This is a genomic window from Paenibacillus piri (assembly GCF_004354045.1).
GTDB lineage: Bacteria > Bacillota > Bacilli > Paenibacillales > NBRC-103111 > Paenibacillus_S > Paenibacillus_S piri.
In genome coordinates this window covers 1-57,671 of sequence record NZ_SMRT01000002.1, presented here as the reverse complement: position 1 = coordinate 57,671, position 57,671 = coordinate 1, and the positions used below count along the sequence as shown (strand labels likewise).

Below are 57,671 nucleotides of genomic sequence, written 5' to 3'. Positions count from 1 at the left end.
ACAAAGCTGTTCACTCCCTACCCGAAAACTTTATAATACGTGCCCTGCATAACAATGAATCATTATAACATAACTGCTTCTAAGGTTGAAGAGAAAAAAACCGTTCATACGGAAAGCCGGGCCCCGCCGGACGGGTCCGGACAGATCGGCCTGCCGCCTCTACCTTCGCCTTTCTGCAAATAATGCAAGTACGATGCGATCGTGCCTTCATGACTGACGAGAAATACCCTATGTTTATCCAGCTTCCTGCACCAGGCGATAAATTGATCGGCCCATGTCTCGAACAGGAGCGCAGGCGCGGTATTGATGCCTTGAATCCATAAAAAGGCCGGAACATCGGCCGGCAGCAAAAAATCGTCGAACTGCTCCGTCAAGCTCGGTAGCTCCAGGTTCGCATCGCAGGGCATCGTCTTAAAATCATAACGGCTCGGAAACTGCCGGGGACCGATGGCCGGATGAATGAATCTCGCGGCATGGCTTCCCTCGCACCACAGCCGGGCCGTCTGCAGCGCCCTTCTTGTCGGACTGGCAATGACCGCGTCCCGATCCGTCAACGGCCATACGTGCCTAAGCCGCACCGCTTCCTTTTTACCCCGCTCCGTCAGCTCCGGATCCGCTATTTGATAGCTGTCCGGCATGCCGACCATATGCTCCCCATGACCATGATGAACAAATACAACCTCCATATGACGCCACCTCGCTCGTGTAGTTAACACATTTTATGCCGAAATGTCTCGTCTTACGTCTCCTTCGATGGAGGGACCGGCTTAATTTCGACCTGTTTTAACAATGGCGAGCGAAGCGGAAACTCTTACGGAAGCCAAGAGAACGGCAACCGGCGGAAAGAGATGATACCGCGAGCATATTACCGGTTCCAGGCGCCGATCCTCCAGTCCTGGGCAAGCACCCCGTAAACGGCGTGATCGATATAGCGATCGTAGAGCCATTCCGACTGCCGGATCACGCCTTCCAAAGCAAAGCCGAGCCGCTCGGGAATCGCCCTGCTTTTTCGATTCAGCACGCCGGCGCGTATTTCCACCCGGTTCAGCTGCATATCGCCAAATACGTATTCAACCACGGCGCGGCAGCTCTTGGTCATCAGCCCTTTTCCTTCAAAGCCCTCCGCGAGCCAATAACCGATCGACGTTTTGCGGTTCGCCCAATCCACGCTGTGCAGCCCGATGCACCCGGCAAGGCTGCCGCGGTAAAAAATGCAGCAGTTAAAGCCGCTGTTGGCCGCCAGCTGACGCATGCTTGATTCCAGAAACAACTGCGTGTAGCCGGCATTGATCGTATTGTCCACCCATGGCAGCCATTCGCGCAGATGTGCGCGGTTGCGATCGATCACTTCATACATTTGCACAGCGTATTTTACTTCGGCCAAGCGCAGCTGGATGTCATCGTCCACTTCATAGTAGAACATCGCTTCTATCCCTCCCGCAGCGGTATCAAAATCGCAGACTTTTTGCATCTTTGTAGAATATATTATCATACCCGCTTCGGCATCCCACAAAATATCCCCACAAAGTGGGGCCTTGCTTCGAAGCTGATTCAGATACTTTGCGGGGAGCCCCGAAACTATTAAAAAAAGATTTACACCGCAGCCCGCCGCCGCTCGGCGGTTGGCATGGACGGTATAAATCTTTTTATAAGTTGAATAGAAGTATTAGACTTTATACTTAGCTTCGCACAACCTTGACAAACGCGCTCGTCCCGAAGGACGGTGAAGCCGTTTATCCTGGTAACGATCATGGATTATAAATGAGCCGCTTCTTAAGCGCGGGAAATGTATTTGCCTTCGCGGGTATCGATCAACAGCATGTCACCTTCGTTGATGAACAGCGGCACTTGAACGTTCAGGCCGGTTTCGAGCTTCGCGTTTTTGGTCGCGCCGGTAGCAGTGTTGCCCTTGATGCCGGGCTCTGTTTCAACCACCTTCAGCTCGATGCTGTTCGGCAGGTTAATGCCGAGAATTTCGCCCTGGTAGCTCATGATATGGATCATCATGTTCTCTTTCAGAAAGTTCAGCTCCCATTCCAGCTGCTTTGAGGACAAGCTGAATTGGTCGTACGTTTCGGTATCCATAAACGTATGGTCGCTGCCGCTCGCATACAAGTACTGCATCTCGCGGTTTTCGATATGCGCGCGTCCCACGTTCTCGCCGGCGCGGAACGTGCGTTCAACCGTGTTGCCGTTACGCAGGTTTTTCAGCTTCGAGCGAACGAACGCTGCGCCTTTACCCGGCTTTACGTGCTGGAAATCGATTACGGTGAACAAATCGCCTTCTACTTCAATGGTCAAGCCTGTTTTAAATTCGTTAACTGAAATCACTGGAAAATTCCTCCCTAAAAATGTAGCAGACGGCTTGAAATTGCTTTAAACCCTAGTTCAGACGCTGCTGTGTTGTATGGATTAATCAAGCACAATCAAGTCTTTGCTTGCGTGCGTTAATCTTTCGTTGCCTGTCTCGGTAATGACGATATCGTCCTCGATCCGGACGCCGCCGAAGCCCGGCAAATAAATGCCCGGTTCAACCGTCACCGTCATGCCCGGCATTAAAACGACATCCCCCTGGGTCGACAGCCGCGGCGCTTCATGTATTTCCATGCCCAAGCCGTGACCCGTGCCATGACCGAAAAAGCCGCCGTACCCATATCGCTTAATGACGTCGCGCGCAACCGCATCGGCCTGCTGACCGGTCATTCCGGGTTTAATCCGCTCAAGCGCCGTCATCTGGGCTTCCAGTACAATGCTGTAAATTTCGCGATGCTTGTCGGTCGGCTTGCCCAATACGACAGTCCGGGTAATATCGGAGCAGTAGCTCTTATAATAAGCCCCGTAATCCATTTTGACAAACTCGTTCGTTTGCAAAATCCGCTCGCTGGCTTTTCCGTGCGGCAGCGCGGACCGTTCGCCCGAGGCGACGATCGTTTCGAACGAGGTGGACGCGGCTCCGTTTTTGCGCATGAAAAATTCAATTTCAAGCGCAATCTCCGATTCCTTGGCGCCCGGCTTCAAAAACGGCAAAATATGCGTAAACGTGCGGTCCGCCAGCTCGGCCGCTTCCCTCATTACGGCGAGCTCGGAGACGTCTTTCACCAGTCTCAGCTGCTCGACGAGCCCGCCGGTAGCAGCCAGCTCGATGCCCTTCAAAGTCTCTGCGGTGGATAAATAAGCGCCGTAAGTCAAATCAGTCTGCTCGAAGCCGATTTTGGCAATGCCGAGCTTGACAAGCAAATCGCGCACGGTTTCCATCGCCTTGGGCGCATGCTCCACGACCTCATAGGCCGCCGCCTGCTGCGGCGCCTGCGTCATGTAGCGAAAATCCGTCAGCAAATAAGCTTTTGCCGCGGTTACAAGGACATAGCCTGAAGATCCCGTAAAACCCGTCATGTATTGACGGTTCACACCGTTCGTAATGAGCAGAGCCTGCAGCCCCTGCTGCTCCATGACAACCCGCAACCGATCCAATCGTGCTTGGTGCATTGTTATCCCTCCAATGACTTGAGGTGACTTACGATAGCGCGCAGGCCGAGTTCATAGCCTTCGGCGCCCAATCCTGCAATTTGTCCCAATGCGACGGGAGCGATCACCGAAACATGGCGGAACGGCTCTCTTTTGTGGATATTGGAAATATGTACTTCGATTAACGGAAGCTGCACCGTACTGACCGCGTCACGCAGAGCGTAGCTGTAATGCGTGAATGCTCCGGGGTTCATAATGATGCCGTCCTTCGTGCCGAACGCTTCGTGAATTTTATCGATCAAAGCGCCCTCGTAATTGGATTGGAAGCACTCCAGCTCGACTCCAAGCTCGCCGGCCAGTCTTTGAAGATTGTCTTCGATCGCCTTCAACGACAGAGAGCCGTAAATACCGGGCTCGCGAACGCCCAGCATGTTCAAATTAGGACCGTTCAATACCAAAATCCGCACCAAACTCAGACCCTCCACTATTCCATTAAAATACACGTACAAAATATTTTACCATAAACTTCTTCTGTTTGAGAACTTTTTTTTGCAAGCGATACACTCTTATTCCGGCTGCGGTTTGTTTGTTTCCTGCGGGAACGGCTCCCTGACGCTTTCATCGTTCAGCTCAAAGGCGATGCTGTAGCCGATAAACAGTCCCCACAGCATGAACAGGCAAGCTTCCGTCAAAATCGTGTTCCAATCCAAATAGGCAATCCAGTTCATCATTCCGGTTACGGGTCCGATCAGCAGGAAGATGAGCGCCCAAACGCCCATGCCGAAGCCGACGCCTACCCAGGGTCCGACCGCTTTGGCAAACAAGGCCGTATACAGGAGCGTCGCCGCCATTGAAAATAATATAAAAAACGCCCAACCGACCAAATATCCTTCCCATGTCAGCAAAAAGCTTCTTTTAAAAAAGGGCTCGACGAGAAAACCGGGGACAAGACTGGTGAAATGGAAATAATGCTCGATGATTTTCACAGCGCCCCAAAACAGCCCTGCGAAAAATCCGATGTTCATCGCAAAGGTCCAGCGATTTGTTTGTTTAACGGTTTTGTCCGCCTTCGATTTAGCCATACCCGCCTCCGCCATCTTCGTATGTTTCCTTGATTGCCGCATAAAGCTAGTATATGCAAAATTTTTTCCGCTAAACTTGCCGTATTCGGGGAAAGCTCCTTATACATGGATATATTGCGGTTCTGTATGGGCAAGGGAGGCTGCGTTAATTTGACGGCAACGGTAGCTTTCTCTCTTTGAATCTTATACAATAATGAAGAAACCTACACATATATAGTAAAAGAAGGTGCATTTCGTTGTCGCAAAATGAGCAGCCATGTGCGATATACGGCGGTCAGGCCGTAATCGAAGGAGTTATGTTTGCAGGCCAGAGCACCCACGTCACGGCCGTTCGCAGGAAGGATCATTCCATCGCTTTCTATGAAGTGCCGAAGAAAGAAATCGGCTGGGTGCAGGCATTGAAAAAAATACCGTTTATCCGGGGTATCGTAGGCATTGTCGAATCGAGCGCGAAGGGCGCGCAGCATTTGAACTTTTCCGCCGAATCGTTTGCCGAAGACCAGGGCGAGGAGCAAGAGCCCAAAGCGGAGCAAAAGGAATCGGTCACCGGAAAACTATCGATGATTCTTGGCGTTGCCGTCGTCGGCGTCTTGTCCTTTTTATTCGGAAAGTTTATATTCACGCTTGTGCCGCCGACGATCGAGCAGGTTTTGTTCGGCCGCATGTTCGTTAATCAAATCGGACACAACCTGCTGGAGGGACTTATCAAAATTATTTTGCTGATCGCCTATATTTATTTTATTTCGTTGACCCCGATGATCCGCAGGCTGTTCCAATATCACGGGGCCGAGCACAAGGTGATCAGCGCCTATGAAGCCGGCGTTGAGCTGACGGTCGCCAATGTGCAAAAATTCAGCACGCTGCACTATCGCTGCGGAAGCAGCTTTATCGTGTTCACGGTACTGGTCGGCGTCATCATCTATTCGTTCTTCACTTACGATTCGTTCGTGGAACGGATTGTGCAGCGGATCGTGCTGCTGCCGGTGGTCATTGGCGTGTCCTACGAGGTGCTTCGCTTCACGAACAGCCTCCGCGAAGTTCCGGTGCTCCGGTATCTCGGCTATCCAGGACTATGGCTTCAGCTGTTGACCACGAAGCAGCCGGACGACGAGCAGGTGGAAGTGTCTATCGCTTCGTTCAACCGGATGAGGGAGCTGGACCGGCAGGCCGGCACCACCCAGTAAAAAGCTTTCGCCTCACGGCGAAACTCTGCTTATGCTTTCGATGCCAGTTTCGCCTACGGCGAAACTCTGAGGAGGAATCATGATGAAAAAACGTTTTCCGATAGCCGCTTACATCATTATCGGATTGGCTTTGATCGGAGTTGCGTCCAAAGCGCTGACGCTCATTATTCCGATCGCCGTGTTTGGCATCATTTTTGTGCTCTACAAATATCCGCCGAACACTTGGGGGAAATCCAAGACGACACGCGGCGGCAAGACCAAAGAAAAGCGAACCCGCAACGCCACGTTCCGGGTTATCGACGGCAAAGGAGGCTCCGACGAGCCTCCCAAATATCACTAAACAGCGGCCAAACCGCTGTTTTTTTTAGTTAAATAGGAAAGTATAAGTTTCTCATACTTGGCTTCGCACAACCTTGACAAACGCGCTCGTCCCTTAAGGACGGCGAAGCCGTTTATCCTTGTTCATTTAAACGATCGGTTTCTTTTGGCGGACGACATGCTTCATGTACCCGCTCTTGTAATCGGTCAGCTTCCACTTGTTGAAAAAGTGGTCGGCCGCCTGAACGCCAGACTCGAACAGCTTTTCGCTTTTTTCCTTGGAAATATTGAAATCGGTAATGCTGACGCCAAGCGTAGGTATTTTGACCGTCCGGAAACGGTTTACATCTTCGATGTACCGTTCGTCGTGGGCATCCATCATCGTGGAAAACAATGCTCTCAGCATTGTAATCGGACCGAAAATCGTATTGGGCTCCCCTGTTCCCCGCCCGACCAGCTGGAAACCGATCGTCGGAATGAGCTTATCCAACGCGGGAACCTCGTCGCGGTCAAACAGCCACAACGGGAAATTGCTTAACAAACCGCCGTCGACGATATAGACGAACTGGTCTGCGAACTTATCCGTCGGCAACCGTTTGTCGGCCGATTTGCGGATGACGACCGGGTCGAAGAAATAGGGGATGCTGGTGCTCATCCGAACGGCTTTGGCAATGGTGAACTGCAGCGGGTCGATCCCGTATTCCGCGATATCGTCCGGCAGCACGAGCAGCCTGCGCCGGGAAATATCTGAAGCCACGATGCGCAGCTGGCTTGGCCGCAGGTCACCGAAGGTACGGATTCCTTTGGCTCTGAGCAGATTATAGATCCAAAATTCCAACGCTTCGCCGGAATACAGCCCTTTTTTTACAAACAGCCGCACCAACGGGCCGATGATCTTCGCGTCAAATATTTTGGAGCGCTGCAGGAATGCGCTGAACGGTGTCGCTTCGATTACCGCCTTCAGTTCCTCCGCCGAATAACCGGCGGCAACCAGAGAAGCGATAATCGCGCCCGACGAGGTCCCGGCCACCTGATGAAACGTCAGCCCTCTGTTTTCCGCAGCCTGCACGGCGCCGGCCAATGCAATTCCTTTGACCCCGCCGCCTTCGAACACGGCATTAATTTTCACCTGCATCCCATCCCCGCTCTATGAATTCGGCAGCATACAGAGCCAAACAATGGAATATATGCGCTGCGGGTTTGTACGTATTCTTCATTTCGATTCGCAATTCAAACGTAGAACAAAGTCCCCCAAAAGTGACGTGAAGCTCCGAAGCCAATTCCGATTACTTTTGGGGGAGCCCCCGGTTATCCAAAGAAATTTGCTGCGCATAATTTCCTAAACAACAAAAAAACATCCGGCTGCGGTTGCCGGATGCTTGCATGTCAAGCTTCGTCCATTTCCTTTTTCAATTGCATTAATTCTTCGGTTCTTTCGGGGTTTAGCTTAAAATATTCAAGCAGCGCCTCGATGCAGGTAATCGAGTCCCAGCTCAAATGATGCTCGATGCCTTCCACATCTTTGTAAATATTTTCTTCCGCTACGCCGATCACCGTTAAAAAATCCTCAAGCAGCTGATGCCGCACAACAAGCCGTTTGCCCATTTTCTGCCCTTTGGAAGTCAATATAAGTCCGCGGTATTTTTCATACACCAAATAATTATCTTTATCCAGCTTTTGAATCATCTTGGTGACGGAAGACGGATGCACTTCCAAGCCTTCGGCGATATCCGATACACGCGCGTACCCTTTTTCGTCGATTAATTTATAGATCCTCTCCAGATAATCCTCCATGCTCGGTGTAGCCATTCGTTTTCCTCCCGTACTTCAAAAAAGACTGTCGTCTTACATTTCCCATGAGTGAACCAGGGTCATTCCGATCAAACTACGGCATTATAAGCGCTTTTTACTATATCACAGCGCTATGCTTGACGCAAGTCAAGCCGCCCATACATTGAAACTTTATCGGGAGGTTTTCCCTCAAATGGCTTCAGACATTCTCATTCCTCCGCTCAGGCAGACCCAGCTGTTTACGCCCGAGCTGGTGTACTTCGAACCGGATGCGTTGAATTATCCGAAAGGACAGCGAATATGGCAATGGGCCGAGCAGCAGGGCCTGCCGATCCGGCAGACGACCTCCCATAACCGGATTACGAATTTGCCCGGAGACAGTGAGCTGGAAAAATACAGAATAGCCAAAAAGACGCTTGTAGTCGGCCTACGGAAAACTTTAAAATTCGATACCTCCAAACCTTCGGCCGAATATGCGATCCCAATCGCCACCGGCTGCATGGCCCACTGCCACTACTGCTATTTACAGACAACACTGGGCGCCAAGCCGTATATCAGGGTTTACGTCAATACGGATGATATTATGAACGCGGCCAAACGGTATATCGAAGAAAGAGCGCCGGAAATAACCCGCTTCGAGGCGGCATGCACATCCGACCCGGTCGGACTGGAGCATATTAGCGGATCGTTAACGGAGCTAATCGAATTTATGGCGAAAGAGCCGCTCGGCAGATTAAGATTCGTAACCAAGTTTCATCATGTGGAACCGATGCTCCATTTGAACCACAACAAGCATACGAGATTCCGGTTCAGCGTCAATGCCGACTATGTTATAAAAAACTTCGAGCCCGCAACCTCGAGCTTTGCCGAACGGATTGGGGCTGCCGGGAAAGTGGCCCGCGCCGGCTACCCGCTTGGCTTTATCATCGCGCCGATCATTTGGCATGAAGGCTGGGAGGACGGGTACGGCGAGCTGCTGGACAAATTAAAAGAGGCGCTTCCGGAAGAAGCGACCTCTGATCTCACGTTCGAGCTTATACAGCACCGTTTTACGAAAACGTCGAAAACGGTTATTCAACAGCGATACCCCAAAACGAAGCTGGAGCTGGACGAAACGAAACGAAAATATAAATGGGGACGCTGGGGCCAAGGCAAATATGTATACCCCGACGAGCAGGCCAACGCGCTTCGCGAGTTTATAACCGAACGTATTTTCGATAAATTCCCCGAAGCGGCGATCGATTACTTTACGTAAACAACAGCGGTTCTGTCAGGGTGATCCGTCAATTTGTAAATGCTTTGCGGGCACTTAAGGTTCACTTAAAACTTCAAGTAATCGGGCGTAATCTGGTTAAGCCAGATCGTAATGCGCGTCATTTGGTCCGTGTACAGCAATACCGCCATGACGATCATAAGCCCGCCGCCCAACTTCATGATCATGGACGAGTAACGGAGTATCCACTTGGTGGTGCCGATGAAAAACGCAAGCACGAAGAACGGAATCGCAAAGCCGAGCGAATAGGCGGAGATGAGCGGCATCCAGGAATCCGGATTCGTTGCGGCCAATGCAAGAATCGCCGATAAGATAGGTCCGATACAAGGCGACCATCCGGCGGCGAAGCCCATCCCGACCAGAATCGATCCGATATAGCCTGCCGGCTTGAGCTTCCATTGAAACTTGCGCTCGCGAAGCAGCCATTGCGGCTGGAATATACCCAACAGGAACAGTCCCATCGCGAAAATGAGCAGCGCGGCGATCTGCCGCAGCAAATCCTTGTAGTCGATAAAAAAGTTGGAAACGAAGCTGGCGCCCCAGCCCAAGCTATAAAATATAATCGAAAAACCCGCTATGAAGCACAGCGTATGCAAAACGGTTCTGGCCCGCACACCCGCTCCGGGCTCCGTATCCTTCAGCTGACTAACGGAAATCCCCGTAATATACGATAAATACGAGGGGTACAGCGGCAAGCAGCAGGGTGAGATGAAGGAAGCGAATCCGGCCCACAGCGCGATCCACAAATTAATTTCCATAATGTATTAACCCCCTATTTCAACGGATCAGCTTGCAATCGTGCGAATTGCCCCCGCTTGCTGATCCTACCCCCATTATATCGGAAGTTGCCGCTTGTACGAATTTCCTTTTTCGAACATTATGTGTCTCCGTTATAAACGAAAGCCCCTTTTCACGAACAGGCTCACGATCAGCATAGCGATCAGCATGAGGACGATCGTCGCGCCCGGCGCCAAATCCCATACGCCTGCCGCAAACAATCCGCCGATGACCGAAATCTCGGAGAACAGCACCGCCCAGAAGATCGAATGGCGGAAGCTTTTGGCGACGAGCAGGCTGCAGGCGACCGGTATCGTCAATAGCGAAGATACGAGCAGGGCGCCGACGATTTTAATCGCAACGCTGATGACCAGCGCGGTGAGCATCGTAATCATGATGTTGTAAAAACGGAGCGGCAGCCCGCTCACACCCGCCGCATCCTCGTCGAAAAACATCAGGAACAGCTCTTTATAATTCGACGCGATAACGGCGACGACGATGACGGTGACCCCGAACACAACCCATAAATCCATATTGTCCAGCGTATAAATGCTGCCGAAAAAATAGCTCATGACGTTGATGTTAAAGCCTTTGCCTAACGTAAAAAGCAGTGTAGCCAATGCCACTCCGCCCGACATAATGATCGCTATGGACAGCTCCGCATACGTTTTGTAGGCTTTGCGCAGCCGTTCGATGGCAAACGATGCCAGTAAAGCAAACACCAGCCCGACCCCGAGCGGATAGACGTTGACCAGGAAGCCCAGCGCGATGCCGGCGATCGAAACGTGCGCCAGCGTGTCCCCGATCATGGACAGCCTGCGCAATACGAGAAATATCCCCATTAAAGGCGCGGTAAGTCCAATTAATATGCCTCCCAATAAGGCGCGTTGAAAAAAATATTCGCTTAAAATATCCAACTGACTCGCTCCCGGCTTTTGTCTCGTTACACTAGCACTTCCATCTGCTCTCTCAGCTGCTGGATGGAATGCGTCAAATTCGTTTCCTCGCAATTTTCAGGCGCATGCGTATGCTTGACATAAAATGATAGCGTCCCGCTTTTTTGCACAGGCTCACTCCCAATATAGGATTGTACCATATCCATATCGTGCGATACCATCAGAAATGTAATATGGTGATGCTGGTGCATGTGCCGGATCATCCGGAAAAAGCCCGCCTGCGTCTCCGCATCGATGCCGACCGTAGGCTCGTCCAATATAAGCAGCTCCGGGTTGTTGACCAGCGCCCGCGCCAAAAACACGCGCTGCTGCTGACCGCCGGACAGCTGGCCGATCCGCCGGTCGGCCAAATCCTCAATGCGCATCGCATAGAGCGCATCCTCGCATTTTTGCTGCTCGGTCTTGCCGATGCGGCGGAACATGTTCTTCTTGCCGTACAGGCCGGACAAGACAACCTCCCGCACCGTCGCTGGGAACAGCGGGTTAAAGGCATTTTTTTGCGGCACATAGCCGATCCGTTCCCAATCCCGAAAGGTGCCGACCTTCTGGCCGAACAAGCGGATTTCGCCTTGGGACGGCTTCAGCAAGCCTACGATCATTTTGAGCAGCGTCGTTTTGCCGGCGCCGTTCGCGCCGATCAGGCCGACGAAATCCCGCTCCAGCACTGAAAAATTGAGATGCTCAATCACCTTTTTTTGTTCGTAATGAAAAGAAACGTCCTCGATCGTGACAATGCTTTGGTGGCATTCCCCTGCAGCTTTCGGTTGGCCGTCAGCGGCGGGAATGCCGGAATGTACTATAGCTTCCATTTAATGCGGCTCCTTTATATACAGGCTCTTCCTTCTTATTGTAATGCTTTTATTAAATTATTCAAATTGCTTTCCATTAATGTTATATAATCGGCCCCCGCTTTTACCTGCTCCTCCGTCAAGCCCTCAATCGGGTTCAGCACCAAAGTATCGACTTTGGCGTCCTTGGCCAATGTTTTGGCCAGCTTATCGGAAACGAGCTCCTCAAAGAAAATATATTTAACGTTGTTGTCGCGAATAAAGGCGTTGATGTCCTTCAAGTCCTGGGCAGTCGGCTCCGCATCGGGCGACAAGCCCATGATCGGCATTTGCTTCAATCCGTATTCCTTGGCCAAATATCCGAAAGACTGATGGGTTACGACGATTTCTTTCTTGGGCAAAGACGAAAGCTTCTGCTTGAATTTGCCGTTAAGGTCATCGAGCTGCCCCGCGAATTTAGCATAGTTCGCTTCGTAATCCGATTTATGAGCCGCGTCGATTTGAATCAGTTGATCCTTGATAGCCGCAGCCATTTTTTTCGCATTGACCGGACTCAGCCAAACATGCGGGTCCAAATGGTGCTCGTCCTGAGCCTTGGCCTTGTTTTTGTCATCCTTTTGATCCGCCTTATGTTCGTGATCATGCCCGTCATCTTCGGTCGATTCGAGCAATTCCAGCCCTTTGCTTGCTTCCAAAACCGTTAGCTTCGAGTCTTTGGGCAAGCTGCTCAGCGTATGGTCAACCCAGCCCTCTAACCCGGCTCCAAGGTAAACGAACATTTCCGCTTTTGTTATGTTTTGAATGTCGCGTCCTTTCGGCGACCAGTCGTGCGGCTCGACGCCGGTAGGCACCAGATTGATTGCATTGACATGATCGCCGCCGATTTTTTTCGTGAAGTCGTATAGCGGATAAAAGCTGGCGACCACATTGATTTTACCGGACACGAGCGAGCCTTGCGATTGGCCGCAGCCTGACAATACTAACGAAACGATAATTAAAAATAGTGCGGGAAGCAAAATGGCTTTTTTAACTCTGGACACGAATAACACCCCTTATGTAAATCGTAATTATTTTTAATAACAGATTCGATTATACGTTCCTCCCTTCAAAATTGTCAACTATTAATAATATTTACGATTTATAAAGTTTTAAACTCGGAAGAAGCGGAACTGCGGCTTAGCCATTGCAATTAGCAGTTAAAACGGACAACTGAAGTTGCAAGAACATTTCGTCTAGCGCTTTACCGCAACAAAAAAAAGCATCCTCTCCGGACGAATCAGCCCGTTGGGATGCTTTCCTCGATACTGTTAAATAAACTACGGCACGGTGTATGCCGCTGTCCCCTATTCCACGCGCTCTGCCTGCATTTGCGCCTTGACGCACAGCTCGACCGCCTTGAACGCATGCTCCTGCGTCATTGCATTTTCCGTACGGTTGATGCAGTCAAGAATGAGCTGACCGAAGAACGGATAGCCTACTTGACCGCGAAGCGAATAATGCTGCTCAACTTCTTTATTTACCAGATACAGATGGTCGCCCTGAGGGTCGCGCGCAACGTCGATATATTTACGGATCTCGATGTAGCCTTCGGTTCCGAGAATCGTCATCCGGCCGTCTCCCCAAGTTCCAAGACCGTCCGGCGTCAGCCAGTCGACGCGGAAATAGTTGGTTGCGCCATTGTCGGCAATCAGCGTTGCATCGCCGAAGTCTTCGAGCTCCGGATAGTCCTTATTGTTGTAGTTGGCCACCTTGCTGCTGACGACTCTTGCATCCTTAGCGCCGGTGAAGTATAAGAACTGCTCGATTTGATGACTGCCGATATCGCATAATATGCCGCCGTACTTCTCGAACTCGAAGAACCAGCCCGGTCTCGAAGGTGCGTTCAGACGGTGCGGACCGAAGCCGATCACTTGCACGACGCGGCCGATCGCCCCCTGCTCGATCAACTGACCCGCAAATACGGCGCTCTCCACGTGCAGACGCTCGCTGTAATATACCATGTATTTGCGGCCGGTTTCTTTCACTTTCGCTTTCGCCTGCTCCAATTGCTCCAATGTCGTCAGCGGCGTTTTGTCCGTGAAGTAATCTTTGCCGTGATCCATCACGCGGAGTCCTAATGCGCAGCGCTCGGAAGGCACGGCCGCTCCGGCTACCAGCTTGATGGACGGGTCGTTCAAAATTTCCGCTTCGGAAGCGGCGGCTTTTGCCTGCGGGAACTTTTTCACAAACGCTTCGACCTTCGCCGGATCCGGGTCGTAGACGGCAACCAGATCCGCGCCTGCTTCAATCAGTCCGTTGCACATGCCATAAATATGACCGTGGTCCAACGCGATTGCAGCAAACGCAAACTCGCCCTTGCCTACAACCGGATTCGGCTTGCCTTGCGGCGCGTAATTCATTCCATCCTTGTTTTGCATAAGAGATATAACCTCCTGGACATTAGATCTTTCTTTCATTCGTTCGATCTATGATTGTTAACGTGAACAATCCTCATTTTACCACAGATCCGTTAGGAAGTGCATCAGAAATTGTAGCTAGCGTCAGTTGATCCCCGTGAGACGCGGCGAGAATCATCCCCTGCGACAATTCCCCGCGCAGCTTGACCGGCTTCAGGTTGGTCACGCAAATCACTTTGCGGCCGACCAACTGCTCCGGCGCATAAAATTTGGCGATGCCGGATACGACCTGGCGCCGCTCCGTTCCAAGATCTAGCTGCAGCTTCAGCAGCTTGTCGGCCCCCTTCACCGGCTCCGCCTCGAGCACTTCGGCTACGCGCAGCTCGACCTTGAAGAAATCGTCGATCGAGATTTCTTGCGTACCCTCGGCAGCCGAAACTTCCTGCTGCGCCGGGGCCGACTTCTTTGCTGCGGCGGCTGGTGGAGCCTCCTGCGGCGCTGCGGCCGCTACGGTGCCGCCCATCGCCTCGACAATGGAGGCGACCTCCTTCTCCAGCTCCAGGCGCGGGAACAGCACCTCGCCTTTGGCGACCTTGGTTCCGCCCGGCAGCGCTCCGAACCGGTGGACCGAATCCCACGCGGTCAATTCGCCTGCGCCAATGCCGAGCTGCGCCCAGATTTTATGCGGCGTCTTGGTCAGAAACGGCTGCAGCAAAATCGAGGCGATCCGCAGCGATTCGGCCAGGCAGTAAAGCACCGAGCCCAACACCGGGCGCTTGCTTTCGTCCTTGACGAGCGACCATGGCTGCGTTTCGTCAATATATTTGTTCGTCCGACTCACCATTTGCCACAGTGCAGCCAAAGCGACGGAAAATTCCATTTTCTCCATCGCTTCCTCCACTTTAAGCACCGATGTACGGATGGTATCCAGCAGCGCGGCGTCGAATTCGGTCGCTCCTTCGATATAGGGCTGAATTTCGCCGTTAAAATATTTGTCGATCATAACGACGGTGCGGCTGAGCAAATTGCCCAGATCGTTGGCCAGGTCGAAGTTAATCCTCTCGATAAAGCTTTCCGGCGTAAACGCGCCGTCCGAGCCGAACGGCACCTCGCGAAGCAGGTAATATCGCAGCGCATCCAGCCCGTAGCGGTCGATGAGCATAACCGGATCGACGACATTGCCTTTTGATTTGGACATTTTGCCGTCCTTCGTCAACAGCCAGCCATGCCCGAACACTTTTTTCGGAAGCGGAAGTCCCAGCGCCATCAGCATAATCGGCCAATAAATCGTATGGAACCGGACGATTTCCTTACCTACCAGGTGGACGTCGGCCGGCCAGAACGTCTTGTATTTGCTGTCGTCGCCGCTGCCGTAACCGAGTGCGGTAATATAGTTCGACAAAGCGTCGATCCACACATAGATGACATGCTTCGGATCTTTCGGCACCTTGATGCCCCAATCGAACGTCGTCCGCGAGACGGCAAGATCCTCGAGTCCCGGCTTGATAAAGTTGTTGATCATTTCATTTTTGCGTGATTCCGGTTGAATAAAATCGGGATTTTCCTCGTAATATTGCAGAAGGCGATCCGCATACTTGCTCATCCTGAAGAAATAGCTTTCCTCTTTGATCAGCTCGACGGGACGCCCGCAGTCCGGACATTTGCCGTCGACCAATTTATTTTCCAGAAAAAACGACTCGCAGGGCGTACAGTACCAGCCTTCATACGTGCCTAAATAAATATCGTCCTGTTCCATCAGGCGCGAAAAAATTTGTTCGACCGACTGCTTGTGGCGCGGCTCCGTCGTACGGATAAAGTCGTCATACGTAATGTCCAGCTTGCTCCACAGCTCCTTGATCCCGGCAACGACCTGATCGACGAACTGCTGGGGCGTAACGCCCTTTTCCTGGGCTTTGCGCTCAATCTTCTGGCCGTGCTCGTCTGTGCCTGTCAAATACATGACGTCATAACCCCTCAACCGCTTGTAACGGGCCATCGCGTCCCCTGCAACCGTCGTATAAGCATGCCCGATATGCAGTTTGTCACTCGGATAATAAATCGGCGTTGTAATGTAAAACGATTTTTGTTGTCCCGGCATTCGTTTCTACCTCCTTGGTATCGTTAAATAGAACAATGCAGTTGCCCCAAAAAGCGACGCAGAGCAGCGAAGCAAAATCCGCCTCTTCATTGGGAAAACCCCTGTTATTCACGTGAATCTGCAGCGCTTCAGTTCACGGGCGGCAGCATAATTTACAAGAACAAAGTCCCCCAAAAGTGACGTGAAGCTCCGAAGCCAATTCCGCTAACCCGTATCCACCGGGTTTCGTCAAGAGTACAAGCAACTCTTGACCCTACTTTTGGGGGAGCCCCCGGTTATCCACAGAAATTTGCTGCTCATAATTTCCTAACAACAAAAAAAGCCCCGTCCATCTTGGGACGAGAGCTTGTGCTCACGCGGTACCACCCAACTTCCCCCGCTTCCGTCCGGAAGACAAGGCTCAGCAGTCAATATTGCGACTTTCCGTTAACGCCGGAACTACGATGACGGCTCGCTGACGCCGCCCTATGCCGCAGTCTTTCAGCATAGGCCCAGCCGTAAGCTTGCTGTCATTGCCTCCGGGACCATATTCCTCCGTTTCGGTCAACCGGCTCTCAGCGGGCACCGGCTCTCTGTATGACCTCCTGCGAAGTACTCATCCGTTCATAGGCAAAGCAAATATAGGGTTACACCAAATATATCGGAAGGAGCTTGTCAATGTCAAGTTTTTGCAGCTTATATCCGCGCAATGTGAAAATCAAGCCGATCACCGCCGCGTTATACCCGATTGTGCCCTTCCTTCCGGCTGTCAACAGGCGGAGGTACATGATCGATGCCGCCCGGATGAAACGGATGGCATTTGCAAATCCGCTTCGCAGCCAGCCATGAACCCTTTGCGGGCCCGTGCAGCTCGAGCGCCTCCAGCGCATATTGCGAGCAGGTCGGATAAAACCGGCAGGTCGGCGGCTTGAGCGGTGAAATAAATTTGCGGTAAAACAGCACGAGTGCTTGCAGCACGCCTTTCATCTCTGCATGACCTCCACAACCGGCGCATACTCCAGGCAGGCCGGGATAGTTGTATCATGCCCGAACCGGTACATGAATGTCAAGGCCGCCTAACGCAATAGCGATAATAATATATAAAAAGCTTCCTACCGCAGTACCGCCGTAGGAAGCCTCTTGCTCCGTTCTATTTCTTCGCGCCGCTTTTTTTCTGGTCGGCCAATTCTTTGTGCTTCGTCCGAATCGCCTGGGATAGCTCGCTAGCGCTTTTGCCGGCGGTATCGATACCGAGCTTGGCCGCTTGCGCCTGCAGCCTTTTCAGGGACGCTTCCTGCTTCGATTGATAGGTCGCGCTTTTTTTGGCGCGGATTTCAGCCGTAAGCTCTTTATCCGTTTTGCTTCCCGTCTGAATGCCGAGCTTGGCCGCTTCAGACTTCAATCGCTTGCTCGTCTCGGCGGCTCTCTCCTTGGCTTTGGCCGCGAGCTTCTCCTTGATGAGCGCCTTCAGCTCATCGTCCGTTTTACCTTCCGCAGCGATGCCCAGCTTGGCTGCCTGCTGGTCGAGCCTTTGCCTTTTTTGCTCCGGCGTTAACGCTTGGTCCGCTTGCTTCTTGGCGGTATCCGAGACCGCTCCCGCCTTGCTGCCGGCATGACCCGTTGTATGAGCCGTGGCGCTGCCCGCGCTGGCGGCTCCGGCTACTCCCGCACTGAGCAATAATGCGCCTGCAATGCCGATGACGACCGCTTTCTTCAATACCATGTAGATTCCTCCACCCGACTATGTAAAATGAACTGCACCCAATCTGGACATGTTGACTGCTTATACATGCATTATACTACACAATTGTTACAATTGTATGAAGAAATTGATCGTTTACAAGCGGGACAATCTTTCCGGCGCAGCCTCGTCGCCATGCTTGCGCAGCGAAATATCGACGCCGAGCGAACGGAACATGCCAATGGCATCGTCATAGCCCCGCTCGATATGCTCGACGCCGGTTATGCGCGTTGCGCCTTCGGCCGCCAAACCGGCCAGCAGGAGGCTTGTACCCGCGCGGACGTCGGTAGCGTGGACCCAATTGCCCTGCAGCGGAACCCCGCCGCGGATAAAGGCGCTTTCTTTGCGTACCTCGATATCGGCGCCAAGCCGTTTCAGCTGCTGAATATGGTTAAACCGCTTCGGGTAGACGCGCTCCGTGACGATGCTTTTGCCCTGCGCCTTTAAGAGCAGAGCGGTAAACGGCTGCTGCAGATCGGTGGCAAAGCCCGGATACATCCCGGTTCGGATGCGGGTGGCCCGCAGCCTGCCGGTCGAGTGGGCAGTCAGACTCTGGTCCGATCTTTCCAGCTCGATGCCGATCTCACGCAGCTTGGCCATACAGGAGCCCATATGCTCCGGTATGACGTTATGTACGGTAATGCTGCCCCCGTTTATCCCGGCAGCCATCAGGAAAGCTCCTGCGATCAGCCGGTCAGGAATAACGGAGTAGCTGCCTCCGCTGAGAAAAGGAACGCCTTCGATCCGGATCTGATCGGTGCCGGCGCCGACAATTTTGGCCCCCAGCTGGTTCAGGAAATTGGCCGTATCGACAACCTCGGGGTCCATCGCCGCATTGTACAGACGCGTTCTGCCTTCGGCTCTGGCCGCAGCGAGCATCGCGTTGATCGTAGCGCCCGATGTAATCATATCGAAATAAATGTCCGCGCCGAGCAGCTGCTTCGCTTCCACTACGTAGTAATCGTTAAAAACCGTCACTTCCGCGCCCAACGCCCGGAATACTTTAAAGTGCTGGTCAATCGGCCTCGACACAAAATCGTCGCCGCCGGGAAATCCGACCGTCACCTTGCCGAACTTGGCCAGCAGCGCTCCGATAAAATAATAGGACGCCCGGTAAGCGGACGCTTTACCCGGGTCGATGACCGCGCTATGTATATACCTCGGGTCAAGCAAAATATGGCCCGATGGCAAACGTTCCATATTCAAGCCGATATCTTTGCCAATTTGGCGGATCACGCGAAAATCGTAGATGTTGGGAATGCCTTCCAGCAATACGGTTGCGTCAGCCAGACAAGTAGCGGCCAGCAGCGCAAGCGAGCTGTTCTTGGAACCTTGTATCGTAACGGCGCCATTAAGAGGTCCGGAGCTTTGAATTTGTATGTAGTCCACTATCGTACCTGCTTTCTTCTGGGTTCGTTCAATCTTTTTCCAGTACATAGCCGCTGCCTCGGACAGCGCTGATCGTAAACGTATCTTTTCCGTATTTTTTACGAATTCGGTAAATCAATGCATTGAGCTCGTCCATGCTGACATCCGGAATGCCGTCAATTCCGACAGACCGTTCCGGCCATACTTTCCGCTTGATTTCGTCAAACGAAACGAGCTGATTCGCATAGTCGTTCAGCACTTTAATAAGCCCGTACTCTTTGTCCGACATAACGATCCGCTGACCGTCCACATAACATTCGTGCTTTTCCCAATTGACCGGAAAGCCCGAATCCGGGAGCTTCCACTGCCACTGCTGTGTATGACTGATTGGCTCGAATTCCAGGGTCTGGTCCGCAAACAAATATGAAAAATGGATGACGACCATTCCTTTAGCCAACTTTATTATATCAAAAGATTGCAGCTTATGCGACGTATATGGCTCGATCCGCACTCCGTTAATTTCGGTTCCGTGTCTGCTGCCCAAATCGTATAGGATCGCCTTGCCCTTTTCCCGCCTGATCATAAAATGCTTGCGGGAGATGAAGGCGTTCGAAAATGCCAGGTCCGGTATATCATCGTTCGTCATCCGTCCGACCGAGAATTGGTCGGTTGTCAAGCTTACACAAGTGCCGGAACGGTGAGGCTCACCGCGAATCATATAAAGGCATGCGTATGAATCCTGACGGGCGCTTTCCAATTCCATGCTTGTCCCACCTTTGCGAATACATTCATATTACTACAGCGTTCATCGGATTGCTGTGCAATATGACACATTCTATTGTATCCTAAAAAGGCCCGTCAATAAATGCCCCGATCCTGACAAGAGGCTCACGTTTGACTGATGTCCGGTTATTAGACCGCCGGGGTTTAAGAATTGCCCTGATTCACGGTTCGTTTGGCGAATGATACCGGCAGCGTAATGCTGACTTCAGTGCCTTTGCCGGGCTCGCTGAAAAACTGCATTTTCCCCTTGTGCGCTTCAATTATGCGGAAGCTGATCATCAGGCCGAGACCGGTGCCGCTGCTTTTTGTCGTGAAAAAAGGGTGGCCTATTTGTTCGAGCTGCTCGGCGGGAATGCCGGCTCCATGATCGACAATCCGGACCAGAACGGCTGCAGGTCCGCTTCGGGACAGCTCCACACGGACTTCGCCGCCTTGCGGCATCGCTTCCAGCGCATTTTTCATAATATTGATGAACACCTGCTTCAATTGATTGGCATCACAGTATATTTGCGGAACATCAGGATCGAAATCGGCATGAATCTGCACATTGTTGAGGATGGCCTGGGTTTCGAGCAGCGTGACGATACCGCTCAGTATATGTGTCAGATCGCCATACGCGAACTGGTGTTCCTTCGGTTTAGCGAATGTCATAAATTCCTCGACGATTTCGTTAATCCGATCCAGCTCTCCGAGCATAATATCCAAATATTCATGACTGCCGCTAATTTTCGTTTTCAGCAGTTGGGTGAAGCCTTTCAGCGATGTAAGCGGGTTTCTGATTTCATGGGCTATGCCTGCGGCCATCTGACCGGCAACGGAAAGCTTTTCCGACTTAATGATCGCCTCCTCCGCCCGTTTTCGCTCCGTAATATCCCGGAACACGCTTTGAATGACCATCTGCCGTCCCAAAAAGTGATGAATCCGCACGCTGGAAACTTCCACATCGATAATTCGCTCATCGAGACCCATCAGCCTGCAGCCTATAAAATCAAGCGGTTCGTCCGAGTTCAACACTTTACGGATGCGCTCCGAAATGACAGGCCGGTAATCGGGATGGATCAATTCCAAATACGTTTTCGGCTGGAGCTGTTCCACTTGAGCTGCACCAAACAGCTTCAAAGCAGCGTTGTTCAAGTAAATCAGATTCGTGCCGTCATGAACGCAAATCGGCTCCGGCAAATATTTGATCAGCCGTTGATAACGCAAATCATTCTCATGCAAAAGCTCCTCGGACTGGGCTTGGCTGCTTGCGTCGATGACCGTCCCCATGATTGCCGGCTTGCCTTTATACTCCACTTTGAAGCCGGAAATTTCATAGCGATACACGCTGCCGTCTTTTCGTATACACCGGATCCGGCTGCGCTTCGTTTGCTTTTCGCCCTTCAGCCGTTCTCTCGCCAGCTTCATAACAGTCCCGTAATCGTCCGGGTGAATCAAATGCTTCAAATCCGTTTGCAGCAGTTCTTCCCGCGTATATCCCAACAGCTCCGCCAGACGCGGATTCGAGTAAATCAATCGACCGTTCCGAAAAAAATAAACGCCCAACTGCGACTCTTCGATAATGCTTTCCGGAAAAATAATCGCAGGATCAATTGCGCTTCTATATTTAAGGACATGTTTCCTGGCAAGCCCCTTGTTGACAAAAATGGTTTTACGCATCGCAATATTCCTCCGGTGTTGGTATTGACCCATACAATGAGTTCGCTGCCCTTCCTTGAAATACCTCTAGACCGTCAGCACCATTTTTTTAATCGGATAACTTGTCATCTGCCCGCCATATACTTGCAGTCTTCGTAAATTCGACTACGTTAGCTAAGAAGTCGTATGTCTCTATACCCGAAACGGTTCCTAAACGGCAGGAAACGCTCATATGCTCTTCATACCAAAATGAGAACGTTCCCCATGCTCTGCTTCAATCGCCGGACGCATTCATTGTTCAAGGGGGTATCCCATAAGGGTATCAACCGTAAAGCAGTTCCAAAAAATCGGCAAAACCGCCTCCAACACCACTATATAAGTGAGGATGGAAGCGGCATTTTACATGTAAATTCAAGTCAGAGTGGAGGGGGCTGAAAATCCAAAAATGACTTTGGGACAGCCCCTTGCCGGCCAGCCGGCTCGGATGCGGCTGCCCCGCCTCCAACCAAGCGGCGGATCAAACCGCGGGGCGCTTAAGAGATTGAAGTGGGCGCTCCAAACGGCGATTTGTACTCGCTGATCCCGCTTAAAATCCGCTTGGCTTCGTCGTCGGTCATCGAGCCGAAACGCTCTGCGGCATCGACAATTTTCGGAAACAAGTGGATGTCCCCCGCGGTAGCGAAGCCAGCCACGCCCGGAAACGACAATACGAAATGAACGCAGGCGTCAATAATCTGCTGGTTGTCGAACGGCTCATACCAGGTTGCATAGCTGCGCTGCTGGTCCTGACCCCAAGGTCCTTTGGCGATCGCCTTGATGACGCGGACGGCGACATCCTGCTTGCCTGCCTCCTCGATCAGCCGGTCGAACGCTTCGCGGTAATCGGGGAGCGAATATAAGTGATAATTCAACGGCAGCAGCACCGTATCGAATGGATAGCGGCGCAGCGCCTCGAGATGCGCAGCCGGTGCAAGATGGCCATGGCCTGTAATGCCGATCGCTTTAACGATGCCTTCATCCTTCGCCTCCAGCGCGGCCTCCAGCGAACCGCCTTTCTCCGTACATTTATCCAGCTCCTCCAGCGTGCCTACGGCATGAAGCTGGAGCAGATCGAGCTGATCCGTCTTCAGCAGCTCAAGGGAACGGTAAATTTGCTCCTTCGCTTTGGCCTTGGTCCGCTCGCCCGTTTTGGTCGCCAAAAATATATCTTTGCGTACCTTCGAGATCAACGGCCCCATGCGGAGCTCGGCATCGCCATAACTGGCCGCCGTATCAAAATGGTTAACCCCATGCTGCAGGGCGTAAGTGATGGAATCATCCGCTTCTTCCTGCGTTACCTTGCCGAGGCTGGCCGCACCGAACATGACGACCGAGCTTTCATAGCCTAACCGGCCTATTCTGCGTTTTTCCATTGGTAAAGCCTCCTTGTGCTTGTATTGGAATCCGCTATAGTATTGCCGAACGGGATTCGGCCTAGCGGGTCGAACCTAGTGCGCTGCGCATGCTTAAAATATATTTGGACGTATCGAGCGGATTGACGCCACTGCGCTTTCTTGTGACTTCCACTCCGGGCGGACATTCGCGATAACCGTCAAATCGGGTTGCAAAGGTTCCCCGCCCCCCGGTCAATGTGCTCAGCTTTACCGGAAAGTCGAGGGAGCTGGCGACGGGCACGGTTCCTTCGACGGTAAACCGTTCCCCTGCGACAACCGGATAATCGAACAAGGCGCGCATCACGTTCAGCTCGTTCAATACTTTGCCGCTCGCTTCGCCCGGCGCCGTAATCCGGAAATGCAAGTATGGCTCGAGCAGCGTCGTTTGCGTCCGGGAGAGCCCATCCATGATACCCATCGGCGTCGCCAGCACAAAATCAAGCGGATGCGTATGCCAAACATGATGCTGCCCTTCGACGAGCGTTACCTTCAAGTCGGTCACTTCCCATCCGAACAGTCCCTGCATCAGCGCTTCGGGGACGCGCCTTGCCACCTCGTTCTGGTAGCTCTGCAGCAAATCTTCCGGTTTTACCTGGGACGAGTAGCGAAGGCCGCTGCCGCGTTCGCCAGGCTCAATCATAAACCTCAGGATGGCCCAGCACGGCTTCGGCATCGTATAGGCTACATAACCGTAGCCGGGGCCCGACGGCGTTTCTTTATAGATGACGCTCGGCGCGCCGAAGTCGGCTTTGAGGCCGAACCGGCTGAGCAGCTGATGGGCCAGCACCTCCAGCTGGATCGGCCCCGTAATCTTGATGTGCAGCTCCCGCTCCTGTTGATGCCACTGCAGATCGAGCAGCGGATCTTCATCCGCCAGCTCCTGCAGCGCCGCAACCAGCTGCGCATACTGCGCGTCGTCCGCCGGATGAACCTGAACCGTCAATAACGGTACAGTCAGCCTGTGCTCCGGCGGAACCGCGGCGGCGCTGCCGATTACATCGCCGATTTTGACGCGGCTGAGGCCGCAGACGGCGGCAATATCTCCGGCGCGCAGCACGCCTATATCCTCGTGGTGTCCGGCGTGAACCTTGCGGATTTGCGTCACCTTCTCATCCAGCTCCTGCGTCGCGATCCGGATCGTATCGCGATTTTGGAGCCGCCCGCCGTACAGCCGGACATGCGCCAGCTTGCCCATCGTCTTGTCGCGTTCCAGCTTGAAGACGACGCCGGATAATGGGTCGTCCTCCGAGCCGGCCGGCGGCGGCAAATAGGCGATGACCGCATCCATCAGCTCGGCGATACCGATCCCTTTGCTGGCCGCTGCGAACAGGACAGGGGCCGTTACGGCCCGCAACGTAAGCTCGCGCAGACGGTCGAACAAAATAGTTGCAGGCACATGCTCCCCCTCGATATACTGCTGCAGCAGCCGATCGTCATGATCGGCCAATTGCTCCAAGATCGAAAAGTAGGCTGCCGGTTCGGCATTCGGAACAACCCCGGCCTCTACGCTGCCGCTATGCTCTGCCCGGAGCGTCCACAAGCTCTCCACACCGTCGAAATTGTCCTCGCAGCCGGAATAGCGCTGTACCGGTATGGCGCCGGCGGTCAGCACTGAACGAACCTCGTGCAGCACACGTTCAGCCGAAGCGCCGAGACGATCCATTTTATTGATGACGATCAAGGCAGGAATCTTGAGCGCCTTCAGCGCGTTCCACAGCGTTTCCGTATGGGCCTGCACCCCTTCGACCGCCGATACGATAAGAATCGCCCCGTCGAGCACCCGCAGCGACCGCTCAACCTCGGATGAAAAATCGACGTGTCCGGGCGTATCGATCAAGTTGACCTTGCAGCCCTTCCATTCGAAAACGGTGGTCGCCGCCCGTACCGATATGCCGCGCTCCCGCTCCACATCAAGCCAGTCCGTCTGCGCGGTGCCCGTATCGACACGTCCCAGGCTGCGAATACGCCCGCTTTCATACAGCATGTGCTCCGTAGTCGTCGTCTTCCCCGCATCCACGTGAGCGACGATGCCAATATTACGCAAGGTCATCTTTCTTCGCTGCGATCCGTGGCAGGCGGCGGCGCGATCGACAAGTCATCGATCTCCTTGCGCCATTCCGGCGTCATGTTGATCTCCAGCGCGGCAAGCGACGGCTCCAGCTGCTCTACGCTGCGGGCGCCGATAATCGGCGCCGTAATGCCGGGATGCGACATCGTCCAGGCTACGGCGAGCGTTGCGGGATGCAATCCGCGCTCAGCCGCATAGCCGGTGAACCGGTCCGCCACCTCGTAATACATGGCTTCGCCATAGCGCTTGCTGTACAATTCCGTTTCAACCAGACGGCCCTGTTCCGGTTTCTTGCCGGTGCCGTATTTGCCGCTGAGCAGCCCGCCGCCCAACGGACTGTAGGAGATGACGCCAACCTGCTCGGACTCGGCCAGCGGCAAAATTTCCACCTCGGCCTGCCGTTTGACGAGATTATACATCGGTTGAATGCATTCGAACCGCGCCCAGCCTTGTTTATCCGAGATGCCCAGCGCTTTGGCGATTTGCCAGGCGGCCCAGTTGCTCACGGCCGGATACAAAATTTTCCCCTGCCGCTGCAAATCGTCCAATGCCCGTAGCGTCTCCTCGATTGCGGTCTTCGAGTCGAATTGATGAATGAAGTACAAGTCGAGCCGGTCGGTGCCGAGCCGTTTCAAGCTTTGCTCGACTGCCAGCATAACATGGCGGCGCGACATGCCGCGGGCGTTCACATCTCCGCCTACCGGCGAGGTAAATTTCGAGGTGATCACCAGCTCGTCGCGGATGCCCGCCATGCAGCGGCCGAGTATTTCCTCCGAGCGCCCTTGCACGTACGAATTGGCGCAGTCGAAAAAGTTAATGCCGACTTCCCTGCAGCGGCGGAACATCGCCCGTGAAGTTTCCTCATCGGCATTGCCGCCGAAAGACATCGTTCCGAAGCATAAGCTGGAAACCTGGATCCCGGTTTTGCCAAGCGTGCGATACTGCATATTGTTTTTTCCTCCTGAGCGATATTGTCACAATCCGCTTCGTAAGCGCCTCCATTTATGACTATCTTTATTTTATAAAAAAACGGGCGCAATTATAAGGAGTGAACTGCTCTTTATTTAGTTACCTCAAGGTAAGGATGGTACAGGCGCGTAAGTAAGGCAATATATTTTCAGTACTTAACAAACGGATGGAACTTCACTATAATGGCTCTGAATCGAATGCTTTTCAAAATAAGGTTTGGAGGGATTGCTTTGAAATACCGGAAGCTTGGAAACAGCGGTTTAAAAGTAAGCGAAATCAGCCTGGGCAGCTGGATGACCTACGGCGGTTACGTCGAAGACGATAAGTCGGTTAAATCCATCGAGCAAGCCTACGACCTGGGCGTCAACTTTTTCGATACGGCCAACGTCTATGAGCGCGGAGAAGCCGAGCTTGTAATGGGTAAAGCGCTCAGCGCCTATAAAAGAGATTCGTATGTGCTCGCGACCAAAGTATTTTGGCCGATGGGCGACGGTCCCAATGACCGCGGACTTTCGCGCAAGCATGTGATCGAGCAGTGCCATGCAAGCTTAAAGCGGCTGAATACGGACTATGTCGATCTGTACTATTGCCACCGTTTCGATCCCGAGACGCCGGTTGAAGAAACGCTGCGCGCCTTGGACGATCTTGTCACACAAGGAAAAGTACTGTATGTCGGCGTCAGCGAATGGACGGCGGCTCAAATGGTCGATGCGCTTGCCGTCGCGGATAAATATTTGCTTGACCGCATTATCGTCAACCAACCGGTCTATAACATGCTGAACCGGTACATTGAGAAGGAAATCATTCCGATGGGAATGGCCAAAGGGATCAGCCAGGTCGTCTTCTCGCCATTGGCGCAAGGCATATTGACCGGCAAATACCGCAAAGGCACCGGAGTGCCTGCCGACAGCCGGGCGGCCAGCAAAAGCTGGGGCGAGGACAAGCTGACCGACGCAACGCTGACGAAGGTCGAGCAGCTGACGAAGATCGCCGACGAGCTGGACATCAAGGTATCCCAGTTGGCATTGGCCTGGATTTTGAGACAGCCTAACGTTGCGAGCGCGCTGGTCGGCGCGAGCCGACCGGAGCAGGTCATTGAAAACTGTGCCGCGTCCGGCATTGTGTTGTCCGAGGACGTGCTTGGCAGCATCGAACAAATCTTGCAGGGCTAAACGCCGGAATCCGAAAAGCTATACCGAAAAAAAAGCCTCCCGACTTCCACTTCAATCGTGGATCGGGAGGCTTTAGTCTCGCTTACCGTTTCGATTTGACAGCCGCAGTGGCTCTTGGGGAACCGGCTGACGGGCGCCTGCTTTTGGAAATGCGTGCCATCCCGCTTTTGCTGGAATCGGCTATGCTGGCGGTAGCGGCTTTGCCGCCGCCGAACAGACCGAACAGTTTAAAAAACGGCGACATTTGTTGAACCAATTTAAACATCTGGTTAGCCTTGGTCATCATGGAGATGATGCCGTCCATGCTCTCGAACAACGACGGGAGGGCGTTGATCTGGCCGGTGGCCGGCCCATCGCCGGGACCGTCCGCCGAAGTCCGCGGACGCATCTCCTGCCTGTCCTCGGCGTATCGACGCGAAGGCTTATACGCCGAATATTTATTCGGCTTCACCGCTTTGGTTTGCGGTGTATGCTTGCGGCGCGTTTTGGCCGCATTGTCCGACGAGCCGGCTTTGATGGAATGAACGGAAGCGGGCCGCGTCTGCTTTTTGAACTTGTTATCCATGTGGTTCCCCTACCTTCATCATTGATCTTAACTGACCCGGAAGTATGTTCCTGCATGACACTTGTCTGTAAGATACTGTATGACGCCTGATTGGAAAAAGGTTGGGATATTCGGCTATTGCAGGCGAAATGTGCGTTCGTGCATATGCAAGAGCACCTTAACTATCCAAATAACATTGCTGCGCATCAAAAGCCACAACAACAAAAAAAGACTACTGACCGGGCAATCAATAGTCTTTTCCCGATTAGCCTCTGCTTTCCGGCAGCGTAACCCAGCCCGCATAAATGGAGTAGTAGAACAAAAACGCCGTAATAAGCCCCAACACGAGCAGCAGTACGCCCAGCATCGGCTTTTTTTGGAAAAATGCAACCAAGGCTCCGCTGAAAAATGACCCCATCACAATAATCATCAAAATAAACAGTATGATCATGGAACCGCAATCTCCTTTTTTCCTGTATGTATCTTCATTACTTTACCATCTTTGGCGCAGAAAATCGAGTTATGGCCGCGGTTAGCGACGGCTTGCTTACCTTGACGATACTAAGGCAATTATATTTCAGCCTCGAATATGTCGATATTTTTTATTCCCACCGCTTCGACCCGCTTACGCCGCTGGAGGAAACGATGGGCGCGCTTTAAAATAACGGACCCGCAGACGAATAACCGCCAAACCGTTGAGAGTCAGCGGTTTGGCGGTTTTAGTCGCCCGTTCGAGACTGTCGATTAATAGGGGATACGGTCTTGGCCACAATTAATCGACAGTCTGCATTCGGCCGTTATTCGCCAGCGCGATTCGCATCTGCAGGCGGTTCAACGGAAAAGTTCAGGCCGTTTTCTCATGAAACGGCTCTCGTCTTTCCGGAAGCCGTATTGCTCGTAAAGCCCGTGCGCATCCAGAGTGCCTAAAATGCCGGTTAAGCCTTGAAGCGCATCCGCACCCGCAATCGTTTCGATCAGCCTTTTGCCGATGCCCTGGCCGCGGTAATCATCGTCGACAAATACATCGCACAGCCAATACATGGTTGCATGATCGGTGACGATTCTGGCGAAGCCGATCTGCCTTGGACCATGATAAACGCCGTAACAAATACTGTTGTCGATCGATTTACGGACCGCTTCCTCCGATCGTTGATTGGCCCAGTAGCTTTGGGCTAAAAACCGGAGGATCGTCCCCACCTGCAGGTATGATTTATCGTCGCTAATCGAATAGTCCCCGAATTGAATCTGCATACGCGCTCCCCTTTAACTTGTTACGATTTATCCGATTACGACTTAATCGGGTTAAGACCCCTACCTCTAAGGTGGGCCTTGAATCAGGTGGGGTAGAGTCCCCATCTGATTTCCCGATGTTCAGCAAAGCTGAACGAGTTCACTAAGCGTCATCGTCCTATTTCAAGCCCTCCGCCATCCGGATCAGCTCGGATTCATCCAGCTCCCTGCCGGAAATGCTGACGAATACGTTGCCCTCCATCCATTCCAGGCGGACGAATTGGTTTTCCGTAGTGCTGAAAACCGCCTTCGTACCGCGGACGACAACATCGGTTCTCGTTTCCGGCATGAAAGAACCGACGGTTAACGCGCTGTTTTTATGCAGCTTTTGATACGATACGCGCAATAAATAGCCGCTCTCATTCGTGTAAACAAGCATGGCATGATCGGTTTTGGATTCGCCTTCTCTCAGCCAAACCATTCCTTCGTCAAACGTATATCCCGAAGGGAGCGCTGTCGGCACGCCCATCGCAAAGCCGGCGTACTTTTTGGCTTCCTGCCCGCTTACTTTCAGTTCTATTAACGGATCGCTTTGAACGGTACTGCCGTCGCTTCCGGCCGGAACGGGACGATCGTCCGGCGGCCGGTTCGATGAAGCTTCGGCTTGTTGGCCGGGCCCCCGGTCCCCCGACGTTACCAATCCGAACATTAAACCGCCGATCAGCAAAGCAGCGGCCATAAACCCGACCGCTCCGAGCTTTGAGGCCAGCAGGCGCAGACGATTGCGTCTGCGAATCCGTCTGGAAACCGCTGGCCAGGCTCCGGAAAGGATAGTATCTCTTTTATGCGACCGGGCGGCCCTGCGTTCGTCCGAACCGGTCCGTCCGCGGTCGAGCCCAATCGCTTGCCCGGCTTGACGCAGCAGCCTGACCGCCTGCAGCCGAACCTGCTCCCTGAGCCTGGACGCGCAGTTCCCCTCGTTCAGCCCGCGAAAGCAGCGGCTGTGATTGGCGGCCCATATAAACACATCGCCCGCTAATCGCTGCGCAGACTCGTCGGACAGCCCGTCCAGTTCCTCCCAAGGAACGGCCTGCAGGCAATATTGCTCGAACAAAGTACGCTGTACCTGTTCGGTCAGCGTATAAATGTTTCCTCTAAACAACAGCAGCCAATTGTGCTCCATAGTTCCTCCGCGCATCGTTTACGGTTTTGCCGATAAGCCGTCGGCTATCCGGTTCAATTCCTGTTCGCTCAACTCAGCTTTTACGATCGCGTTCCGGTCCTGCTCGTTCCATTCCAGTTCGGAAACGCCATTGGCAGGCGTCGTAACGGCCCGCCGTCCGTCCGGCAGGTTCGCGCGGTCGCTGTACGAGCGTTTGCGGACTATGATCGTCAGCGGCGTCTGAGCAGAGTCTCCGCTGCGGTAAACGAGCCTGACCGCGCTCGCTTTCGATTCACCAATCGAGAGGTGGACCACCGCTTCCTGAAATGTGTACCCGGCCGGAATGTATGCCGGCTTCTGCATCGCGAACTGTGTTTGCGATACCGCATCCTCCAGCGATACCTTTATTCTGCGGAAGCTCCCTCCTTCCGGCAAATCCCGGTTATCGACCGGCTTCTGCGGCGGCAGGCTGTCATCCGGCGGCGGGGGCGGCGTCTTGGCGCCCGCCGTCGACATGCTATCCGTGCTGCGGATGCTGATGCCGCTGCCGGTCGCTTTATAGACAATTTCGAACATCGGCCGGAACGCTTCCGTCGTTTGCAGCGTGCTAAACAAAAAAGCTCCCGCCAAAACGGAGGCTGCGCTTAACGAGGCCCATTTGGCTCTGCGAATCCAACCCGCCCGGCGCCGCTCCTTCTTCAGCCGTTTCTGCAAGCGAAGCCACGAGGCGGACGGGTCGGGAATCGAGACGGGCTGAAATCGTTCGCTATCCTCCGCCGCTTCCTCAAACAACCGTTCGAATTCGTCTTCCCACTGCGGCTTGCTCATGGCTCATTCACCTTCCAATCATCCTCGAGTTTTCGCTTGACGGCAGCTCTGGACCGGAACAAGGTCTGCCGTATTTTCTCCTCGGTCACACCGAGCCGATCAGCCATTTCCTTGTACGATAATTGCTCGACCCAACGCATATGCAGCACTTGCCGGTAAATCGGCTTCAATTGATGAATGTAATGAATAATGGCTTCTTTCATCGCCTTCGCTTCGATCTCGGATTCGATCGATGAAGCGCTGCGGCTCATAAGCGGAACGGCATTCTCTATATAGACGTCGTCAGAAAGCAGTTCGTCACGTTTTTTTTTATTTTTTCGCAAATAACTGATAGTCGCGTTCCGCGCCACCGTGTGCAGCCAGGGCGTCAGCCGGGTTTCCTCTACGTGATGCGGGCATTTCCGAATAATATTAATAAATGTATCGTGAATAATGTCCTCGGCTGCCGCATGGTCTTTAACGATATACATCACTTTCGGATAAATCAGCCGGTAAAATTGGTTGTAAATTTGTTCCTGCAGGATCGAGTCCAACGATTTGATATCGCCGGTCAATAGTAATAAAATCGAATTCGACATAGCTCCTCCACGGTTTTGTAAATACACGTTAATCATCACCGCTGCTTCCTGCAAGTCTAGCTTAAAACGGACAGAATAAACAGCTTTTTGATAATATCAGAATTTATATGTTTTCAGCGGAGCTGAACAATTTCTTATAAAAATACCTGAATTGTCCAGCACTGGATACTCTATCTATCTTACACGTTTTGACAGAATTTGAGGAGGTTAAAATGACCGGCTCCCGATTTACGCTTTTCAATGGTTAAAGACAAGTCCAAGAATAAAAACCTCTCTCACAAAAGTTCGTACATTCGTTCTATTTTACAAAATCGCTATAAAAGAAACAATATATGTTAAAAAAAGGACACAACCCATCGAACCGGCTGTGTCCCGTATTGCTTATGTTGTTGCAGGTGCGGCGGCAAACGACGGTCAGTCGGGAAAGCCCGCTTTTTGAAAGACGAGCACCGCATTGTGGCCGCCGAACCCGAAGCCGTTGGAAATGGCCGTCTGGATATCGGCTGCCTGCGCCGCATTCGGAACGACATCCAGATCGCAGGACGGATCATGCGTCTCGTAGTTGATCGTCGGAGGCACGATGCCATCCTGCAAGCTCTTGACCGTAATGACCGCCTCCAGGCCGCCTGCGGCACCGAACAAATGGCCGGTCGCCGATTTCGTTGAGCTCACCTTCAGCTTGTGCGCATGCCCGCCGAAAACTCGCTTGATGCCGATTATCTCCGCCCGGTCGCCAATCGGGGTCCCGGTCGCATGGGCGTTAATATAGTCCACCGCCTCCGGCGCGATCCCGGCGTCGTCGAGTGCCGCCTGCATCGCCAGCGCGTTGCCCTTCCCTTCAGGATCGGGAGCGGTGATATGATAGGCATCTGCGGACTGGCCGTAGCCGATAATTTCGCCCAATATATTGGCCCCTCTGTTCCGGGCATGCTCCCATTCCTCCAGTACGAGAATGCCGGCGCCCTCGGACATGACGAATCCGTCGCGCGCTGCGTCAAACGGCCTGCTCGCCTGCCGCGGTTCATCGTTGCGGGTCGACATGGCCTTCATATTGCAAAATCCGCCGAAGGCCAGCTCGTTGATCGGCGCCTCCGCCCCGCCGGCGATCATTACGTCGGCAGCGCCGGCGCGAATCGCGTGAAACGCTTCGCCGATCGCGTTATTGCCGGAGGCGCAGGCGTTGACCGGCGTCATATTGGGGCCTTTCGCTCCGATCAAGATCGACAGCTGGGCCGAGCCCATATTGGCGATCATCATCGGAATCATAAACGGACTGATGCGCCGGGGGCCTCTTTCCAGCATCGTGGCATGATTGTCCAACAGCGTTCCGATCCCGCCGATCCCGGTCCCGATCGATACACCGACGCGATGCGCGTTGCTCTCCGTCACCGTAATCCCCGATTCGCCCAGAGCCTGCAGCCCCGCGGCAGCCGCGAATTGGACAAAGCGGTCCATATGCCGGAGCTCCCTGGCGTCAAAATAACGCTCCGGTTCAAAATCGGCGACTACGCCGGCAATTTGCGTTGAAAACGGGGAAGGATCGAACACTCGGATTCGCGAAATGCCGGACTCTCCATTCTTCAGCCGGCTCCAAAAGCTATCCGTATCCGATCCGAGCGGAGAAATTACACCCATTCCGGTAACTGCCACACGCCTTTTCATCACAATCAGCTCCTTGATCTTAGAATGATTCCCATTGATTTCATATTTGTTGATCATATTCGATTTCGGGTCGTTGAATTTGCGGGTCCAACCGAAGCTTCAATAACAATCCGGCATGTGTGAGGCCCGCGCCGAAGCCGTACAGCAGCAGACGATCGCCGTTGTGAACCCGGCCGTCACGGATTCCGAGATCAAGCGACAACGGGATCGTAGCGGCGGACGTATTGCCGAATTGCACGAGACTGTACAGGGTCCGCTCGATGGGAAAGCCGCTTTTCTCGCAAACCGGTTCGATGATGCGTAAATTCGCGCTGTGCGGAATAAACCAGTCCACCTGATCCAGAGACAGCGAGCTTTTGTCCATAAGCGCCTTCATGCCGTCCGGAACGGTGCGCACCGCCCACCTGAACACTTCCTTGCCGTTTTGCACAAGAAGCTGCGTGTCCTGCAGTTCTACGCCGTTCAGCTTATTGGCCAGACCGGTCCGGTACACATGCATCGCCCCTTTCCCGTCCGTTCCGAGATGAAACGCTTCGAAGCTCGATTCTTCGTCATCCCGCTCCACCAATGCCGCCCCGGCGCCGTCCCCGAACAGCACGCAGGTCGTCCGGTCGGTATAATCCGTAATGCGCGACAACGTATCGGCGCCGACGACCAATACTTTGCGATGCAGTCCGGAGGCAATAAAACCGTTGGCCGTATGCAGCGCATATACGAAGCCGGCGCAGGCGGCGCTCAAATCGATAACTCCCGCTGACGCCGGGATGCCGAGACGGTCCTGCATCAGTGCCGCCACACTTGGAAACGGGAAATCCGGCGTACTGGTGGCGACGATAATCAGATCGACATCGTCGACCCGCTTGTTAAAGCGGTGCATTAAATCTTGGACGGCCGCCGTACCGAGATCGCTCGTGTATTGTTCAGGGCCGCTGATTCGGCGTTCGCGGATTCCTGTCCGTTGAATAATCCATTCGTTGCTTGTGTCTACCATGCCCTCGAGGTCTTGATTTGTCAGTATGCGTTCCGGTACATACGTGCCGATAGCGGTAATTCGCGCTTTTTGAAGAGACATCGCGTTTCCCTCCCAATATTTTAATATCTAGGATTAAAACTTAGTATTAGTACCAAGTACTAATTATGGTTATAGTATACCGTTCCCAGCTTGTCCCTGTCAATGACTACAAGTCCCGGCCCTGCACATTTAGAAAAGCATCATCACGATGGTTATGGAAATTAATCGTGAAATTCTTGTACAAATTCCTCATGGCGGCGGCTCCAGACAATGCAGAATGGGAGAAACATCCCTCTATGTTGGCTATTGCAACCGCTTGGTATAGCAGTGCCTTGGATGCCCACCGTACATCTGACGGGTGAATTGGAGAACGAACCGTGCAGCCTCCAAATTACGCCGGCTCGCTTCGTTGTCAGGATGAACCGTTGAATACAGGTGCAAACATCCTAACGTTTTGGCGCGCCGTTCGCGTAAATCGATGAAGAAGCGCTGCAGCCCTCGACCCCGGACTGATTCGTGAACGATAGTTGCATCGAACACCCCAACCCGGGAGAGCTCCTCCTCCGGCACCCCGAACTCCCGTCCTAAATTACCCGACCCTATCCCTGGCAACGCAAGAACCGTATAAGCTACCAGCTTGCCATTGTCAAAAGCTCCATAAATTTCACCCTTGCGTTTGAGCAGATCGTGCAAATAGTCTTCGTCATCCATAGCGAACAAAGCGCCGGATGGCAGACGGGAAACGACATCAAGCATCAGCTTGTGGATTTCTTCAACATGATCGTGGCTGATCCGGTGTATGTCCATCTCTGCATACCTCCATCGCTGTTGAACACCCGTTTCGCAGCTGTTGTTATCGTTGCTCAGTTTCGTATGAATGCTCATCATTGCTCCTTTTTACGATCGGATAGTTATTGGGCAAGCTATATCGACAGCACGTATATAGTCCGCATTCTCGTTATGGTCGATCTCAAATAGGACTCGTAATGTGCCGATCCGCAGCCGATATAAACCGGCGTAACCTTTCATGAGTTTAATGTCGCCGCTTGAAAGAATGGTGAATAATTCTTGCAGACCGTGAACGATTCGTTCTTGAACCGCAAACTCCTGTTTGGCAATGAATTTTACCGCGTCCTTATGGCGGGTCAACTACTTCAACAATATCACGTTATTGGGAAGCCGTACAAATATCCATAAAGTTGAAACCGGCGATATGGATAAATGGAAAAGCTCAATTTTAAAAAAAGATTGGCAAACAACAAAAAAAACCGGCCGCCGCGCACGGTTCGTGCCGGGTTTGCCGGTTATTTCTTTTTCTATCGGACTCGTATTATTTGGGAATAACAGCTTTCGTCACCATTTCCCATTCGTGGATTTCGTAGCCTCTTGCGCCGCTGGATACATAAGGGTCTTGTCTCGCCAATTCCACAACCTCGTCGGACGATTCCGCAATGTATATGACTAATCCGCCGGAGCCGTCGGCAAATTTGCCGTTGGCAAAAATTTTGCCTTCGTTGCGGCCCTTCTCCAAATATTCAAGATGCTGCGGGCGAAACTGCTGGCTTTTCTCGGGGCTGATGATAGGCAGAAAACAGGCAAAATATTTCATATGAATGCCTCCTATGTAAGATTTTGCTGCTAATTATACGCTGTACGTCCTGTTTGTCAAGACCATCCTGCTAGGATCGACGCGTACGCTCTGTGCACAGTTCCGCCTGTCTGTTAATCTTTTTTAAACAAACGTGCATATGCGCCGTAGCCTTCCTTCTCCAATTGTTCCTTCGGGATAAAGCGCAGCGCCGCCGAATTGATGCAGTACCTCAACCCCGTTGGGTCCGGACCGTCATTGAACACATGGCCCAGGTGGGAATCGCCCTCTCTGCTGCGCACTTCGGTGCGGATCATGAAATGGCTGTAATCCTGCTTATCCTTCACGTTCGCCTGTTCGATCGGTTTGGTAAAGCTCGGCCAGCCGCAGCCTGAATCGAACTTATCCAACGAGCTGAATAACGGCTCGCCGGAAACGATATCGACATAAATTCCTTCGTCATGGTGATCCCAGAACTCGTTGCGGAACGGGGGCTCGGTGGCATTGTTCTGAGTCACCTCGTATTGCAGCGGCGTCAGTTTGTGCCTTAACTGTTCTTTATCCTTCTCCGTATGCCAATGAGCGGCGATGAAATTGTCGCGGCCGGAGCCTTTTCGATACATTTTATAACGCAGCGTTTGTTTGTGATGATAGTTTTGATGGTAATCTTCCGCTTCGTAAAACGGGCCTGCAGCCGTAATCTCGGTCACGATCGGCTTGTCAAAGCGGCCGCTTTCCTCCAACGCCCGCCTGGATGCTTCGGCCAGCCGCTTCTGCTCGTCGCTATGGTAAAAGATCGCCGTACGGTAAGACGGACCCCGGTCGTGGAATTGGCCTCCCGCATCCGTCGGGTCGATCTGACGCCAATACATATCCAGCAGCTTCTCATATGGAAACAGCTGCGGATCGAATGTAATTTGAACCGCCTCCGCATGCCCCGTCGTTTCCGAGCAAACCTCCTCGTACGTCGGATTTGCTTTATGTCCTCCCGTATAGCCGGAAACGACCTTTTCGATCCCCGGCAATTCCTCGAAAGGTGAAACCATGCACCAAAAACAACCGCCGGCAAACGTTGCCAGCTCATAACGATCCTGCCGATGCCCGGAGCTTTCGCTCATTCGTCATCCCTCCGCTTCTAAAATCAGGTCTATAAATGCCCGCTGCGCGAACAGAGCAAGATTCCCCTTATGGAATCCGCATAAAAAGTCGAAAGCAAAAAGACTTAAGCAAGCGTTGGCGCTTCATTCTCCTCTTTATCATATCAAGATTCGGCGAAATTACCAAACGGTATGAATTCCGGAGCGATGCAATCACGGTCGCCGGATTTGTGCAAGTCTGGCCCGGATCAGCTCGGTCAAGCCTTGCTTTTCGTGGTCAGGCAGCCACTCGGCCAAGCGGGCCGCGGCTACCGGAAGCAGCCATTGCTCGATTTCATCCGAGCCGATGCCGGAAACTCGTATATAATGAGTCAGGTAAACTTCCTTTAACCGCCTTCTCATTAGTTCAATCATTGCGGCGATAAGCTTAGGCGTTTCGCCAGGCAGCGAACCGGTACTTAGCAGCAGGACGGAACGGGCGGCGTCTCCGGCAGGATTGCCCGACATGCCGGTCATCCAATCGAGAATCCGGCATTTGTCGCCCACCATAATATTGTCAGGGTGAAAGTCGCCGTGACAGAGCTGATTCCCTTCCGGCAGCCGGTCCAGGATGTCGAGTATTTGTTCCTTCTCCTCCGCATCCAACAACGAGGCCGCGGCGATGCGCTGCTCGAGCATATCTTTCTGACGCTGCCGCATCGCAGTGACGGTATGACGATGAATTTGCGCATGCAGCTCGGCCAGCTGTCTGGATTGACGATTGATCTGCCACGGTTTGGCCATCATGATCCGCAGCATGGTATGACCGCTGGCGCGTTCATATACGATCCCCGTTCTTCCGTCCACCTCCAGCAATTCGAACGGCTCCGGCGTCGGTATGCCCAAGGAATGAATATATACGCTCGTCGTATATTCGTTCTCCATCACCGGCTGCGGCAGTCCTTCTTTAAACAGCTTTATGATTTTGCCGTCGCCGTATTCGAAAATATCCGCGGTTCGGCCGCGGCCGATTGGCTTTAAACCTTTCATTGCCATCCCCGCTATTCTTTTTTCCATTTTCGCTTGTTGATCTCTTCCTTTAATGCAAAGCACTGCTCCAAATCGATATCGTAGACGTTCGCCAATGCGGCGACATAGTATAAAACATCGTACAGCTCCTCTTCGATTGTCCCTTTGATCGTACCCGTATCCTTCAGCCGCCGGTTTTTGCGGAGCACTTCAGATAATTCGCCGGTTTCTTCGATCAGCTTATAAAAATAATGGTGCTTTCGATCCGGATGATGATCCGTTTGCTTGATATATTGTTGCAAACCGCGCAGTGTGACCGCTTCCTTCAACGCTTTCCCGCCTTCCCGACAATAAATCCTTTTTCCAAAATAGAGCACGTGAAGATCGTCCGATATCATCCCGATTGATTATACATTCATGGGCTTCCTATCCATTCCGATCTTCCGTACAACGCATCAAAATCAGCCCGGGTCATCCCGTAATGAATTTCATCAAAATATTCGCCGTCGGTATACACCATATTTCTCAACTGTCCTTCCTTGCGGAAGCCCATCTTCTCGTGAAGTTTGATGGACGCCTGATTGAATGAGTATACATGAGGCGTTACTTTCTGATAGTTCATTTCATAAAAATAATAGCGGATGACCATCGCGATCATCTCTGTGGCATATCCTTTATTCCGGTGCTCCGGCGCCAGAGCGATTCCGTATTTGAACGTACCGTTTCTTCTGCTGCACGCAAACGTATCGATCGTCCCGACCACCTCGCCCTGCCTGTTTTCGGCAATCCAGCGGAACGTATCGTCCTGCCGCGGTTTAAGCTCGCCTTCGAGCCAGTCCGACCTTCTTCGCTCCGACTGCGGCCAATAGATCGCATCCACATTGCGCGCTATTTCATCGTCAAACGATTCGAATAATGACTGATCCGATGCCTTCATGGCTCTTAGCACGACATATTTACCCTGCCAATAATGATAGGCCATATGTATCCCTCCCTTTATTTCGGTCGACAGACCCGTTTGAACGTGTCAAAACACGATAGGGTCCCTAAGCTCAGCCCAATGGATACGGGGCTCCCGGCCATCATCCATCGAAATCGTACCGACGGCAACCTGCTCCTGGTGAGGATGCTTCGCGGAATGCTCGAGCATAAACCTGATGATGCGCGACAGACGCAAAGCAGGCAGCCCGTCCCGCTCGATCCAGAACAGCTCACCTTCCTCCGAGCTTACCGCATCGGTGCGGAGCGTCCGTCCCATATACACGAACTGCTGTCTGATTTCATGCTCCTTCCTTCGCAGCAAAATGTAACGGAGCCGCAAGTCCGCCAAATCGGCTTCCTCCAGTCCGGACTCCTCGTAAATTTCCCGTATGCAAGCCCGCTTCGGGTCGTTCAGCTCATCCGGCTCCATATGACCGCCGAGTCCGCTCCAAAACGTTTCATGATGCAGCGAGCTGTTCGATTTTTTCATCATCAGCACTTTGCCGTCATTAAATAAAAAAGCTGTCGTCATCAGTCTCAGCCTCACCGGTATATCCGCTCCTCTGCGTTTCCTCTTTTGTCTCTGAGCAATTGAACAACCGTGCGAAGCGATTCATCCGCCGGTACATGCAGCTTTGCCGATCTCCGGATCGGATGAGCTCCGATCAGCTCCCAGCCGCTAGCGATCGCCTCTGCAAGCGTCGGACTTTCGAGCAGCCGGTCACGCTGGCCTTTCAAACGAGAAGCCGTCTACGCCCAACCGGCCCTCGCATTTCTTTCATTTAATCATTCAAGTCTCTTCCTGTTCGGCCGTTTCCCGTTGCTGCAGCAAGCTCGCGCCATTGATAAAAAAATAAAAGGTGATATAAATAATACTAATCACAAGACCGAACAGCAGACCAAATATAATGGCTCTGCCGTACAAGCTCGTTTTAATAATTGACGCGATGATATGACCGTTCGCAATGACGTCCCAGCTGTTCAGCCTGTACTCTCGCCCTAGCAAAACCCCGTATCCGCCCAAAAAAGAAACGAACATGACAAACAGCCAGGCAGCGATTTTTCCGAACCGTTTCCTCGCCGCGCCATGAAGCTGGTAAGTCGAAACGACGCCAAGCAGGAGACAGGTCCACGAAAATAAATAAATGACCAAAAAATCGTACCAATAATTAAAATTAAGCCTTCCTCGTTCGAGGTAGTTGGATTTTAAAACCGTCACATGAACAAAATCGCTTATAACATAAGGGGCATTCGGAAAAAACAGCAGCCAGGCGACACATAAACAGACGAGCAGCGCCGTTTTCAGCTTGAACGGTTTGCGGCGAAGTACGGCTAGCACCGATCCGGAAAATATAAAGGGCAGCCAGGACAAAAACAAATTCCAGATTAAAAAATCGAGATACGTCTTGTTTCTGAATATCGCATAAACGATAACGTTCAGCAAAGTTAAAACGACCAGAAACAAAGTCAGCTTTGTGTGCTGCAATTCCTTCATGTGCTGCCCCCTCGTTCGCAGACGCGCAATGATTATCCGTTCAGCTGCTTTTCCATCGTTATATAGGCCGATTTTCTCATCGGGTAGCGAACCTCGCCGACGTGCTCATAGCCGTTTTTATCGTATAAGGCGATCGCCGAAGCATTTGTTTCATACACTTCGATTCGAATGCTTGTAAATCCTTGGCTGATTGCCGTCTGCTCGGCGTAATGCAGCAGCTTCTTGCCCAACCCCCGCCCCTGCTCTCGCGGATGAACGGCCAGCCGCTGAATGCAGGCGCTGCGGCCCGACCGGTCTTTCCACGGGAAATGCTCGTACTTCCTGTTTTGCAGCGAATCCACGGTTACAACCGCCAGCAAAGCGCCGCCTTCCTTCAGCCCGTACATCGCCCCGTTCCCGATGTCGGTCTTATGCGTAAACCGGTTCGGATAAATCCACTTCCATTGGTCGTTGTTGTGCTTGCCCAGCTCCGTTTTGACCGCCTTGAACAGGGCAAGCACGGCCGGATAATCGTTCATCTCGATTTGGGAAATAATCATCCTGCATTCTCCTTCAATCCGCAGCTTCATCCTGCTCCTTCAATATTCCTTGCTCAACCGCCTGCCAGACGAGCTCGAGGCCCTTCTTAATCAGAACCAGCCGATGCAGCGGCTCTTCCGATAACGGATATACCGTTTGCCTGCATTGCTGACACAATAACCATCGTTTTCCATTATATCAAATCTTTTGGATGATCAGTTGGGTAATTTTCAAACGCTATATATCCCGGTTGTCCGGTAAAAAATCAAATATTAATCAAAATACGCTAAAACTTCAATCAAGCCGGTTGTCTCGCCCGCTTCTCGTTTATATACTTATAGGGTACAGCTTAATAGGTGAATGGTTGGATCGCACTGCGCAAGAAGGAGACTTGACGAATATGATGAAAAGCAAACGCAAAGAGCCGTTCCGCTATATGTTTTCCTCGAAAACGGCATGTACATTCGAAATGACTCATATTAACGGAAAAGCCGTTTCCGCCAAGCCGGCTGAAGCCGCAATCGTCGATATAAGCAAATCGGGCTGCAAACTATATACGAATTTAAATTTGAACGCGTCGGACAATCGGATCCAGCTGATTGTCAATCTTGCAATAGACGGCCAAATCAGACAATTCCCGGGATCGATCCGCTGGCAAAAACAGGACGGAACCTCATATTATTACGGGATTCAATTGGACTGGACCGAGGCGGAAAAAGAGCAAATGCTGCTGGATATCCGGAATTTGGCGGTCAGCCGAAAAATCGAAGTTTTATAGCGCCGCATAAAGGCGGCTCTCCTTCCTTTTTCCCCCTCCGTCCCACCTTCATTGATTCACCCTTGACTCTAAACGAATCTTTATCGATTGCGACAGGAATTGACATTTTCATGTTTATTTTGCTATAGACGCTCATTTTCAGGAGTCCTATAATAATTTAAGGTTGCATAGGACTAAAGTATTATAATCTTCATACATACTGCTTGAAAAAGGCAAATCATCGGAAACGGTGAGACGCAAAGCCATGGCCTAAGGCTGCCTAACGGCACGCTATGGTTGACAGGTTACCGGGTATAAGGGAGGCATCCTTTATTCGGATGGCTTTTTTATTTTTTGAAAGTATATGCCTGAACAGCTTAGCGATAATCTGAATGAGATCATGGTCACAGCCAAAGAAACTTTCTCCATGCATTAATTCAGAGAAGAGGTGCTAGTATGCATCACTCGATCACGGATAGTTATAATATTTACCTCGTACTGCTGTCGTTCATTATCGCTCTGCTGGCCTCCTATACAGCTCTGCATCTGGTGCAAAAGGTACCGACCTCCTCCGACAGATGGTTTCGCAAGCTGCGCATTCTTTGCAGCGCATTCGTCACCGGAATCGGCATTTGGTCCATGCATTTTATTGCGATGCTGGCTTATCAGCTTCCCGAAGGCGTCTTTTATGACATGCATACGGTTATCGTTTCCATTGTGGTAGCGATTGTCGGCACCCTCTTCGGTTTTTTTGTCACATTCCGGCCGAGTCTGAAAAAACCTCGGATCATTGTAGGCGGCACGTTTATGGGCTTGGCGATCAGCGGCATGCATTATATCGGAATGTCCGCCTTGCAAAATGTAACGATCCGTTACGAGCCCGTCCCGTTTATATTATCTATCGTCATTGCCATATTGGCATCGTTTACCGGTCTTTATTTGGCTTTGAAGCCAAAGCAAATTATTGCGGTCAGCGGCCTTATTATGGGGGCAGCCATAACCGGCATGCATTACACGGGCATGTCTGCCGCTGTCATAACGTATCCCGGTTCCGTTGTCCATCATGCAGCCGATGCGGCGACGGATAACGGCTTTGTTGATCTGGCCGTGTATATCGGCTTCTGTACCATTATCATATTCGCCATCAGCTTGATCAGCTCATTGTCGGCGGACCGGCGGCTGGAGGAGCAAATTGCGCTGAAGGCTTCGATTCTGGAATCGGCGATCGACAGCATGCTTATGTTTGATTCGTCAGGCCGCATTATCGAGTTCAATCCTGCCGCTCAGGCGGCTTTTGGCTGCACACGCAAGAAAGCGATGGCCTGTACGATCGTCGATTTTTTATTTCCTTACGGGCAAGCCGGTCCAACGGCAGCCTCGCTCAAGCAGCTGCTGGCCAATCAAGACGTCTCCATTATCGGCAAGCGCATCGAGCTGGAAGTCTACCGGTCCGACCGGAGCCAATTTCCGGCGGAAGTGACGATTACGGGCTTTCAGTTCGAAGGGAAAACGATTTATACGGCAAGTCTGCTGGATATGACCGAGAAAAAGAAATCGGCGGGATTAATACGGCAGCTTGCCTATTTCGACCATTTGACCGGATTGCCGAACCGCAATCAGTTCAATCAGTTGTTCCGCGATCTGTTCCAGCAGGCCAGACTGCGCGAAGAGCCATTGGCGATACTTTTTCTCGATATTAACCGCTTCAAGCTGATAAACGATACATTGGGCCACCCGACCGGAGATCAGGTTCTGCAAAAGTTTTCGGCGCTGCTTGCCGGATGTTTGCAGGCAGGCAGTCATGCTGCCAGATTGAGCGGCGATGAATTCGTTATTTTATTTCCGCACGGCAGCCGGGAAGCGGCAGCAGGTCAAGCCGAGCGCATCATCGACCGGTTGGCGGTTCCTTTCCGCATCGACGACAGGAATATTTACGTGTCCACCAGCATCGGTATCGCACTGTATCCATCTGACGGAGAGCAGCCTGAAACGCTGTTGAAAAACGCAGATCAAGCGATGTATGCAGCTAAAAAACGGGGACAAAACAAATACGAATTTTATGAATCGGCCATGAATACCGTCTATACGCAAAAATTGGCCATCGAGCAGCTGCTGCGGCAAGCGGTTGAACAAAAGGAGCTCGACCTCGTTTACCAGCCGAAGTTCCAATTGGACAGCGGCAGCATGGTCGGAGTCGAAGCGCTGATAAGGTGGAACAGCAGCAGGATCGGGATCGTCCCGCCCGCACAGTTTATTCCCGTCGCGGAGGAAGCCGGCCTTATCGCGGCCGTTGGCGAATGGGTGCTGCAAACCGCCTGTGCGCAAATGAAGAGCTGGCATGATGCGGGACTCGAGCCTATGTCTATCGCCGTTAATCTTTCAGCGATTCAGCTGCACCAGGAGCCGTTGGTTCCGTCGATTTTGAACATTTTAGAGACAACCGGCCTGGAAGCCAAATACTTGGAGCTTGAAATTACGGAAAACGCCGAAATGACGAAAAGCAGCGGAATGGTCGAAATGCTGCAGTCGTTGAAGCAGGCAGGAGTCCGCATCGCCATCGACGATTTCGGAACCGGCTATTCCTCTATAAGCTACCTGCACAAGTTCCCGGTCCATACGCTGAAAATCGATAAATCGTTCGTGCGCGGGATCAGCGCATGTCCTTCCGACAGCTCCATCATCGAAGCCATCGTTGCAATGGCGCGCAGCTTGAAGCTGAATGTGGTCGCCGAAGGCGTAGAAACGGATCAACAGCTCGCTTGCCTGAAAAGTATTGGCTGCGACCAGGCGCAGGGATACTTGCTTTGCGCTCCATTGACCGCCGACAAATTTACGGACCGCTATGTTATCCATGCGGAAGCCGCCGCCGGCAGTCTTGCCCGTTAAATCGTTCCATTGATCGGCGCCGTCGACGTTAGCGTGCGGCGTCTCTTTCCTGTCGGCTCCAAGCCTGTGAATCCATGCCGCTGCGCAGGCGGGGCATAGTGCCGGTCCAAAGGCAAGGACCAAGCGTTGAGCGGCTTATGAACAATTCCGCCCGATCTGCTAATTATTCGCAGAACCTCCAAGCAAGCCGATAAAAGCGACAAGCGCCTGCGACATCCACTTCTTCGGATGGACGACCAGCTGCAGTTCCAAACGCAACGCCTCATGACTGAAAGGCAGACGCACCACCGTCCCTTGCCTTACTTCCTGCAATGCGGCGATTTGCGGGAGGAGCGCAATGCCGAGACCGTTGGCCACGCACTGCTTGATCGCTTCCAGGCTTCCCAATTCGAAACCGATCTGAAACGGGATGCCGTTGTCTTTCAGCAGCTTTTCGAATGTCCCCCGGTATACGCAGCTTTCCTCCGTAACAATCAGCTCCGTGTTTTTCAATGCTTGCAGCCCGACGATGTCCAATTGCGCCAAAGAATGATGCGGAGGTGCGATCAATATGAGCTGTTCTTCGCGAATCCGGATACAATGAAGCGCCGGATCGGCCGGATAAGTGTCCAGCAGCAGTCCGATATCGAATTCACCCTCCCTTACTTTTTCAGTCAGCGCAGCTTCGGCTTCCGGAAATAACTGGACCGATAAATCAGGCAGCCGCCGCTTCAGCTGCTGTAAAAAAGGCGGCAAATAATAGGCGGCTAACGAATCGATCGTTCCGATTGTCAGCGTCCCGCCTAATTGATTGGCGATTCGTTCCTTGGATTGATCGTATACATCCAGCATTTGAACGGCGAACTTCAGCAGCTCCTCGCCCGGAGGAGTCAGCCGAAGCTGCCGCCCGTACCGCTCAAACAGCTGCACGCCGTATTCTCGCTCCAGCTTCTGCATTTGCGTCGTTACGCTCGATTGGGCATAGCCAAGCTCCTCGCCGGCACGGGTAAAGCTCCGTCTCCTCGCGACCTCGCGAAATGTGCGGAAGTAAGTTAAATCCATGCTCTCATCCTTTCCAAATTAAAGCATACTATCAATAATATTGATGCGAATCATCAATTATTATAGCTAACACCGATGATTAAATCCATGCTACAGTATTTCTACATCATCAAGGAATGGAGTTGGTTGATATGTTGACAGCGGAACAGCTTCACGGCATTTTCGTTCCGATCGTTACACCGTTTGCCTGCAATGGAGAGCTTGATCTGGAATCGTTCGACCAGCTTGCCCGCAAGCTCATTGGAGAGGGAATCGCGGGCCTCGTCGTTAACGGTACGACCGGCGAATCGCCGACCGTGGAACCCGACGAATGGGCAGCGCTGATTGCTGCAGCACGCAAAGCGGCCCAGACCGCCGGCTGGGTACCGGTTATTGCCGGCACGGGGACCAACAGCACGTTCTCCACCGTCCGCAAAACCGAACAAGCCGGGCTTCACGGCGCCGATGCCGCGCTTGTCGTCGTACCTTATTACAGCCGTCCGTCGCAGCTTGGAATCATCGAGCATTTTCGCCGGACGGGGGACGCGGGACTTCCCGTCATTATGTATGATATCCCTCATCGGACAGGTGTTGCTCTTGAATTAAATACGGTTCGTACCATATTGGAGATGGATCATGTGATCGGCCTCAAGGACAGCACGGGATCGGTAAAGCTGGTTTCCGAACTTTCGCGTCTGGGAACCAAGCCGGTTTTGTGCGGAGACGATGAGCTGTTTTACGCATCGCTCAGCTGCGGAGCTCAAGGGGGGATGCTGGCGGCCGCCAATGCGGATGCACGGACGCTGGTGCAGGTGTACGAATATTTTGCGCAGGGACGAACCGTGGAAGCCAAGCGGCTGTTTGACCGGCTGCTCCCGATCGTTCGGCTGCTGTTTTCCGAACCGAATCCTGCTCCGCTCAAATGGCTGCTGGCACAGCGGCAGACGATCGCGTCCGGCGAGCTGCGCCTGCCGATGAGCCGGATCGGTCTGCCGCTGCAGGAGCAGTTGAGCTCATATGTTTGAATCGCCGCTGCCCGAACCGCAGTTAACGGGTAGGCGTCGCATTTCCGCGCGAACGGCGGAAGCCCCAGCGCAGCGCGTAAGGGATAACGAATAAAATAAACAAAATCCGAAACATTTGATAAGCGACGACCAGCGAAACGTCGGCGCCGACCAGCGATGCGGTAACCCCCATCTCGGTCATTCCGCCGGGAGACATGCCTAGAAACGCCGTCAGCAGCGACATCGGGAGGACCAGGCTGAAGCCGTAGGACAGCGCAAGCGAAAAGGCAAGCACGGCTATATTGCCGAATAGCGTATAAGGCAGCAGCCGCTTCCAATTGCCGAGGCTGCTCAGCTTGATTCCGAGCCCCATATAAATGCCCAGGCTCCATTGGGCTGCCAGTACGAATAGAGAAGGCAAATGCGGTGGCTCGAGGCCGGAGACGGTGAACGCGGCGGCCGCCAAAATCGGCCCGAGAAAATACGGTGTCGGGAAACGCAGCTTCACCGAAATCCAGCAGGCCGCGGCTATCCCCAGGATGAGCATAAAGGCGATAACCGGCCGTGATAGCATCGCCGCCGCCCAAAGCGTCACGGCCTCGAGCAGCGTATCCGTACTCCCGGGTGCTGCCGGGCTGCCTGCCCCGATACCGACACCTGCCCCGCTCGCCAGTCCGTGAACGGCTACAAACGGAATGACAAATACGACCAGCAGCAGCCGTATCGTCTGCATAAACGCGACTACCGCCGCATCCGCACCTTCAATTTCTTCGCTCAGCACAATCATCTGAGATAAGCCGCCGGGAATGCTGCCGATCACGCTGCTTGCCGCATTGACGCCGGTTTGTCGGGATGTAATGACGGCAACGGCGATACTGAACGCAACGGTCAGCAGCGTGGCGATCAGCATCGACGGCAGCTGTGACGATATTTGCCGCGCGCTCGTCAACGTAAACGAGAGCCCCATGCTGTAGCCGAGCAGCAGCAATCCGCCGTTGCGCAGCCATACCGGCCAGGTCAGGCTCCGTTTTGTAAAAGCGGTCCACAGCAGAACGGCCGTCAACGGCCCAAGCATCCAGCTGAGCGGCACATGCAGCAGCGTAAACAACAGCCCGCCGATAAATGTAACGAGGACAGTTTCCAGCAAGCGTATCATGAACGTCCCCCTTTTCTTTAAAAACAGCCGTATCAAGCTCATTTGTTCATTATAGCAAATGCTTCCTGCAAGTTCAGCCAAAAATTAAAGCCGCACAGCGATTAACGTCGCTGCGCGGCTTTGCTTTCATCGCCTGTCGAGCCCGGCAATATTAAAATTTCACCAGTTCGGCTACCTGTACCGCTTGTCCGGTTCGGAGCGAACGGTTGCCGGCGATGCCCGTAAGAATCGACATCGCGCCGTCCACATGGGATGCCGCACGGTTGAACCGGTCCGGCGTGCGTTCACCGAACAGATCGTTCAACAGCACCGGATCGCCGCCGCCATGGCCGCCTGCGCTCTCTTCGACTTCCACCTCGTACGGCTTGTCGAACAATGGATGCACGATAATTTTTTTACCGACGACCGCTCCCTCCAGTCCTTGCTCCCCGCCTGAATTGACGTAAGATTGCTCGACCACATTCATCTCGATGCGGCCCTTCGTGCCGTTGAAGGAGACGCGGAAGCCTTCCCAAGGGGCATATGCGTACAAGTTATACGTCAAAATCGCATTGCTGCGGTATTTAACCATGACGCCCATCGTATCCTCAATGTTGATCCCATCGCCGAATACGCTCTGATCGCGGTAATAGCCGTCTTCGTGTTCAGCATCCAGATACATCGCTTTAAGCTGGTCGTTTTCTTCCAGATGCAGCGCGAACGGATCGTTCTTCGCATATTCGCTGCCGTGAGCGCGGGAGTAAAACTTCGTTTCGCCGCGTTTTTCGGCATTTTCCCGGCCGTAGAACATCAGATCGCCAAGGGCGAAAACCGTTGCCGGCTGCGTGCCCAGCCAAAAGTTCACGAGATCGAAATGATGCGTCGATTTATGGACCAGCAGGCCGCCGCTGTTGCGTTTGTCGCGGTGCCAGCGGCGGAAATAATCCGCGCCGTGCTTCGTATTCAGCAGCCACTCAAAGTGAACGGAATTGACATCGCCGATCACGCCGTCTGCGATCAGCTCGCGGATTTTCGTATTATGCGGCGAATAGCGGTAGTTGAACGTGACGCGCAGCTGGCGGCCCGTTCTTTTGACAGCATCCAATATTTGCTGGCATTTCACTTCATCCACCGTCATCGGCTTCTCGGAAATGACATCGCAGCCTAGCTCCATCGCCCGGATAATATACGTATGGTGCGTCCGGTCGACGGTAGTCACAATTACGAAATCCGGCTTGGTCTCCTCGATCATCCGGTCGAAATGTTCCGATTTATAGGTCGGCAGCGGACCGACGTCGAAAGCCCCCACCTTTTTGTTGGCTACGTTCATGCGGGTCTGGTTCACATCGCAAAAAGCGACGAGCTCCGAAGTCTCCTTGAAATCCCGCGCAATGGCGTTATAAAAAAATCCGGCACGGCCGCCCGTTCCGACAACCGCATATTTTTTACGCGTTGACATCTATTCTTCCTCCCTTGTCTATGGTATTGTGATTATAGCGCAATATAAAATCAATAACAGCACTTTATTTGCTTAATTTGTGTTTTTTCTACTTTTCTTGCGGTCAATATTTGCATGGAATACGGAGGCTTAGCTCATGAAAGACAATCAGCAATGCGACGCGAACTACCCGTTCGCCTTCGACCGGGAACCATTTCATTTGAATCATTCCATCCGGACCGATTCGTTCAATATGACGCAAAATCATTCGCACGATTCCTATGAAATTTATTATATGCGTTCGGGAGAACGGTTTTATTTCATAAAAGACCGTTCCTACCATGTCAAAAGAGGCGATCTCGTGCTGATCCCGCCCAATGTGCTGCATAAAACGACGGAGTCCGGCTCGCCGCATCACGAGCGGATTTTGATCAACTTTAAGGAGTCGTTCGTGGACGGCGTGAACCGGGTCGTCGCGGTTGATTTGCTGCAGGCGTTCGAGGATGGACCGGTGCTGCATCCGGACTCCCGGGAATTGATTACCGTGGAATCGATCATGGATAAAATGCTGCGGGAGCAGCGCCAGGGAGAACCGGATGCGGAGGGATATGCCAGACTGCTGCTTGGAGAGCTGCTGCTGCTCATTCACCGGCATGTGCGCCAAATGGACCTGAGAAGCAAGACGATCGAGCATCCGACCACCCTGCACCGGAAAGTGTCCGATATGGTGGTCCACATCAACAACCATTTCCGCGAGCCGCTGTCGCTGAAGTCGTTGGCGGATCATTTTCATATAAGCCCATATTATTTATGCCGCATTTATAAAGAGGTTACCGGCTTTACCGTAGTGGAATATGTGAACCAGCTGCGCATTCAGGAAGCCCAGCAGCTGCTGAAGTCAACCCGCAGCTCGGTTACGGAAATTACGGAGAAGGTCGGCTTTGAAAGCAGCACCCATTTCGGGCGCATATTCAAATCGCTGTGCGGCATGTCGCCGCTGAAATATCGCAAGCTCAATCTTTCGTAGGCTGGCTGCGGCAAGACTCAGGATAAAAGGCTTCTGCGCCTTTGAAAGTCAGGGCCCTTCGAACAGGTATATCCAGCCTGAAGGGCCCTGTGCAAGCATAAACGGCTGCGTCGTCCTTTGAGGACGTGCGCGTTTGTCAAAGTTGTACAAAGCTAAGAAAAACCGTCAGGGAAGATCATCCTGACGGTCCTTGGTTCTAACCATACGTTGGTGCGTTGGGAGGGAAATGGGTATGGGGTTCCAATCGCTGTTGAAATCGTGTCCCATTGAATGTATGTAGCGGTATTGACACGATTTCAAAGGCGACCGCTATCGCTTTTCCACCCCATACCCATTTCCTTTATGTTCTACCTTCTGCTTTACTTCTACCTCTTTCTTTACTGCACGGTCTTCGATCCGGTATTCATAACCATGCACCCCTTTGTCGTATACCGGGTACATGGCTCTACACAACCTTCACATCCAAAGGCGCTCTGAAGCCGCTCCGCTATTCGAACTACACCAGATGCTCGGGGTTCAGCCGCTCCAGCTCCGGAATTACGAACCGGCCGTTCTTGCGAACGAGCACATCGTCGAAATACATTTCCCCGCCCCCGAATTCCGGCCGTTGAATGAGCACCATATCCCAATGCACCGAGGAGCGGTTGCCGTTGTCCGCATCTTCATAAGCGTTGCCCGGCGTGAAATGAATGCTGCCGTCGATCTTTTCATCGAACAAAATATCTTTCATCGGCAGTTGGATATGCGGGTTCACGCCGATTGCGAATTCCCCGATATAGCGGGCGCCGTCATCCGTATTCAAAATTTCGTTCAGCCGCTTCGTATTGTTGCTTTTTGCCTCGACAATTTTACCGTGTTCAAAGCGCAGCATCACATTTTCAAAAGAAGTGCCCGTATAAATCGTCGGCGTGTTGTAGGTGATGATTCCGTTGACCGAATCCTTGACTGGGGCCGTGAACACCTCGCCGTCCGGAATATTATGCTCGCCCGCACAAGGAATGGACGGAATCCCTTTAATCGAAAACGTCAGATCGGTGCCTGGCGATACAAGACGCACCTTGTTCGTACGGTTCATAAGCGCGACGAGCGAATCCATCGCCGACGCCATTTTGCCGTAATCGAGATTGCATACTCGGAAATAAAAATCTTCGAACGCCTCGGTGCTCGTATTGGCCAGCTGCGCCATGGACGGGTTCGGGTAACGCAATACGCACCATTTGGTATGATTGACCCGCTGGTCCGTGACCGGCCGCTGATATTCCTTTACATACAGCTTCATCTGCTCTTCCGGAACATCGGATGTTTCCGTGATGTTGTCACCGCTGCGAACCGCAATATAAGCCTGCATTCGCTTCATGCGCTGAAGCTCCAGCTCCATGAGCGTATGGTACTGCTCCTGCTTCCCGCCCAGCATGAGGCTGCGGGTAACGGCAGGGCTGCGCAGCTCGATGAAAGGGTTCCCGCCGGCCGCATAGGCTTCCTCGATCAAGCATTTGGTCAACTCCTGATCAGGCAGTCCGATCATTTCGATCAGAACATTTTCACCAGGCTGCAAGTTGACGGAATAACGGATCAAATTATGGGCTAAAACTTGAAGCCGCGGATCTCTCATCTCGACATCGCTCCTTTATTCGAATTGCTCGTATTGGCTAATATTGCCTTTATTCAATGTAACCAATTTTATTCAAAACTTCAAATAGGCAAAAAAAATCACCCTCAGGAAGGAGGGTGCTGCAGCTGAATGTTTCCGGACGCATCGATATGCAGCCCGTTCGACCGACTCGCGATCGGTGGTCCCGACGGCAGCAGCTCACCGGGTTCGAACATATTCGCAATTTCCCGCTCCGCGCTTTCCGGCGAATCGGAGCCATGAATCACATTCAAGCCCTTGTCCGTTGCATAATCGCCGCGAATCGTGCCGGGCGCAGCCTCAAGCGGGTTCGTCTTCCCCATCATCGTTCGCGACATCGCAATCGCCTGCTCCCCCTGCCAGACCATCGCAAAGACGGGCCCGGAAGTAATAAAATCGATCAACTCCCCGTAGAAAGGCTTTCCCGCATGCTCCGCATAATGAATTTCAGCCTGCTTCATCGTCATTCGCGTCAGCTTGGCGCCGAGCAGCTCAAAGCCTTTATCCTCAAACCGCTGCACCAGTCTGCCGATCATTTTGCGCTGTACCGCATCGGGCTTCAGCATCAAAAACGTTTTTTCCATCATGCTGCACTCCATTTCCATGTTGTTTAGGAAGTCCGGTGAATCCATGCACGCTTCGCAGGCGGATCATTATCATTCATCCGATGCTGGCGCCGATTAATAACGATGCCACCCTCTCAGCTGTCAATTCACCGGACCTTCCGGTTCCGGTAGCATTCCAGTATTGCCCTAAACCGCATGTTTTACTCTCCATGTGAAAGGAGTGCCGATACTTGCCTCAAATTATACCGCGCCCGCCGGAGAGGCGGCGCTTGTGCCTGTGACGCCCGAGCCTCGGATGCTTGAGCCTGCGGCGGGTCCCGGGCTTCTTATGCCTTGCTGCAGCTCATACATTTGATAGTACATGCCGCCGGCCGCCATCAATTCGTCATGCGTGCCGCGCTCCATAATTTCCCCGCGGTCCAGGACGAGAATCAGGTCGGCGTTCTTGATCGTCGACAAACGATGGGCGATAACGAACGTTGTGCGCCCTTTCTTGACGACCTCCAGCGCTTCCTGGATGACCGCCTCCGTCTCGGTATCGATATTCGAGGTCGCTTCGTCCAGGATGAGAATCGCCGGATCAAATGCGAGCGCCCGCGCGAATGAAATCATCTGGCGCTGACCGGCTGACAGCGTGCTGCCCTTCTCGATAACCGGCTCATGGATACCCTGCGGCAGATGTGCGAGCAGACGGTCCGCGCCGACGTCCTGCAGCGCTTTGGCTATACGCTCCTCCGAAATTGCGGGATTGTCGAGCGATACGTTGGATCCGATCGTCCCGGTAAAAAGAAACGGATCCTGCAGCACGATGCCCATATGGCTGCGCAGCGTTTGACGCGGCAGCTCCCGTATCTCCATGCCGTCAATCGTAATGCTCCCCGAATCGACGTCATAGAAGCGGAACAGCAGGTTTAAGATCGAGCTCTTGCCCGAGCCGGTATGACCGATCAGAGCAACCGTCTGTCCCTGCTTCGCCGCAAACGATATTCCTTTCAGCACAGGCTCGCCTTCCTTGTATGAAAACCAGACGTTGTCGAACACGACGTTTCCTTTGTAGCGCGGCATCGATATGTCGGACACATCCTCGCCGTCCTCGTTCATCAGTACAAAGACGCGCTCCGCACTGACAAATGCCTGCTCCATATTCGGCAGCTGGTTGACGATGTTGACGATCGGCTGAAACATCCGGTTCAACAGATCGACGAACGCATAAAGTACGCCGAGCGATACGCCGCCGGCCACGCTTCCGAGCGATACGCCTGAAAAATACCAGATCAGCGCGACGAAGGCGATATTCCGGAAAACGCCGACCAGATTATGCGAGGTCAACGAGTTCAAATTCAGCATCTTATTGCGGTAATCGAAGTACCGCCGATTGAATGCCTCGAACTCCGCCTCCTGCTTCTTCTCCCTGCGGAACGACTGGATGATCGGCATTCCCTGGATCGATTCGTTAATCATCCCGTTCATTTCGGAAAGCGTCGAACGAATGACCCGGTTATAATTCGCCGCAAATTTCCGGTAGACGATTATCCAGACGGTTAATATCGGTATAATCACCATGCAGATCAACGCAAGCCGTTCGTCGAGCAAATACATCGCGCCGAGAATGGCGACAATGTACAGCGTCCCGGAAAAAAAGTTGGCCAGCACCGTTACATACAAATCTTTGATCGCTTCCGTATCGTTCGTAATCCGCGAGACGACCTTGCCTGCCGGTAAATTGTCAAAATATCGGATCGGCAGACGGTTGATGTGGGCGAATATATCGTCCCGCATCCTTTGAATAATCCGGTTGGCCGATGCCTGAAGCCAATACTTCTGTCCATAACTGAACAAGGCGGAAACGGCTGTCAGCACGACGAAAATGAGCGATAACCGCCATATGCCCGCAAATTCCGGCTTGTAAAAAGCAAGCCATTGCTCCGCTGTGAGCAGCTGCGCCTTATACTGTGATACCGCGCCGTTTTTGGCAATCGTTAGCACGGCGCTGCCGTCGGCTTCCTTCGCAACGGACCGTTCACCGTCCTCCCTGATGCCTCCAGGCACAAATACGAATTCGCCTCCCGCCTGAAGCACACGCGCCTCCGCCTGGCGCTCGGCCTCCGGCATCCGGTCGCCCCTCTGCCAGGACGCGCCGTTGTAGGCGATGCTCCCGGCAGAACCGGGAGCAGTCTGATACCAGGGCCGCTCGATCCCCGAAATGTGATCGTCAATAATTCGTTTGGCGATGAACGGGCCGCTCAGCTCCGTTCCGATCGCGACAGCGAGCATGAGCAGCGCCAAGGCGATCGTCTTTTTATATAAGAGCGCATAGCGCCACAGTTTATAACCCGGGCGCGCGCGCCGCACCGCCTCGCGGTCAATTTCCATATCCATGTTTTCATTCATAGATGAGTTCTCCACCTTTCCTCTTGCAAGTGACAAGGCTTCGCTTAAATCGGCTGCTTCAAGCGCCTTCCAGCGTAGCTTCGGCCTGCTGCCGGTCCCATTGGTCGCGGTACCAGCCGCCCAGCTCGAGCAGCTCGTCGTGTACGCCCTCCTCGACGATACGCCCTTCATCCATCACGACAATATGCTCGGCATGCTGTACCGCCGATAGCCGGTGCGTGACGATCAGCGTCGTCTTGCCGGCCCGCGAACGCCGGATATTGGCGATGATTTCGGCTTCGGTCTTGGCATCGACCGCCGACAGCGCATCGTCGAGAATGAGCAGCTGCGGATCCGCCAGCAGCGCGCGGGCAATCGACACCCGCTGCTTTTGGCCGCCCGACAGCGCTACGCCTTTTTCGCCCACAAGCGTTTCCATCCCCTGCGGCAAAAACTCAAGATCCTTCTTGAAAGCCGCGCATTCGATCGCTTCTTCCAATTGATCCGCGGCCGGCTCGCCTTTGGCGAACAATATATTTTCACGGACCGTTCTGGAAAATAAGAACGGCGTTTGCGGCACATAACCGATCCAGCCTTTCAAATCGTCGAATGCAATGTCTTCGAGCGGTTGCCCGGAAATCGAGAGATTTCCTTTTCCTTTCGGATATTCCCGCAGCAGCTGCTTGATCAGCGTCGTTTTACCGCTCCCGGTGCGCCCGACAATGCCGAGCGTCTGGCCGCGCAGCAGGCGGATGTTCAGCCCGATAAGGTTATCCTGCTCCGAGACCGGGTAACGGAACGATACTTGATTGAACTCGACGGTCCCGGGCTCCGCAACTCGAATAGGATTGGCCGCTTCTTCCACATCAGCCGGATAAGACAGCGTTTCATTAACACGGTCAAGCGACGCGTTGCCCCGCTGCATGATGTTGATAAGCTCGCCGACCGCAAACATCGGCCAAATCAGCATCCCTAAATAAACGTTAAACGTAACGAGTCCTCCGACTGTCAGCTCGTTATGGAAAACGAGATATGCGCCATACACAAGTCCGATCAGATAGCTGGCGCCGACAATCAGCTTGACGGTCGGCTCGAACAGCGCATCGATCCGGGCGACTGCGATATTTTTGCCGAGCACATCCGCAGTGACTTGACCGAAGCTGCGCTCAGCCGCACGCTCTTGCACAAACGCGCGGATGACACGCGTTCCGGAGATGGTCTCCAGCACGCCGTCGTTCATTGCGCCGAATGCATCCTGCGCCGCTTTAAACCGACGGTGAATCCTTCCCCCGTAAATCTGCATCATAACCGCCATGACCGGCAGCGGCAGCACCGCAGCCAGCGTCAGCTTCCAAGAGACCAGGAGCGTCATAACGCCGATTAGCGTCATCATCCATACCGTGGAGTCGATCAGCGTCAAAATCCCGAAACCGGCCGTCATCGATACATCCTTCAGATCGTTGGTCGCTCTCGCCATTAAATCGCCGGTCCGGTTTTTCTCGTAAAACGTCGGCGTCATCCGCAAAAAATGGCGCATCAGCCGCGACCTCAGCAGCCGCTCCACTACAAATGCGCCGCCAAATAAACGGTACATCCAAATATAGGTGATTACATATATGATGATAGCGAGTCCTCCGAGCAAAAGCAGCGTTTGTGTTACCAGCGTCCAGTTGAGCGTGCCCTGGCGAATCCGGTCGATCATATCACCTACAATTTTGGGCGGCACGATCTCGATCAGTCCCGCAATGACAAGCAGCGGAATCGCAATCGCATATCGTTTCCATTCCAATCGGAAAAACCAGCCCAGCTTGACTAATACCGAAAACATTCATCCCATCTCCTCTCTATACAAGGATAAACGGCTTCGCCGCCCTTCGAGGACGAGCGCGTTTATCAAGGTTGTGCGAAGCAAAGTATAAAAAAATACTTTGTATTCAACTGCAAAAAAGCACACGGCCAACGGGTCAGCTGTGTGCTTTTCCTTTTTACGGGAATATAAAAGCGCCGCCGCGTATGAACCGCGACCTGCGCTATGCTTCATGGTTTGGATGGGGACGTTTTACAATAAAACGTCAGCATCTCCACTTACCGAAGCGAAAGGTCGCCTTATGTTGGCCAAAACCCAAATGGTGAGCGACCGGATGGTCCATTTCAGCAGCGAACATAATGCAAATCCCTCCCTTCAGATGTTAAGTATATGTCGTAAGGTATCACGACTATGCCACCCATGTCAATACATTTTTGCCCATAAATGGTACCCCATGTGCTGCTTTCGCCTCATTCCGCCTGCTTTCACACTACCAGAATCGCCCGGCAAAAGGAAAGGAAACTTTGAGTATAGAAGTTCATTCCGATTCGCGATTCAGCCCCATTCATCCCGGTACGAAGCGGCGCCGCCTGCAGCTGCAAAATCCCATACGAATGCGCAGTGCCGCCAGGTGCTCCACCGCCGTCCCCAAGCGCGAAAACGGCCGCCGTAGTCGTCGCTGACCGGCCGCCGTTTATTTTTTAAATGATAGAAAGTATAAGTTTTCAGCGGAGCTGAACCTTTCTATCATTGCAAGTTATCATGAACGAAGGTCGACTCCCCGAATTTGCAACAACGTAGGTTACTTTGGAAATAATTGTTTTAGGGAAAACCAAAGCAGAGCTACAATGCAAAAGGAGGAGTCAACATTATGAAGCTTAACACAAAATACGTAGGTTTAGACGTTTCGAAGGAAACAATTGCTGTTGCCATTGCGGATGAGGGTAGGGAGGCGCCGCGTTTTTGGGGTACGATTACTAACACGGAGGCAGCTGTGAGAAAATTAATGAAACAGCTGGGAGAACCGGGGCAACTTCAAGTTTGTTAT

Annotated in this window: 59 protein-coding genes and 1 riboswitch (1 of these 60 running past the window's edge); of the genes, 9 read left to right on the top strand and 50 right to left on the bottom strand. The window is 52.8% G+C overall.

The genetic code is table 11. The features are described from left to right. From E1757_RS05020 to E1757_RS04990, 7 genes are all read right to left on the bottom strand, one after another. On the bottom strand, window positions 1-4 hold the 5' end (the start) of the coding sequence (locus E1757_RS05020; RefSeq protein ID WP_133225765.1) for an aspartate kinase. 1,253 nt of this gene lie to the left of the window's left edge; 4 of the gene's 1,257 nt are visible here — the first part of the coding sequence; its start codon is at window positions 2-4; the stop codon falls past the left edge of the window. 100 nt (window positions 5-104) lie between these two features. Further along, window positions 105-686 (bottom strand): histidine phosphatase family protein, encoded by a 582-nt coding sequence (locus E1757_RS05015; protein WP_133225764.1) that lies wholly within the window; start codon window positions 684-686, stop codon window positions 105-107. A gap of 179 nt (window positions 687-865) precedes the next feature. Next, entirely contained in the window at window positions 866-1,423 is a 558-nt protein-coding gene (locus tag E1757_RS05010) for a GNAT family N-acetyltransferase (protein ID WP_133225763.1), read from the bottom strand. A gap of 350 nt (window positions 1,424-1,773) precedes the next feature. Next, the gene (gene efp / locus E1757_RS05005) at window positions 1,774-2,331 is read right to left on the bottom strand and encodes an elongation factor P (protein ID WP_133225762.1); all 558 of its coding nucleotides are present in this window, start codon (window positions 2,329-2,331) and stop codon (window positions 1,774-1,776) included. Between the two features lie 81 nt (window positions 2,332-2,412). Continuing rightward, entirely contained in the window at window positions 2,413-3,486 is a 1,074-nt protein-coding gene (locus E1757_RS05000) for a M24 family metallopeptidase (RefSeq protein ID WP_133225761.1), read from the bottom strand. Window positions 3,487-3,488: 2 nt separating this feature from the next. Then, complete coding sequence (gene aroQ / locus E1757_RS04995; protein ID WP_133225760.1) at window positions 3,489-3,935, bottom strand: type II 3-dehydroquinate dehydratase; 447 nt, start codon at window positions 3,933-3,935, stop codon at window positions 3,489-3,491. A 96-nt stretch (window positions 3,936-4,031) separates the two neighbouring features. Then, complete coding sequence (locus tag E1757_RS04990) at window positions 4,032-4,547, bottom strand: YqhR family membrane protein (RefSeq protein ID WP_165971969.1); 516 nt, start codon at window positions 4,545-4,547, stop codon at window positions 4,032-4,034. Window positions 4,548-4,843: 296 nt separating this feature from the next. Between E1757_RS04990 and E1757_RS04985 the strand changes: the two genes are divergently transcribed. Continuing rightward, a complete protein-coding gene (locus tag E1757_RS04985) occupies window positions 4,844-5,731 on the top strand; it encodes a DUF1385 domain-containing protein (protein WP_425464824.1) in 888 nt (295 codons plus the stop codon). Window positions 5,732-5,810: 79 nt separating this feature from the next. Then, window positions 5,811-6,071, top strand: coding sequence for a hypothetical protein (locus E1757_RS04980; RefSeq protein WP_246079029.1), 261 nt, complete (start codon window positions 5,811-5,813; stop codon window positions 6,069-6,071). Window positions 6,072-6,197: 126 nt separating this feature from the next. Here the strand turns inward: E1757_RS04980 and E1757_RS04975 are convergent, their stop codons facing one another. Continuing rightward, on the bottom strand, window positions 6,198-7,178 hold the full coding sequence (locus tag E1757_RS04975) for a patatin-like phospholipase family protein (protein ID WP_133225757.1): 981 nt from the start codon (window positions 7,176-7,178) through the stop codon (window positions 6,198-6,200). 257 nt (window positions 7,179-7,435) lie between these two features. Continuing rightward, entirely contained in the window at window positions 7,436-7,858 is a 423-nt protein-coding gene (gene mntR, locus E1757_RS04970) for a transcriptional regulator MntR (protein ID WP_133225756.1), read from the bottom strand. A 175-nt stretch (window positions 7,859-8,033) separates the two neighbouring features. On the opposite strand from mntR, the gene splB reads away from it, so the two are divergent. Next, entirely contained in the window at window positions 8,034-9,095 is a 1,062-nt protein-coding gene (gene splB, locus E1757_RS04965; RefSeq protein ID WP_133225755.1) for a spore photoproduct lyase, read from the top strand. Window positions 9,096-9,160: 65 nt separating this feature from the next. On the opposite strand, the gene E1757_RS04960 is transcribed toward splB, so the two are convergent. From E1757_RS04960 to E1757_RS04895, 14 genes are all read right to left on the bottom strand, one after another. Continuing rightward, window positions 9,161-9,871, bottom strand: coding sequence for a cytochrome c biogenesis CcdA family protein (locus tag E1757_RS04960; RefSeq protein ID WP_133225754.1), 711 nt, complete (start codon window positions 9,869-9,871; stop codon window positions 9,161-9,163). Between the two features lie 132 nt (window positions 9,872-10,003). Then, window positions 10,004-10,807, bottom strand: coding sequence for a metal ABC transporter permease (locus E1757_RS04955; protein ID WP_133225753.1), 804 nt, complete (start codon window positions 10,805-10,807; stop codon window positions 10,004-10,006). 26 nt (window positions 10,808-10,833) lie between these two features. Next, the gene (locus E1757_RS04950) at window positions 10,834-11,655 is read right to left on the bottom strand and encodes a metal ABC transporter ATP-binding protein (RefSeq protein WP_133225752.1); all 822 of its coding nucleotides are present in this window, start codon (window positions 11,653-11,655) and stop codon (window positions 10,834-10,836) included. 35 nt (window positions 11,656-11,690) lie between these two features. Then, on the bottom strand, window positions 11,691-12,674 hold the full coding sequence (locus E1757_RS04945) for a metal ABC transporter substrate-binding protein (RefSeq protein ID WP_246079028.1): 984 nt from the start codon (window positions 12,672-12,674) through the stop codon (window positions 11,691-11,693). Window positions 12,675-12,977: 303 nt separating this feature from the next. Beyond that, window positions 12,978-14,051 carry a Gfo/Idh/MocA family protein gene (locus tag E1757_RS04940; protein WP_133225750.1) on the bottom strand — a complete coding sequence of 358 codons (1,074 nt, stop codon included), beginning with the start codon at window positions 14,049-14,051 and terminating at the stop codon, window positions 12,978-12,980. 73 nt (window positions 14,052-14,124) lie between these two features. Further along, window positions 14,125-16,128, bottom strand: a complete 2,004-nt coding sequence (gene metG / locus E1757_RS04935) for a methionine--tRNA ligase (protein WP_133225749.1) — start codon at window positions 16,126-16,128, stop codon at window positions 14,125-14,127. 717 nt (window positions 16,129-16,845) lie between these two features. After that, a complete protein-coding gene (gene yidD, locus E1757_RS04930) occupies window positions 16,846-17,094 on the bottom strand; it encodes a membrane protein insertion efficiency factor YidD (protein ID WP_133225748.1) in 249 nt (82 codons plus the stop codon). A gap of 163 nt (window positions 17,095-17,257) precedes the next feature. Next, window positions 17,258-17,830, bottom strand: a complete 573-nt coding sequence (locus E1757_RS04925; protein WP_133225747.1) for a hypothetical protein — start codon at window positions 17,828-17,830, stop codon at window positions 17,258-17,260. 114 nt (window positions 17,831-17,944) lie between these two features. Beyond that, window positions 17,945-19,237, bottom strand: coding sequence for a UDP-N-acetylglucosamine 1-carboxyvinyltransferase (gene murA, locus E1757_RS04920; RefSeq protein WP_133226562.1), 1,293 nt, complete (start codon window positions 19,235-19,237; stop codon window positions 17,945-17,947). 28 nt (window positions 19,238-19,265) lie between these two features. Then, window positions 19,266-19,979: an FHA domain-containing protein gene (locus E1757_RS04915; protein WP_133225746.1), complete on the bottom strand. Its 714-nt coding sequence runs from the start codon at window positions 19,977-19,979 to the stop codon at window positions 19,266-19,268. 164 nt (window positions 19,980-20,143) lie between these two features. Continuing rightward, a complete protein-coding gene (locus E1757_RS04910) occupies window positions 20,144-21,658 on the bottom strand; it encodes a PAS domain-containing sensor histidine kinase (RefSeq protein WP_165971968.1) in 1,515 nt (504 codons plus the stop codon). Between the two features lie 512 nt (window positions 21,659-22,170). Next, entirely contained in the window at window positions 22,171-23,049 is an 879-nt protein-coding gene (locus E1757_RS04905) for an aldo/keto reductase (protein WP_133225744.1), read from the bottom strand. A gap of 61 nt (window positions 23,050-23,110) precedes the next feature. Further along, window positions 23,111-25,120, bottom strand: coding sequence for a GTP-binding protein (locus E1757_RS04900; RefSeq protein WP_133225743.1), 2,010 nt, complete (start codon window positions 25,118-25,120; stop codon window positions 23,111-23,113). After that, window positions 25,117-26,085, bottom strand: coding sequence for an aldo/keto reductase (locus E1757_RS04895; RefSeq protein WP_133225742.1), 969 nt, complete (start codon window positions 26,083-26,085; stop codon window positions 25,117-25,119). The genes E1757_RS04900 and E1757_RS04895 overlap by 4 nt, the downstream gene beginning before the upstream one ends. Window positions 26,086-26,337: 252 nt before the next feature. Between E1757_RS04895 and E1757_RS04890 the strand changes: the two genes are divergently transcribed. Beyond that, on the top strand, window positions 26,338-27,279 hold the full coding sequence (locus E1757_RS04890; RefSeq protein WP_133225741.1) for an aldo/keto reductase family protein: 942 nt from the start codon (window positions 26,338-26,340) through the stop codon (window positions 27,277-27,279). 82 nt (window positions 27,280-27,361) lie between these two features. Here the strand turns inward: E1757_RS04890 and E1757_RS04885 are convergent, their stop codons facing one another. After that, window positions 27,362-27,844, bottom strand: coding sequence for a hypothetical protein (locus E1757_RS04885; protein WP_133225740.1), 483 nt, complete (start codon window positions 27,842-27,844; stop codon window positions 27,362-27,364). 244 nt (window positions 27,845-28,088) lie between these two features. Then, window positions 28,089-28,274, bottom strand: a complete 186-nt coding sequence (locus E1757_RS04880; protein ID WP_133225739.1) for a hypothetical protein — start codon at window positions 28,272-28,274, stop codon at window positions 28,089-28,091. 71 nt (window positions 28,275-28,345) lie between these two features. Between E1757_RS04880 and E1757_RS35665 the strand changes: the two genes are divergently transcribed. Then, window positions 28,346-28,483, top strand: coding sequence for a hypothetical protein (locus E1757_RS35665; RefSeq protein ID WP_165971961.1), 138 nt, complete (start codon window positions 28,346-28,348; stop codon window positions 28,481-28,483). Window positions 28,484-28,654: 171 nt separating this feature from the next. Here the strand turns inward: E1757_RS35665 and E1757_RS04875 are convergent, their stop codons facing one another. From E1757_RS04875 to E1757_RS35660, 18 genes are all read right to left on the bottom strand, one after another. After that, window positions 28,655-29,074, bottom strand: a complete 420-nt coding sequence (locus tag E1757_RS04875; protein WP_133225738.1) for a GNAT family N-acetyltransferase — start codon at window positions 29,072-29,074, stop codon at window positions 28,655-28,657. A gap of 157 nt (window positions 29,075-29,231) precedes the next feature. Next, entirely contained in the window at window positions 29,232-30,236 is a 1,005-nt protein-coding gene (locus tag E1757_RS04870) for a DUF4367 domain-containing protein (RefSeq protein ID WP_165971967.1), read from the bottom strand. A gap of 18 nt (window positions 30,237-30,254) precedes the next feature. Next, on the bottom strand, window positions 30,255-31,043 hold the full coding sequence (locus E1757_RS04865) for a hypothetical protein (RefSeq protein WP_133225736.1): 789 nt from the start codon (window positions 31,041-31,043) through the stop codon (window positions 30,255-30,257). Then, a complete protein-coding gene (locus E1757_RS04860; RefSeq protein WP_165971966.1) occupies window positions 31,040-31,621 on the bottom strand; it encodes an RNA polymerase sigma factor in 582 nt (193 codons plus the stop codon). The genes E1757_RS04865 and E1757_RS04860 overlap by 4 nt, the downstream gene beginning before the upstream one ends. Before the next feature lie 414 nt (window positions 31,622-32,035). Continuing rightward, window positions 32,036-33,283 carry a beta-ketoacyl-ACP synthase II gene (gene fabF / locus E1757_RS04855; protein WP_133225734.1) on the bottom strand — a complete coding sequence of 416 codons (1,248 nt, stop codon included), beginning with the start codon at window positions 33,281-33,283 and terminating at the stop codon, window positions 32,036-32,038. A 40-nt stretch (window positions 33,284-33,323) separates the two neighbouring features. Continuing rightward, window positions 33,324-34,355, bottom strand: coding sequence for a ketoacyl-ACP synthase III (locus tag E1757_RS04850; protein ID WP_133225733.1), 1,032 nt, complete (start codon window positions 34,353-34,355; stop codon window positions 33,324-33,326). A gap of 243 nt (window positions 34,356-34,598) precedes the next feature. Beyond that, window positions 34,599-35,102, bottom strand: coding sequence for a GNAT family N-acetyltransferase (locus E1757_RS04845; protein ID WP_133225732.1), 504 nt, complete (start codon window positions 35,100-35,102; stop codon window positions 34,599-34,601). 90 nt (window positions 35,103-35,192) lie between these two features. Next, window positions 35,193-35,444 (bottom strand): type II toxin-antitoxin system RelE family toxin, encoded by a 252-nt coding sequence (locus E1757_RS36385; protein ID WP_133225731.1) that lies wholly within the window; start codon window positions 35,442-35,444, stop codon window positions 35,193-35,195. Window positions 35,445-35,625: 181 nt separating this feature from the next. Continuing rightward, window positions 35,626-35,904, bottom strand: coding sequence for a YciI family protein (locus E1757_RS04835; RefSeq protein WP_133225730.1), 279 nt, complete (start codon window positions 35,902-35,904; stop codon window positions 35,626-35,628). Window positions 35,905-36,017: 113 nt separating this feature from the next. Then, complete coding sequence (gene msrB, locus E1757_RS04830; protein ID WP_133225729.1) at window positions 36,018-37,001, bottom strand: peptide-methionine (R)-S-oxide reductase MsrB; 984 nt, start codon at window positions 36,999-37,001, stop codon at window positions 36,018-36,020. Window positions 37,002-37,193: 192 nt separating this feature from the next. Then, window positions 37,194-38,009, bottom strand: coding sequence for a phosphotransferase family protein (locus E1757_RS04825; protein WP_133225728.1), 816 nt, complete (start codon window positions 38,007-38,009; stop codon window positions 37,194-37,196). Between the two features lie 11 nt (window positions 38,010-38,020). Next, window positions 38,021-38,317, bottom strand: a complete 297-nt coding sequence (locus E1757_RS04820; protein ID WP_220446484.1) for a MazG nucleotide pyrophosphohydrolase domain-containing protein — start codon at window positions 38,315-38,317, stop codon at window positions 38,021-38,023. A gap of 86 nt (window positions 38,318-38,403) precedes the next feature. Next, on the bottom strand, window positions 38,404-38,970 hold the full coding sequence (locus tag E1757_RS04815; protein WP_133225726.1) for a GNAT family N-acetyltransferase: 567 nt from the start codon (window positions 38,968-38,970) through the stop codon (window positions 38,404-38,406). A gap of 45 nt (window positions 38,971-39,015) precedes the next feature. Next, complete coding sequence (locus tag E1757_RS04810) at window positions 39,016-39,516, bottom strand: NUDIX domain-containing protein (RefSeq protein WP_133225725.1); 501 nt, start codon at window positions 39,514-39,516, stop codon at window positions 39,016-39,018. After that, window positions 39,513-39,707 (bottom strand): hypothetical protein, encoded by a 195-nt coding sequence (locus tag E1757_RS04805; protein WP_133225724.1) that lies wholly within the window; start codon window positions 39,705-39,707, stop codon window positions 39,513-39,515. Before E1757_RS04805 ends, E1757_RS04810 begins: the two co-directional genes overlap by 4 nt. Before the next feature lie 52 nt (window positions 39,708-39,759). Then, the gene (locus E1757_RS04800) at window positions 39,760-40,464 is read right to left on the bottom strand and encodes a DUF1361 domain-containing protein (RefSeq protein ID WP_133225723.1); all 705 of its coding nucleotides are present in this window, start codon (window positions 40,462-40,464) and stop codon (window positions 39,760-39,762) included. Window positions 40,465-40,496: 32 nt separating this feature from the next. Then, on the bottom strand, window positions 40,497-41,003 hold the full coding sequence (locus E1757_RS04795; RefSeq protein WP_165971965.1) for a GNAT family N-acetyltransferase: 507 nt from the start codon (window positions 41,001-41,003) through the stop codon (window positions 40,497-40,499). A 13-nt stretch (window positions 41,004-41,016) separates the two neighbouring features. Beyond that, complete coding sequence (locus E1757_RS35660; protein ID WP_165971964.1) at window positions 41,017-41,160, bottom strand: hypothetical protein; 144 nt, start codon at window positions 41,158-41,160, stop codon at window positions 41,017-41,019. A 223-nt stretch (window positions 41,161-41,383) separates the two neighbouring features. Between E1757_RS35660 and E1757_RS04790 the strand changes: the two genes are divergently transcribed. Together E1757_RS04790 and E1757_RS04785 are read left to right on the top strand one after the other, a co-directional pair. Next, on the top strand, window positions 41,384-41,761 hold the full coding sequence (locus E1757_RS04790) for a PilZ domain-containing protein (protein WP_165971963.1): 378 nt from the start codon (window positions 41,384-41,386) through the stop codon (window positions 41,759-41,761). Window positions 41,762-41,962: 201 nt separating this feature from the next. Then, window positions 41,963-42,053, top strand: a riboswitch (cyclic di-GMP riboswitch). A gap of 143 nt (window positions 42,054-42,196) precedes the next feature. After that, window positions 42,197-44,626, top strand: coding sequence for a bifunctional diguanylate cyclase/phosphodiesterase (locus E1757_RS04785; RefSeq protein WP_133225720.1), 2,430 nt, complete (start codon window positions 42,197-42,199; stop codon window positions 44,624-44,626). A 159-nt stretch (window positions 44,627-44,785) separates the two neighbouring features. Here the strand turns inward: E1757_RS04785 and E1757_RS04780 are convergent, their stop codons facing one another. Then, the gene (locus tag E1757_RS04780) at window positions 44,786-45,667 is read right to left on the bottom strand and encodes a LysR family transcriptional regulator (protein ID WP_133225719.1); all 882 of its coding nucleotides are present in this window, start codon (window positions 45,665-45,667) and stop codon (window positions 44,786-44,788) included. Window positions 45,668-45,798: 131 nt separating this feature from the next. Between E1757_RS04780 and dapA the strand changes: the two genes are divergently transcribed. After that, complete coding sequence (gene dapA / locus E1757_RS04775) at window positions 45,799-46,671, top strand: 4-hydroxy-tetrahydrodipicolinate synthase (RefSeq protein ID WP_133225718.1); 873 nt, start codon at window positions 45,799-45,801, stop codon at window positions 46,669-46,671. Window positions 46,672-46,693: 22 nt separating this feature from the next. On the opposite strand, the gene E1757_RS04770 is transcribed toward dapA, so the two are convergent. Both E1757_RS04770 and E1757_RS04765 read right to left on the bottom strand, forming a co-directional pair. Beyond that, window positions 46,694-47,806 carry an AbrB family transcriptional regulator gene (locus E1757_RS04770; protein WP_133225717.1) on the bottom strand — a complete coding sequence of 371 codons (1,113 nt, stop codon included), beginning with the start codon at window positions 47,804-47,806 and terminating at the stop codon, window positions 46,694-46,696. Between the two features lie 151 nt (window positions 47,807-47,957). After that, window positions 47,958-49,244 carry a Gfo/Idh/MocA family protein gene (locus E1757_RS04765; protein WP_133225716.1) on the bottom strand — a complete coding sequence of 429 codons (1,287 nt, stop codon included), beginning with the start codon at window positions 49,242-49,244 and terminating at the stop codon, window positions 47,958-47,960. 136 nt (window positions 49,245-49,380) lie between these two features. Between E1757_RS04765 and E1757_RS04760 the strand changes: the two genes are divergently transcribed. After that, a complete protein-coding gene (locus E1757_RS04760) occupies window positions 49,381-50,250 on the top strand; it encodes a helix-turn-helix transcriptional regulator (RefSeq protein WP_133225715.1) in 870 nt (289 codons plus the stop codon). A gap of 496 nt (window positions 50,251-50,746) precedes the next feature. On the opposite strand, the gene E1757_RS04755 is transcribed toward E1757_RS04760, so the two are convergent. The 4 genes from E1757_RS04755 to E1757_RS04740 all read right to left on the bottom strand — a co-directional run bounded on the left by E1757_RS04755 (window position 50,747) and on the right by E1757_RS04740 (window position 56,644). Further along, a complete protein-coding gene (locus E1757_RS04755; protein ID WP_133225714.1) occupies window positions 50,747-51,862 on the bottom strand; it encodes an aminopeptidase in 1,116 nt (371 codons plus the stop codon). A gap of 104 nt (window positions 51,863-51,966) precedes the next feature. After that, window positions 51,967-52,464, bottom strand: coding sequence for a nucleoside-diphosphate kinase (gene ndk / locus E1757_RS04750; protein ID WP_133226560.1), 498 nt, complete (start codon window positions 52,462-52,464; stop codon window positions 51,967-51,969). 222 nt (window positions 52,465-52,686) lie between these two features. Then, window positions 52,687-54,837, bottom strand: a complete 2,151-nt coding sequence (locus tag E1757_RS04745; protein ID WP_133225713.1) for an ABC transporter ATP-binding protein — start codon at window positions 54,835-54,837, stop codon at window positions 52,687-52,689. 58 nt (window positions 54,838-54,895) lie between these two features. Continuing rightward, window positions 54,896-56,644 (bottom strand): ABC transporter ATP-binding protein, encoded by a 1,749-nt coding sequence (locus E1757_RS04740; protein ID WP_133225712.1) that lies wholly within the window; start codon window positions 56,642-56,644, stop codon window positions 54,896-54,898. Window positions 56,645-57,671 lie beyond the last annotated feature (1,027 nt).

What these genes read in the sequence shown, in the direction of transcription:
- E1757_RS05015 (WP_133225764.1), bottom strand. Translation starts at nt 686, where the DNA reads ATGGAGGTTGTATTTGTTCATCATGGTCATGGGGAGCATATGGTCGGC.
- E1757_RS05010 (WP_133225763.1), bottom strand. Translation starts at nt 1,423, where the DNA reads ATGTTCTACTATGAAGTGGACGATGACATCCAGCTGCGCTTGGCCGAA.
- E1757_RS05000 (WP_133225761.1), bottom strand. Translation starts at nt 3,486, where the DNA reads ATGCACCAAGCACGATTGGATCGGTTGCGGGTTGTCATGGAGCAGCAG.
- E1757_RS04990 (WP_165971969.1), bottom strand. Translation starts at nt 4,547, where the DNA reads ATGGCTAAATCGAAGGCGGACAAAACCGTTAAACAAACAAATCGCTGG.
- E1757_RS04985 (WP_425464824.1), top strand. Translation starts at nt 4,844, where the DNA reads ATGTTTGCAGGCCAGAGCACCCACGTCACGGCCGTTCGCAGGAAGGAT.
- E1757_RS04980 (WP_246079029.1), top strand. Translation starts at nt 5,811, where the DNA reads ATGATGAAAAAACGTTTTCCGATAGCCGCTTACATCATTATCGGATTG.
- mntR (WP_133225756.1), bottom strand. Translation starts at nt 7,858, where the DNA reads ATGGCTACACCGAGCATGGAGGATTATCTGGAGAGGATCTATAAATTA.
- splB (WP_133225755.1), top strand. Translation starts at nt 8,034, where the DNA reads ATGGCTTCAGACATTCTCATTCCTCCGCTCAGGCAGACCCAGCTGTTT.
- E1757_RS04960 (WP_133225754.1), bottom strand. Translation starts at nt 9,871, where the DNA reads ATGGAAATTAATTTGTGGATCGCGCTGTGGGCCGGATTCGCTTCCTTC.
- E1757_RS04950 (WP_133225752.1), bottom strand. Translation starts at nt 11,655, where the DNA reads ATGGAAGCTATAGTACATTCCGGCATTCCCGCCGCTGACGGCCAACCG.
- E1757_RS04940 (WP_133225750.1), bottom strand. Translation starts at nt 14,051, where the DNA reads ATGCAAAACAAGGATGGAATGAATTACGCGCCGCAAGGCAAGCCGAAT.
- metG (WP_133225749.1), bottom strand. Translation starts at nt 16,128, where the DNA reads ATGCCGGGACAACAAAAATCGTTTTACATTACAACGCCGATTTATTAT.
- yidD (WP_133225748.1), bottom strand. Translation starts at nt 17,094, where the DNA reads ATGAAAGGCGTGCTGCAAGCACTCGTGCTGTTTTACCGCAAATTTATT.
- E1757_RS04925 (WP_133225747.1), bottom strand. Translation starts at nt 17,830, where the DNA reads ATGGTATTGAAGAAAGCGGTCGTCATCGGCATTGCAGGCGCATTATTG.
- E1757_RS04915 (WP_133225746.1), bottom strand. Translation starts at nt 19,979, where the DNA reads ATGGAATTGGAAAGCGCCCGTCAGGATTCATACGCATGCCTTTATATG.
- E1757_RS04910 (WP_165971968.1), bottom strand. Translation starts at nt 21,658, where the DNA reads ATGCGTAAAACCATTTTTGTCAACAAGGGGCTTGCCAGGAAACATGTC.
- E1757_RS04905 (WP_133225744.1), bottom strand. Translation starts at nt 23,049, where the DNA reads ATGGAAAAACGCAGAATAGGCCGGTTAGGCTATGAAAGCTCGGTCGTC.
- E1757_RS04900 (WP_133225743.1), bottom strand. Translation starts at nt 25,120, where the DNA reads ATGACCTTGCGTAATATTGGCATCGTCGCTCACGTGGATGCGGGGAAG.
- E1757_RS04895 (WP_133225742.1), bottom strand. Translation starts at nt 26,085, where the DNA reads ATGCAGTATCGCACGCTTGGCAAAACCGGGATCCAGGTTTCCAGCTTA.
- E1757_RS04885 (WP_133225740.1), bottom strand. Translation starts at nt 27,844, where the DNA reads ATGGATAACAAGTTCAAAAAGCAGACGCGGCCCGCTTCCGTTCATTCC.
- E1757_RS04880 (WP_133225739.1), bottom strand. Translation starts at nt 28,274, where the DNA reads ATGATCATACTGTTTATTTTGATGATTATTGTGATGGGGTCATTTTTC.
- E1757_RS35665 (WP_165971961.1), top strand. Translation starts at nt 28,346, where the DNA reads ATGGCCGCGGTTAGCGACGGCTTGCTTACCTTGACGATACTAAGGCAA.
- E1757_RS04875 (WP_133225738.1), bottom strand. Translation starts at nt 29,074, where the DNA reads ATGCAGATTCAATTCGGGGACTATTCGATTAGCGACGATAAATCATAC.
- E1757_RS04870 (WP_165971967.1), bottom strand. Translation starts at nt 30,236, where the DNA reads ATGGAGCACAATTGGCTGCTGTTGTTTAGAGGAAACATTTATACGCTG.
- E1757_RS04865 (WP_133225736.1), bottom strand. Translation starts at nt 31,043, where the DNA reads ATGAGCAAGCCGCAGTGGGAAGACGAATTCGAACGGTTGTTTGAGGAA.
- E1757_RS04860 (WP_165971966.1), bottom strand. Translation starts at nt 31,621, where the DNA reads ATGTCGAATTCGATTTTATTACTATTGACCGGCGATATCAAATCGTTG.
- fabF (WP_133225734.1), bottom strand. Translation starts at nt 33,283, where the DNA reads ATGAAAAGGCGTGTGGCAGTTACCGGAATGGGTGTAATTTCTCCGCTC.
- E1757_RS04850 (WP_133225733.1), bottom strand. Translation starts at nt 34,355, where the DNA reads ATGTCTCTTCAAAAAGCGCGAATTACCGCTATCGGCACGTATGTACCG.
- E1757_RS04845 (WP_133225732.1), bottom strand. Translation starts at nt 35,102, where the DNA reads ATGGACATACACCGGATCAGCCACGATCATGTTGAAGAAATCCACAAG.
- E1757_RS04835 (WP_133225730.1), bottom strand. Translation starts at nt 35,904, where the DNA reads ATGAAATATTTTGCCTGTTTTCTGCCTATCATCAGCCCCGAGAAAAGC.
- msrB (WP_133225729.1), bottom strand. Translation starts at nt 37,001, where the DNA reads ATGAGCGAAAGCTCCGGGCATCGGCAGGATCGTTATGAGCTGGCAACG.
- E1757_RS04825 (WP_133225728.1), bottom strand. Translation starts at nt 38,009, where the DNA reads ATGAAAGGTTTAAAGCCAATCGGCCGCGGCCGAACCGCGGATATTTTC.
- E1757_RS04815 (WP_133225726.1), bottom strand. Translation starts at nt 38,970, where the DNA reads ATGGCCTATCATTATTGGCAGGGTAAATATGTCGTGCTAAGAGCCATG.
- E1757_RS04800 (WP_133225723.1), bottom strand. Translation starts at nt 40,464, where the DNA reads ATGAAGGAATTGCAGCACACAAAGCTGACTTTGTTTCTGGTCGTTTTA.
- E1757_RS04795 (WP_165971965.1), bottom strand. Translation starts at nt 41,003, where the DNA reads ATGATTATTTCCCAAATCGAGATGAACGATTATCCGGCCGTGCTTGCC.
- E1757_RS04790 (WP_165971963.1), top strand. Translation starts at nt 41,384, where the DNA reads ATGATGAAAAGCAAACGCAAAGAGCCGTTCCGCTATATGTTTTCCTCG.
- E1757_RS04785 (WP_133225720.1), top strand. Translation starts at nt 42,197, where the DNA reads ATGCATCACTCGATCACGGATAGTTATAATATTTACCTCGTACTGCTG.
- E1757_RS04780 (WP_133225719.1), bottom strand. Translation starts at nt 45,667, where the DNA reads ATGGATTTAACTTACTTCCGCACATTTCGCGAGGTCGCGAGGAGACGG.
- dapA (WP_133225718.1), top strand. Translation starts at nt 45,799, where the DNA reads ATGTTGACAGCGGAACAGCTTCACGGCATTTTCGTTCCGATCGTTACA.
- E1757_RS04770 (WP_133225717.1), bottom strand. Translation starts at nt 47,806, where the DNA reads ATGATACGCTTGCTGGAAACTGTCCTCGTTACATTTATCGGCGGGCTG.
- E1757_RS04765 (WP_133225716.1), bottom strand. Translation starts at nt 49,244, where the DNA reads ATGTCAACGCGTAAAAAATATGCGGTTGTCGGAACGGGCGGCCGTGCC.
- E1757_RS04760 (WP_133225715.1), top strand. Translation starts at nt 49,381, where the DNA reads ATGAAAGACAATCAGCAATGCGACGCGAACTACCCGTTCGCCTTCGAC.
- E1757_RS04755 (WP_133225714.1), bottom strand. Translation starts at nt 51,862, where the DNA reads ATGAGAGATCCGCGGCTTCAAGTTTTAGCCCATAATTTGATCCGTTAT.
- ndk (WP_133226560.1), bottom strand. Translation starts at nt 52,464, where the DNA reads ATGGAAAAAACGTTTTTGATGCTGAAGCCCGATGCGGTACAGCGCAAA.
- E1757_RS04745 (WP_133225713.1), bottom strand. Translation starts at nt 54,837, where the DNA reads ATGAATGAAAACATGGATATGGAAATTGACCGCGAGGCGGTGCGGCGC.
- E1757_RS04740 (WP_133225712.1), bottom strand. Translation starts at nt 56,644, where the DNA reads ATGTTTTCGGTATTAGTCAAGCTGGGCTGGTTTTTCCGATTGGAATGG.